Origin of the sequence: Rufibacter roseus, from assembly GCF_001647285.1 — a bacterium.
GTDB classification, from domain to species: domain Bacteria; phylum Bacteroidota; class Bacteroidia; order Cytophagales; family Hymenobacteraceae; genus Nibribacter; species Nibribacter roseus.
The window spans coordinates 115,344-173,014 of sequence record NZ_LRML01000007.1 but is presented as its reverse complement, the minus strand read 5'-3'; the positions used below and the strand labels follow the sequence as shown (position 1 = coordinate 173,014).

38 protein-coding genes (1 of these 38 only partly in view) are annotated in these 57,671 nt (G+C 45.4%); 28 read left to right on the top strand and 10 right to left on the bottom strand.

Annotated elements, in window-relative coordinates; translation table 11 throughout:
• The 4 genes in view from A8O23_RS12400 to A8O23_RS12385 are tightly spaced (at most 2 nt apart) and all read left to right on the top strand, a layout consistent with a single transcriptional unit that may run on beyond the window.
• Window positions 1-1,098 carry the 3' portion of a restriction endonuclease subunit S gene (locus A8O23_RS12400; protein ID WP_066621654.1) on the top strand. 177 nt of this gene lie to the left of the window's left edge, so 1,098 of the gene's 1,275 nt are visible here — the last part of the coding sequence; the start codon falls outside the window, past its left edge; it ends in the stop codon at window positions 1,096-1,098.
• Window position 1,099: 1 nt separating this feature from the next.
• Window positions 1,100-2,548: a DUF262 domain-containing protein gene (locus tag A8O23_RS12395; RefSeq protein ID WP_066621653.1), complete on the top strand. Its 1,449-nt coding sequence runs from the start codon at window positions 1,100-1,102 to the stop codon at window positions 2,546-2,548.
• Entirely contained in the window at window positions 2,545-4,476 is a 1,932-nt protein-coding gene (locus A8O23_RS12390) for a DUF262 domain-containing protein (RefSeq protein WP_066621652.1), read from the top strand. The genes A8O23_RS12395 and A8O23_RS12390 overlap by 4 nt, the downstream gene beginning before the upstream one ends.
• A gap of 2 nt (window positions 4,477-4,478) precedes the next feature.
• Entirely contained in the window at window positions 4,479-7,574 is a 3,096-nt protein-coding gene (locus A8O23_RS12385) for a type I restriction endonuclease subunit R (RefSeq protein ID WP_066621651.1), read from the top strand.
• A 130-nt stretch (window positions 7,575-7,704) separates the two neighbouring features.
• Here the strand turns inward: A8O23_RS12385 and A8O23_RS12380 are convergent, their stop codons facing one another.
• The gene (locus A8O23_RS12380) at window positions 7,705-8,730 is read right to left on the bottom strand and encodes a helix-turn-helix transcriptional regulator (protein ID WP_066621649.1); all 1,026 of its coding nucleotides are present in this window, start codon (window positions 8,728-8,730) and stop codon (window positions 7,705-7,707) included.
• A 420-nt stretch (window positions 8,731-9,150) separates the two neighbouring features.
• Here A8O23_RS12380 and A8O23_RS12375 point away from each other — a divergent pair, with 420 nt between their 5' ends.
• The 8 genes from A8O23_RS12375 (at window position 9,151) to A8O23_RS12340 (ending at window position 20,350) form a co-directional block, all read left to right on the top strand.
• A complete protein-coding gene (locus A8O23_RS12375) occupies window positions 9,151-11,376 on the top strand; it encodes a reverse transcriptase family protein (RefSeq protein ID WP_082883027.1) in 2,226 nt (741 codons plus the stop codon).
• Window positions 11,363-12,046 carry a hypothetical protein gene (locus A8O23_RS12370; protein WP_066621646.1) on the top strand — a complete coding sequence of 228 codons (684 nt, stop codon included), beginning with the start codon at window positions 11,363-11,365 and terminating at the stop codon, window positions 12,044-12,046. Before A8O23_RS12375 ends, A8O23_RS12370 begins: the two co-directional genes overlap by 14 nt.
• A 14-nt stretch (window positions 12,047-12,060) precedes the next feature.
• Entirely contained in the window at window positions 12,061-14,028 is a 1,968-nt protein-coding gene (locus tag A8O23_RS12365) for a response regulator (RefSeq protein WP_153042181.1), read from the top strand.
• A 76-nt stretch (window positions 14,029-14,104) separates the two neighbouring features.
• Window positions 14,105-16,228 carry an ATP-dependent DNA helicase gene (locus tag A8O23_RS12360; protein ID WP_066621642.1) on the top strand — a complete coding sequence of 708 codons (2,124 nt, stop codon included), beginning with the start codon at window positions 14,105-14,107 and terminating at the stop codon, window positions 16,226-16,228.
• Complete coding sequence (locus A8O23_RS12355) at window positions 16,218-17,720, top strand: DUF7017 domain-containing protein (RefSeq protein WP_066621640.1); 1,503 nt, start codon at window positions 16,218-16,220, stop codon at window positions 17,718-17,720. The genes A8O23_RS12360 and A8O23_RS12355 overlap by 11 nt, the downstream gene beginning before the upstream one ends.
• A 34-nt stretch (window positions 17,721-17,754) precedes the next feature.
• Entirely contained in the window at window positions 17,755-18,450 is a 696-nt protein-coding gene (locus tag A8O23_RS12350; protein ID WP_066621639.1) for a hypothetical protein, read from the top strand.
• Between the two features lie 233 nt (window positions 18,451-18,683).
• On the top strand, window positions 18,684-19,340 hold the full coding sequence (locus A8O23_RS12345) for a hypothetical protein (RefSeq protein WP_066621638.1): 657 nt from the start codon (window positions 18,684-18,686) through the stop codon (window positions 19,338-19,340).
• An 86-nt stretch (window positions 19,341-19,426) separates the two neighbouring features.
• Entirely contained in the window at window positions 19,427-20,350 is a 924-nt protein-coding gene (locus tag A8O23_RS12340) for a hypothetical protein (protein WP_066621636.1), read from the top strand.
• 229 nt (window positions 20,351-20,579) lie between these two features.
• Here A8O23_RS12340 and A8O23_RS12335 read toward each other — a convergent pair whose 3' ends face one another.
• The 3 genes from A8O23_RS12335 to A8O23_RS12325 all read right to left on the bottom strand — a co-directional run bounded on the left by A8O23_RS12335 (window position 20,580) and on the right by A8O23_RS12325 (window position 24,571).
• Window positions 20,580-21,224, bottom strand: coding sequence for a recombinase family protein (locus tag A8O23_RS12335; protein WP_066621634.1), 645 nt, complete (start codon window positions 21,222-21,224; stop codon window positions 20,580-20,582).
• A 1,394-nt stretch (window positions 21,225-22,618) separates the two neighbouring features.
• Window positions 22,619-23,782 (bottom strand): glycoside hydrolase family 43 protein, encoded by a 1,164-nt coding sequence (locus A8O23_RS12330; protein WP_082883039.1) that lies wholly within the window; start codon window positions 23,780-23,782, stop codon window positions 22,619-22,621.
• 252 nt (window positions 23,783-24,034) lie between these two features.
• Window positions 24,035-24,571 carry a transposase gene (locus A8O23_RS12325; RefSeq protein ID WP_066621633.1) on the bottom strand — a complete coding sequence of 179 codons (537 nt, stop codon included), beginning with the start codon at window positions 24,569-24,571 and terminating at the stop codon, window positions 24,035-24,037.
• 352 nt (window positions 24,572-24,923) lie between these two features.
• Between A8O23_RS12325 and A8O23_RS12320 the strand changes: the two genes are divergently transcribed.
• From A8O23_RS12320 to A8O23_RS12305, 4 genes are all read left to right on the top strand, one after another.
• The gene (locus A8O23_RS12320; protein ID WP_066621631.1) at window positions 24,924-25,373 is read left to right on the top strand and encodes a GNAT family N-acetyltransferase; all 450 of its coding nucleotides are present in this window, start codon (window positions 24,924-24,926) and stop codon (window positions 25,371-25,373) included.
• Between the two features lie 141 nt (window positions 25,374-25,514).
• Window positions 25,515-25,913, top strand: coding sequence for a nuclease A inhibitor family protein (locus A8O23_RS12315; RefSeq protein WP_066621629.1), 399 nt, complete (start codon window positions 25,515-25,517; stop codon window positions 25,911-25,913).
• Between the two features lie 270 nt (window positions 25,914-26,183).
• Window positions 26,184-27,515, top strand: coding sequence for a DNA/RNA non-specific endonuclease (locus A8O23_RS12310; RefSeq protein ID WP_082883026.1), 1,332 nt, complete (start codon window positions 26,184-26,186; stop codon window positions 27,513-27,515).
• A gap of 26 nt (window positions 27,516-27,541) precedes the next feature.
• Entirely contained in the window at window positions 27,542-29,605 is a 2,064-nt protein-coding gene (locus tag A8O23_RS12305; protein WP_066621625.1) for a T9SS type A sorting domain-containing protein, read from the top strand.
• A gap of 67 nt (window positions 29,606-29,672) precedes the next feature.
• On the opposite strand, the gene A8O23_RS12300 is transcribed toward A8O23_RS12305, so the two are convergent.
• The 4 genes from A8O23_RS12300 to cobA are packed head-to-tail and all read right to left on the bottom strand — an operon-like array spanning window position 29,673 to window position 33,895.
• On the bottom strand, window positions 29,673-30,323 hold the full coding sequence (locus A8O23_RS12300; protein WP_192849046.1) for a response regulator: 651 nt from the start codon (window positions 30,321-30,323) through the stop codon (window positions 29,673-29,675).
• Complete coding sequence (locus tag A8O23_RS12295; protein ID WP_066621623.1) at window positions 30,316-31,785, bottom strand: ATP-binding protein; 1,470 nt, start codon at window positions 31,783-31,785, stop codon at window positions 30,316-30,318. Before A8O23_RS12295 ends, A8O23_RS12300 begins: the two co-directional genes overlap by 8 nt.
• A 6-nt stretch (window positions 31,786-31,791) precedes the next feature.
• The gene (locus tag A8O23_RS12290; RefSeq protein ID WP_066621621.1) at window positions 31,792-33,075 is read right to left on the bottom strand and encodes a hypothetical protein; all 1,284 of its coding nucleotides are present in this window, start codon (window positions 33,073-33,075) and stop codon (window positions 31,792-31,794) included.
• Between the two features lie 28 nt (window positions 33,076-33,103).
• Window positions 33,104-33,895 carry a uroporphyrinogen-III C-methyltransferase gene (gene cobA, locus A8O23_RS12285; RefSeq protein ID WP_204377690.1) on the bottom strand — a complete coding sequence of 264 codons (792 nt, stop codon included), beginning with the start codon at window positions 33,893-33,895 and terminating at the stop codon, window positions 33,104-33,106.
• Between the two features lie 654 nt (window positions 33,896-34,549).
• Here cobA and nirB point away from each other — a divergent pair.
• From nirB to A8O23_RS12230, 11 genes are all read left to right on the top strand, one after another.
• Window positions 34,550-37,054, top strand: a complete 2,505-nt coding sequence (nirB, locus tag A8O23_RS12280; RefSeq protein ID WP_066621619.1) for a nitrite reductase large subunit NirB — start codon at window positions 34,550-34,552, stop codon at window positions 37,052-37,054.
• A 77-nt stretch (window positions 37,055-37,131) separates the two neighbouring features.
• Window positions 37,132-37,491, top strand: coding sequence for a nitrite reductase small subunit NirD (gene nirD / locus A8O23_RS12275; RefSeq protein WP_066621617.1), 360 nt, complete (start codon window positions 37,132-37,134; stop codon window positions 37,489-37,491).
• A gap of 38 nt (window positions 37,492-37,529) precedes the next feature.
• On the top strand, window positions 37,530-38,471 hold the full coding sequence (gene moaCB / locus A8O23_RS12270) for a bifunctional molybdenum cofactor biosynthesis protein MoaC/MoaB (protein WP_066621615.1): 942 nt from the start codon (window positions 37,530-37,532) through the stop codon (window positions 38,469-38,471).
• Between the two features lies 1 nt (window position 38,472).
• Window positions 38,473-39,678 (top strand): molybdopterin molybdotransferase MoeA, encoded by a 1,206-nt coding sequence (locus tag A8O23_RS12265; RefSeq protein WP_082883025.1) that lies wholly within the window; start codon window positions 38,473-38,475, stop codon window positions 39,676-39,678.
• Window positions 39,679-39,918: 240 nt separating this feature from the next.
• Window positions 39,919-41,133, top strand: a complete 1,215-nt coding sequence (locus tag A8O23_RS12260) for an alginate export family protein (RefSeq protein WP_239693396.1) — start codon at window positions 39,919-39,921, stop codon at window positions 41,131-41,133.
• A 56-nt stretch (window positions 41,134-41,189) separates the two neighbouring features.
• Window positions 41,190-42,530, top strand: coding sequence for an MFS transporter (locus A8O23_RS12255; protein WP_066621613.1), 1,341 nt, complete (start codon window positions 41,190-41,192; stop codon window positions 42,528-42,530).
• 211 nt (window positions 42,531-42,741) lie between these two features.
• A complete protein-coding gene (locus A8O23_RS12250; RefSeq protein ID WP_066621611.1) occupies window positions 42,742-46,263 on the top strand; it encodes a nitrate reductase in 3,522 nt (1,173 codons plus the stop codon).
• Window positions 46,264-46,664: 401 nt separating this feature from the next.
• Window positions 46,665-48,155: a rubredoxin domain-containing protein gene (locus tag A8O23_RS12245; RefSeq protein WP_066621610.1), complete on the top strand. Its 1,491-nt coding sequence runs from the start codon at window positions 46,665-46,667 to the stop codon at window positions 48,153-48,155.
• Window positions 48,156-48,272: 117 nt separating this feature from the next.
• A complete protein-coding gene (locus tag A8O23_RS12240) occupies window positions 48,273-48,551 on the top strand; it encodes a SelT/SelW/SelH family protein (RefSeq protein ID WP_066621608.1) in 279 nt (92 codons plus the stop codon).
• A gap of 159 nt (window positions 48,552-48,710) precedes the next feature.
• Window positions 48,711-52,631, top strand: coding sequence for a choice-of-anchor I family protein (locus tag A8O23_RS12235; RefSeq protein ID WP_066621606.1), 3,921 nt, complete (start codon window positions 48,711-48,713; stop codon window positions 52,629-52,631).
• Window positions 52,632-52,930: 299 nt separating this feature from the next.
• On the top strand, window positions 52,931-53,434 hold the full coding sequence (locus tag A8O23_RS12230) for a cupin domain-containing protein (RefSeq protein WP_066621870.1): 504 nt from the start codon (window positions 52,931-52,933) through the stop codon (window positions 53,432-53,434).
• A gap of 165 nt (window positions 53,435-53,599) precedes the next feature.
• Here the strand turns inward: A8O23_RS12230 and A8O23_RS12225 are convergent, their stop codons facing one another.
• On the bottom strand, window positions 53,600-54,505 hold the full coding sequence (locus A8O23_RS12225; RefSeq protein WP_066621605.1) for a universal stress protein: 906 nt from the start codon (window positions 54,503-54,505) through the stop codon (window positions 53,600-53,602).
• 283 nt (window positions 54,506-54,788) lie between these two features.
• Between A8O23_RS12225 and glgP the strand changes: the two genes are divergently transcribed.
• The gene (gene glgP / locus A8O23_RS12220; RefSeq protein ID WP_066621603.1) at window positions 54,789-56,438 is read left to right on the top strand and encodes an alpha-glucan family phosphorylase; all 1,650 of its coding nucleotides are present in this window, start codon (window positions 54,789-54,791) and stop codon (window positions 56,436-56,438) included.
• A gap of 165 nt (window positions 56,439-56,603) precedes the next feature.
• On the opposite strand, the gene A8O23_RS12215 is transcribed toward glgP, so the two are convergent.
• The gene (locus A8O23_RS12215) at window positions 56,604-57,470 is read right to left on the bottom strand and encodes a hypothetical protein (protein ID WP_153042180.1); all 867 of its coding nucleotides are present in this window, start codon (window positions 57,468-57,470) and stop codon (window positions 56,604-56,606) included.
• Window positions 57,471-57,671: the final 201 nt, after the last annotated feature.

Below are 57,671 nucleotides of genomic sequence, written 5' to 3'. Positions count from 1 at the left end.
AAAGTCGTAGTAAAGAATGATGAAAAAATTCCTCTATCAACTAAGGCTTCTTATCAGGAAGTTCTAAAAGGGGAATTTTTAATAAATCCATTAAATCTAAATTATGACTTAATCAGTTTAAGGATAGCCCTTTCTGAAATTAATGTTGTTGTTAGCTCAGGATATATTGTGCTTAACAATATCATCGATATCAACAAAGATTACTTCAAATACCTGCTTCATCGGTATGATGTAGCCTATATGAAACTTCTTGGGTCAGGGGTAAGACAGACTATCAACTTCAATCATATTGCAAATAGTTTGTTGTTATTCCCTCCACAAGAAGAACAGACTGCTATTTCCCAATTCCTTGACCGCAAAACAGCTCAGATTGACAAAGCCATTGGTATAAAAGAAAAGCAGATAGAACTACTCAAAGAGCGCAAGCAAGTACTCCTCCAAAATGCCGTTATCCGTGGTCTAAATCCTGATGCACCCATGAAAGACAGTGGTGTGGAATGGATTGGGGAAATACCGGCGCATTGGAAAGTTCTATACAACAGAAGATTATTTCGTGAAAATAGTAGGAAGATCACTAACTCTTATGAGCTTCCCTTGTCGCTCTCTCAAGTGGATGGAGTTATTCCTTCTGAAACTATGAAGGAACGTTCTCTAAGTCCGGCTCACCGAGATAATTTCAAACTTTGTATGCCTAGAGATCTTGTTGTGAATAGGTTTAAAGGACATTTAGGTGTATTCTTCGAATCAAAGTACAGAGGAATAGTGACTTTTCATTATGGTGTTTTTGAGCCGGAAGTAGGAGTAAACACGAAGTACTATGAGTTATTATTTCATACAGAAATTTACAAAACCGTCTATGCTGGTGCTTCAAATGGAATGACAATTGGTTTACAAAACCTATCGAATCAAAATTTTTATGATATAAAGTCTATCACACCGCCATTGGATGAGCAAAATGAAATTGTTGCTTATTCTGACTTAATAACCATTAAAACAAACAATGCCATTGCTAAAATTGAAAAAGAAATTGAAAAACTGAAGGAGTATAAGGCAAGCTTAATTAATAGTGCGGTAACGGGTAAAATCAAAGTTTACTAACATGGAAGAAGCTCAACTCGCAATACTTGAAGATACTATTGAAGCCAAACAGATTTCTAAATTACTAGCAAGAGTAGAATCGGTTTTTCATGGCTTTGCTTATGAACCGCGCTTGGTGAAGGTAAAGGAACTGTTGGCTAATGTTAAAATTCAGATTCCTTATTACCAGCGGCCATATAAGTGGTCTACGCATAATGTAAATCAGCTATTAGATGATATTCTGTTGCACCGTAAGCGTTCTGCCTATCGCTTAGGTACCCTTGTGATGCATCAGGAACCAGGCCAAGAGGAACTTCACATTGTAGATGGTCAGCAGCGTAGCATTACGCTTACCCTAATTGCACTAGCTATATATGACACACAGAAGGAGCTGTTAAAGCAAATAAGCAAAGAAGAGAATCTGCCTGCTTACAGACCGCAGTTGGCCGCTCTCAAGTTCAGTGACAGGCTTTCACAGAAAAACATCCAACAGAATTACCAAGAGATAAAGAGGAGAGTGCGTGAGTTTGACGTAGATGCTGTGCGCTTCTTCTATTACAACTGCGAATTGGTTGAGGTAGTCATCAGAAACATTTCCGAAGCCTTTCAATTTTTCGATTCTCAGAATGCCCGAGGCCGTGACCTGGAGCCGCATGATTTATTAAAAGCATTTCACCTGCGTGAAATGTCGCACTCCTCCACTGAACAGGAGAAACTTGATAGCGTAGCAGCTTGGGAGGCAATGGATACAGAACATCTCGCCAGTTTGTTTGGTAACTACCTATACAGGGTACGCAAATGGTCAAAAGGCTACTCAGCGCGTTACTTTACCAAGAACGATGTAGGTGTGTTCAAAGGAGTAAGTCCACAGGTAAAAGAAGTAATGCCATTCGCTGCCTTACATCGCATTGGCCACTTTTACATAGATGCTTATAACAAGGAGTACCACCGCCAGATAGATGGTGTGGTCATGCCTTTCCCTTTTCAGTTAGATGGTGTGTTAATGAATGGCAAACGCTTCTTTGAACTAGTCAATCACTACCAATCGCTGCTCAAGCAGATGAAAGAGCTAAAACATCAACTGAAAGAGAATGAAGATTCGCCCGCTTATAAAATATTGAAAACATTGGACAGCTATCCCAGCCGGGACCGCTTAGGTGATAAGTATGTACGCAATCTCTTTGATTGTTGCCTGCTCTATTACCTGGATAAGTTTGGCACAGTTGAAATTGACCGTGCTATTGAAAAGTTCTTTGTCTGGGCTTACAGCTTACGCCTGCAGCAGTATTCGGTAAGGTTGGCATCTATGGATAATCACACTAAAGAGAGTGAAAGAGTATTCAAAAAAATGCGTGAAGCTCTTCGCCCAGCGGATATCTTAGGAATTTCATTAACTCTTCCAAAAGAGATAAAGGCAACACAGATAAAGGAAATTGTAGATCTATTTAAAAGTTTGCATTATCTCCCATGAGCAACCAATATATTAAAACCCTTAGCATCCAGGAACTCTTTGATGCGGATCAGTACCTGATTCCTGTTTATCAAAGGAACTACGCTTGGGAGGCTAAAGAAATAAATCAGCTAATCCAGGACATAGCCGATTATGCTACTCACTATCCAGACACCAATTATTACATTGGTACCCTGGTTATTTACAAGCGTGGCAATACTAGTAATACGCTTTATGAGACTATAGATGGGCAGCAGCGATTAACTACTCTTAACATACTGCTTAATGTACTTAAGCGAGAGTTTAGAGACGAGTTGAAGTGCTTGCTTCACAGAAAGGGTCTAAACTTAGCTTTTGAAAGTCGGCCATTGGCAACCGAAACGTTACAGGTAATTGCTGCCGATACAGATGTAGTACCTTTTCAGGAAAGCCAATCATATGCTCCTGTTATTCGCAGAGCTTATACAATTGCAAAAACAGGCTTAGAGAAGATCACAAGAGAAACAGAAATAGGTATTAATGATTTTTATGAATACCTGATGAAGCGTGTGTTCATTTTAAGAGTGGGGGTACCAGAAGACACAAATCTGAACCACTACTTTGAAATAATGAACAACCGAGGTGAGCAGCTGGAGAAGCATGAAATTCTGAAGGCGAGGCTTCTTGAAAAAATTCAGGATGACACAGAAGCCAGCATTGCTTTCAATAAAGTATGGGAAGCATGCTCAGACATGGAGCGCTATGTGCAATATGGATTTAGCCCTGCACAACGTGATACATTGTTTGTAGCAAAAGATTGGGATACCTTTCAAGCAAACAGCTTTGAAGATTTAAAAAGCTTTCTCGGTAACTCAGGTTCTGGTACTGGATATATTACAGAGGATGAAGCTGAGTTTAAAAGTCTTAGTATTGACGAAATAATAGCTGCTAGCCCTTTTCAAATAGGTTATATAAAAGAAGCTGGTGAAGCGCCTGAACGTTTTACCTCAGTTATCAGCTTCCCTAACTTCCTCCTGCATGTTCTTCGCCTTCAGACGAAGCAGAACGTGCCACTGGATGACAAAAGATTACTTGACACCTTCGACGAATATCTTAAGAAGGATGAAGAGGGACCAATAGCCTTTGTACAGAAATTTGGCTTCAATTTGTTAAAAGTCCGATACCTGTTCGATAAGTACATTCTGAAGCGGGAGGTATTGAAGGAGCAGGAAAGATGGAGTCTGAAGCGGCTAAAATGGCAACAAAACAATAGCGCGAGCTATGTAAACTCTTTTGGTGCTGAAGAAGCACAAGAAGGAGAAAACCAAAGCCTAATAATGATGCTAGCTATGTTCCATGTATCTGCCCCAACACAGGTATATAAGCACTGGCTGAACGCCGCCTTAAAGTTTGTTTTTGAACAAGAAACTGTTGACTCTGCTGCTTACCTGAATTATCTGGAGAATTTAGCTAGACGCTATCTTTTCAATCGTTACCTAAAGGCAGAACCAGATGATTACTATCAGATCATCTTCAAGAATGTAGTCACACCTGCAAAAGAAGAGTTAAATGAAGATCGACTTAATCAGGGAACGGCTGTAGAGAACTTCATTTTTAATTATCTTGATTATCTGCTTTGGAAGAAAAAATCTGAAGGGTATCAGAAATTTGAATTCAGCTTTAGTAACTCCGTTGAGCATTATTACCCACAGAATCCATTAGGCAACATTGACCGCCTTAAAGAGGGGCTTAATGAATTCGGCAACCTCTGCCTGATCAGTAGCAGTAAAAATTCTAAATTAAGTAACAATCTACCTGCCGCTAAAAAAGACTACTATTATAAAGTAGGAGCTGATAGCCTTAAGCAGCAACTAATGATGAAATACGTGCATTGGGGCACTACTGAAATCCGAAACCATGGAAGCCAGATGAAGCAAATTCTTTTTAATGAACTTAACAATTTAAACTAGTCATGCCTAGTCTTACCAACGAGAAAGCTTTAGAAGCAGCCATTGAAAAACGTTTAACTGGTACTTGCCTTGAAGAGCTTCAGGAACTGGATCCAGTGTTAAATTCAGTTGCTGATAGAAAAGAGATGTATCGTGGAGGTAATGGCTACTTTATTGGCTATCCAGATGATTTTAATTCTAAATATGCGATAGACGAGCATCGTTTCTGGCACTTTCTTGAAACTACCCAAAAAGAGGAGCTAGCTAAGCTACAGAAGCAAAGCGATTGGAAGTTGAAGATTCTGGATCGTTTGGATAAGATGATCAAGAAATACGGTATTCTGAGAATCTTACGAAAAGGTTTAGAAGTAGATGATGCTGAGTTCACGTTGCTATTTCCCTCTCCATTGGCTAGCAGTAGCGATACCGTTAAAAAGAGGTTTGAGAGCAATGAGTTTAGTGTTACCCGGCAGGTACGCTACTCTATCAAGAATCCATTAGAAGAAATTGATCTGGTTCTTTTTGTAAACGGGTTACCATTTGCTACTGCTGAACTGAAAAACCATTGGACTGGTCAAAATGCCAAAGTTCACGGCCAAAATCAATACAAATTTAAGAGAGATATTACCCAGCCGCTACTCAACTTCGGCCGGTGTATAGTGCACTTTGCCGTAGATACGAACGAAGTGTACATGACCACTAAGCTCACAGGAGATGATGGGACTTTCTTCCTGCCTTTCAACTTAGGTTGTGACCACGGCAAGGGTAATCCTGTAAATCCGTTTGGGCATAAAACCAGTTATTTGTGGGATCAGGTATTAACCAGGCAGAGTGTAGCCAATATTATCCAGCACTTTGTTCGTTTTGACGGCAAAGACACTGATCCGCTGAATAAGAAGACTCTCTTCTTTCCACGCTATCACCAGTTAGATGTGGTGCGTAAATTGATTTCTGATGCCAGCAAAAATGGCGTGGGGCAAACCTATCTTATACAGCATTCTGCAGGTTCTGGAAAGTCTAATTCCATCACCTGGGCAGCCTTTCAGCTTATAGAAACATATCCTGAGAATGATTCCATACCAGGTAGCAAGGGAGTTCAGAACCCTTTGTTTGATTCAGTTATTGTGGTCACAGACAGAAGGCTGCTTGACAAACAGATAAGAGAGAACATTAAAGAGTTTTCAGAAGTTAAAAACATTGTTGCTCCCGCCTATTCCTCTAGGGAGCTAAAAGAGAGTTTAGAAGCTGGTAAACGCATCATTATTACCACCATTCAGAAGTTCCCATTCATTATTGACGGTATAGCTGACTTAAGTGAAAAACGCTTTGCGGTAATCATTGACGAGGCTCACAGTAGCCAAAGCGGGTCTGCGGCTGATAATATGAATAAGGCAATGGGCAACACCAGTAGTGAAGAAGAGGAAGATCCAGATCCTCAGGATAAGATTCTGGCAGCTATGAAAGGTCGTAAAATGCGGGGGAATGCTTCTTACCTGGCATTTACTGCAACGCCTAAAAATAATACGCTAGAGAAATTTGGTGTAAAACAACCAGATGGAAAGTTCAAACCTTTTCACCTGTATTCTATGAAACAGGCCATAGAAGAAGGGTTTATCCTGGATGTGCTGGCTAATTACACCACTTACAGAAGTTACTACGAGATTGAAAAGTCTATTGAGGATAACCCCATCTTTGATACAGTTAAAGCACAAAAGAAATTACGTGCCTTTGTAGAACGGAACCCAGAGACCATCGCCACCAAGGCTGAAATCATGCTTGATCACTTCCTGACCAAAGTGGTTAATACCAAAAAGCTCAAAGGCAAAGCTAAAGCCATGGTCGTTACCCAGAGCATTGAATCAGCCATTCGCTATTTCTTTGCTTTAAAGAAATTGGTGGAAAGCAAAGGCAACCCATTCAAGATTGCTATTGCTTTTTCTGGGAAGAAGAAAGTAGACGGTATTGAGTACACTGAGGATGATATAAACAATTTTCCACCTCAGCTAGATACAGCCAAGCCTACAGATCCAGGCTATATTTCTGATAAAATTGCCCGGTACTTCAATATGGATGAGTACCGTATTTTGGTTGTCGCCAACAAGTACCTCACAGGTTTTGACCAGCCGAAGCTTACAGCTATGTATGTTGACAAGAAGCTGCAAGGAGTATTGGCAGTACAGGCTCTTTCCCGGTTAAACCGGTCCGCTAATAAGCTTGGAAAGAAAACGGAAGACCTGTTTGTATTGGATTTCTTTAATTCTGTGGATGATATTAAGAAGTCATTTGATCCTTTCTACACTTCCACAACGCTTAGCAAGGCAACGGATGTAAATGTCCTACACGAGTTAAAAAGCTCTTTGGACGAAGCAGGGGTATATGAATGGTCAGAAGTAGAGGAATTCACTGCCAACTATTTTCAAGGATTAGAAGCGGAACAGTACCTAAGCCCAATCATTCAGGTTGCTGCAGAACGTTTCAACCAAGGCCTAGAATTAGACGACAAAGCTAAAGCTGACTTTAAAATCAAGGCAAAGCAGTTTGTGAAGATTTACGGCCAAATGGCTTCTATTCTTCCTTTTGAAGTAGTCAAGTGGGAAAAGCTGTTCTGGTTACTGAAGTTCTTGATTCCCCATTTAGTTATTGCTGACCCAATCCAGGATGCATTAGATGGGCTGTTGAATTCAGTTGACCTGTCTACTTATGGATTGGAAAGGGTGAAGTTAAGTGCTAACATTGGTCTGGATGCTTCAGAAACAGAATTAGAGCCACAGAACCCTAATCCTAGAAGTGCTCATGGTGGAGACTCTGAAGAAAATCCACTTGACTTAATCATCAAAGCATTCAATGAACGCTGGTTCCAAGGCTGGGAAGCAACTCCTGAAGAACAAAAGGTAAAGTTTGTCTCCCTAGCACAAAGCATGAGAGCCCATCCTGACTTTCAGGAAAAGTACTCAGATAACAAAGATGTTCAGAACAGGGAAATCGCTTTCAAGAAGATATTTGAAGATGTGATGGCAAAGCAGCGTAAAAATGAGCTTGACTTATATAGGCTTATCTCAAAAGATGATGCTTTCAAATCTGCTATGCAAGACACATTACGTAGGATTTTGGCGGCATAGGTTCTAAATCACTTAGCATAGAGATTGTCAAATACTTTTAGGCCATATACAAAAAGGCCATTCAAGCATTCCCTAGTGAACTCCTGAATGGCATTCATGTTTTTCGTGGATGGTTTAAGTAGACCCTGGCCTAATCTCCGCTCAGTAGATATTGTGAATGAGCCTTTTGGAGGCTATCTGTAATCTTGTTTTTGAGTGATTCTGGACTAATTACCTTGACACTACTGCCATACGATAAAATTAGCCTCTCTAATTCATAGTTTATCATCACTTCTATTTTTACCTCAAGTAATTCAGGATTTATCCATTTGGTCCTTTGTGAACTATGAATTGGTTTAGATTCAATATACTTACCAGTTCTTCCGGCGAAGTGTAACAGTACAGTTTCTAAAGCACCATCTACCGGCCTGGTAACCCCTATAATATCATCAAAGTATTCAACCCAATCGATGGTTTTGTTAGGTTTATACTTGTCATTAATTTCATTGATGTCTAATATCCGGTCAAGGGCTAAATTCCAGTCTGACCGATCTGAATAAGGATTATACCCGAACAAAAACCACCTGTTGTTATACTGCTTCAGATAGTAGGGGTGAATTTCAATATCATAAGGTCGATCAACCTCAAATGGGTGATACTTAATGCTTAATACTCTCTTATGGTAGATGGCACTGTGTAATGTGCCTAAGTGTTCTATACCTTTAAGATATTGATTACTGTCAAAATCGATAATTGTACTTTCAGTCTTAGTAGTTGAGAGGCCTTGGTTAAGTTTTGGAAGTAGCTCATGTACCCATTCAAATTGAGGCATGCCTTTGAATTGGGAAAGAATTTCTACAGCAGTTTTCAATTGGTTTACCTCAACCTCATTCAAAGGCATGTTGTTGATGGAGAAAGAAGGGTCCTCGTATCGGTAGTATACTTTTTTCCCATCGCGGAACCTGGCCAGCTCAATAGACCAACCTTCTCCACTTTCCATAAAAGCTATGTCATCCAATATCTGCCTTCGACTTATTCCTTTTGAGTTTGGGTCAATTTCCAAAAGTTGTCGGTTACAGGCCTCTATCAGGTCTTGAATAAAATAGCGCCTTCCCGTGTTTCTGAAACAATTGTCCAGTACCATGTACCTAAGCATTGCATTTTTATTCGTGGCCATAAGCGTCTATTTTATAAGTGCAGTTCTACTGCACAAGTACCTGTTTCCTTTGTGATGTAAATGTTTTACCACCCTCTGCAAAATAAAGAGTATGTTGTTATATTTGTGCAGTTCTACTGCACAGTTTTATCTTTACTTTGCAACATGTTCTTTGAATGCCTGCTCTAAGATTTTGATTTTTGCCAACTGTCGTGGCGGAGAAATCCAAAACGAAAATCGGTTGGTGTCCCGCAGCCATGCGGGATGAAGGTTTAAGTGTCATTTGTCTGTTACTAGATGACTGTCATTTAGATTTTATTATTGATTATTTATGATTTATATGTTATTATGAGATATGAGTCGTCTTTAATCAACTTCTTTGACTTAAGGTCATAAACAAAGAAAACAAGAGCAGGCATTCAAGACATAACTGCCAACAAGATGAACTTGACAGAAGAACAGCGCCAATACATAACTACCTCCTTTAGTGAGATGAAGACCAAAAAAGATTTTCTTGGTCTGTTAAACTATACAAAAGGTATTTTATTAGGCGACAAGGCTGTTCCTTTTGAACTAAAGCACCTCAACTACCACAGCAACCCAAAGGCAAACCCTAAGCGGTATGTAGCCTTTGCCGTTAAGAAAAAAGCTGGCGGAACAAGAACCATACACTCCCCGGCCAAAGGTCTAAAAGCTATCCAGAAATGTCTTAACCTTATTTTGCAGGTAGTCTATGCAAATCACCAACATAAGGCGGCCAATGGCTTTGTACCCAATAAATCTATTGTAGATAATGCGCGGGTACACGCCAATAGCCTGTATGTGTATAATCTTGACCTAAAAGATTTCTTCCCCAGCATAGACCAGGCAAGGGTATGGGGACGCTTAAAGTTTCCTCCCTTTAACCTGAACGAGAAGACAGGCCGCCTTGACTTGGCTGGTATCATTGCGTCTCTATGCTGCCATAGCATGGAGGTAGAGCGTTTAGATGATGCCGGAAACTGGAAAAAGGAGATAAGGAATGTGTTGCCGCAAGGCGCCCCTACATCGCCTACCATCACCAACATCATTTGCCAACAGTTAGATTTTTACCTGACAGCCGTTGCCAGGCGTTTCCAGTTGAAGTACAGCCGCTACGCAGATGATATTACCTTTAGCTCCCAGCATAACGTCTATCACAAAGACGGAGAATTTCTGCAGGAACTTCACCGCCTTATTGCTGCCCAGAACTTTCATATTAAGGAGAGCAAGACCCGCTTGCAAAAGCAAGGCTACAGACAGGAAGTTACCGGCCTGGTAGTGAACGAAGAACCCAATGTACCCAAAAGGTACATCAAGCAGCTGCGCATGTGGCTATATTATTGGGAACAGTATGGATATGACAGAGCTTATTCGTACTTTATGCAGCAATATAAGGCTGATAAAGGGCACTTAATCAAAGGCAAGCCTGATATGGCTAATGTCATTAAGGGAAAACTTGACTACCTTAAAATGGTGAAAGGTACTGAAAGTACTGGCTATCAAAAGTTGGCAGAGCGTTACATTCTTTTGACCAAGCAAGAGCCTGTAGCAGAAGAATTTACAGTGTCAAATGATATTTCAGGGATGTCTGAATTAGTTTCCTCAGTTATCAAGGTCACATTGGAAAATTCTGGTTTGCCCTCTAATCCAAACAAACTTATAAAGGCGATAAATATTCCCAAAGACACCATACTTCCTAGCGTATTACTTATCGATAACAAAATCACCACCGAAAGTACTTCTTCAAATAAGCTTTTTCCTCATAATCCCTTGCATACAGTAAGCTTTTTAAAGAAATTTAAAATTGCAGACGGAAGCGGTTTCAAAGAACTTGTACATGATATTATCCTTTCCGATGAGGTGGTAAAGGATATTATTACGAAAGTTAAAAGTCACCCTAATTTTATTTATCACTATAAAAAAGAGAGAGTTCTCAGCATAGATTACCTAAACATTGGTATTCGAGGTGAAGTTATACAACTAATAGACCTTTTTGAATCTGAAGGTATACCTTTTTATAAAGAAACAGGTAAACACCCATTCAATAATGATGAAGTATATACTGTATTTGCTAAGGAATTCAAGAAAAAGTATAGGTATGGTAGTGGTAGCGAGTACAGCAAACTGCAGCAAGACATTTTAAGTATCGCAAGTGATCAGAAGATCGCCTTAGATTGCATTGAGTTTTTACCCGATGAAAGAGCATTTAATATCAGGTCTGGCTTCTTTACATGGCAGCCATTAATTTACAAAGGTTTAAGACATATTTTTCAAGGTATAGCTGATCACTCGAACATTAACGGCGAAGATATTAAATGTATTAATGGTAGAGAAGTACAAGTAAGAGCCGAAAAAGGGGAAGCCAATTTCTGTAAATTTATAGAAATAAGTATACTTGATAAAAATAGTAAAGCAAAAATCGAGAGTGACTTACTTCTTCATTACTACAAGGAGTCTACAGCTTTTAAGCAAGACTTCAGGAACTTATGTGATTGGATTATAGAGTGTGACTTTACAGTCGAGCCATCTAAGCGGATAAATTTGCTTACAGCAAGTCACTTCAATTACAACATAGATGAAATTGAGCCTCTTGATCATCTTGTAGGAGGTTTTAAACATATATTAAGATTTTATGATATCAGATAAAATCCTCATAGTCGATGATAAGGCATCAAGTGAAGATTATAGTACTTATTCTGTGTTAGAAACACTTAGCCCAATACAGAAAGAAAGAGTTGAATATCATGCAGACACGAGAGGCCTATGGAAGGCTGCTGATAATGAAGATGAAGTAGTTTTGCTTACAGACTTTAAAAAATTTAGCTATATATTTATACATGACAGCTTTAATGACCCGCTTTTACCAGATGGCCTTTTGCCAGTTTTGATAAATGAGTTATCTAGTACATCAAAAGTTGTTCTCTTTTCTGGTAGCAAACCAGAGTCAAATATTCCCTTGTACAATAAGTTAGATTCGTCTATAGCAACTGATATTTTTCATTATGAAGTACTGAGAAGGCAGTACCACAGTAATTTTTCTTCATTTATTGATAGCTTTTTTATGTTTGGAGAGTTTAGAATTACCTATTTATATAATTCGGATATTTCTCCCTATAAAGACAGAGGATATGAGTTGTTAAATGATATAATGGAAAAACTTGAATCCTCCACAATAGAAGCTGTATATTCTAAGTCTTTCAGAGATTTATTAACGCTATACAATTATGAAGACATAGAATCAGTCTCTAGAAGATTTGAAGTTATGTCAGTAGATGAAATTATTGAGACCCTTGAAGATCTAGTAGAAAACAATTAATCTTATCTAAGTTGATGAATATACTTATACATCTTTCAAACTCATCCATTCAATATCAGTCTGACCACTTCCTGCCTATAGATGTTACAGATTATTTTTCGAGACAGGACCCTGGCAATTATTTGTATTCGAATAATATAGAAGAATATTATTCAAACTTGATTTCCCAATCCCTAGACTTGATAGACTATCAAGATGTTAAGTCCATTGTTATAAATAAAAATTTAGGTGGAAGTGGTTGGGTAAGAGCCATTAACTTAGCTGGACATATTAGATGCAGCACTTTTACTAATTGCAACCTCAATAATGTACCTATTATTCTCACAGATGCCAATGAATTATATTTAGAAGACCCATCAATAAAGGAGGCTTCAATTATAAACTTCTTTCACACTGAAGGTTTTTACTTCAGAAGGCATGACCAGATTTTTACAGTAATCCCTGATAAAATAACTGGTGTGTCTCAGCCTGCTATTAACAACGAATTAAGCAAACTAAAGGTAGGGTCTTTTAATGAAGTAAAATTAAAGACTCCTAATGACAACCGCCATCAGTCTACAAACGAATGGGGCGCAATGCGGCTTGCATCAAATTTCGGATTGTTGGATTCAATTCAGTTTAATTACCCAGAACACTTATACTTCAAGTATATATCTAAGTTTCTACTAGAAGTTTCTAATAAAACAAATGACTCTTCACTTTGTGGCCTATTCAATAATGTTTTATTGATTGACGATAATGCAGATAATGGGTGGCAGGAATTAATAAGCCTTATTTTATCCTGCAATGTAGATAAGAGAATATCTACAATTGAAGTACTTGCATGGCAAACCATTACACCTGAAAAGTTTTGCAACTATGACTTAATATTTCTAGACCTCTATCTTGATAAAGGAAAAGTAGATAGTACTTCTTCAATTAGAACCTTAAAATTTATTAAATCAAAATTTCCTCATATCCCAGTAATCATTTTTACAGCTTCTGATAAAGCTTGGAACTTAGATCTAATTCTTGAATCTGGAGCAGATGCAATGTATGTAAAGGAATCACCAATGTACTTTCGGGACCAAGAATATAGTGTTAGAAACTACAATGACTTCAAAGAAACTATCCAGCTCATTAGTGAGAAGTATAAGATATTGAAGCCCTACTGGTCTGCTATCCAGCATATCTTATCAGATATCCATTTCAATACAATAGAAAATTCACCTAAAAGAATAAAAGCACGAATAGTAGAACGTTTTAAAATGTTCTATGGTCTTCTAAAGAAGGGTTATGAACAATGGGAGTATGACAAAGCAACGTTTTACTACTCTGGTTATGAATTAGCCTTCATTACCTTATGGAGCATCTTAAACGAAATTCAAGAAGCTTATTACGAGAAAGATGACAGTACGTCACTAACACTTTTTGATCAAGACTTAAATCCAATCCAAAAGCACCCTGGTGGGACAACTAGTATAACGCCAATACCAGGCTTTAATTGGATCATAAAAAACCAATCAGAATACTTTTTAAAGCATGAATTTGTGTTTGAAGGCTTTAGCGATCATGACGGAACACCTAAAACCAGGAGAAATGCAAGAGGTAGAGAGTATTTTAAAATAACTAGCGCTGGAGTAGAGTGTGCATTAGAATACAACAGTAAAGTTTCACCGTTTTATAAGAATGGTTCAACTTCCAATCGTCAGACATTTCACAAAGAACTAAGTAACCAGATTGCATTTCTTATCTTAAATAAGAATACCCTTAAATCTAGTGCAAAAAAGAACAGCTACTTAGTCAATCTAAAGGAGCTAACTGAAGTTAGAAATCATTTATACCTTACTCATGGGGAGACATCAGAAGCATATTTTAGACAAACCGAAGAGGAAAAGAGAAGTAGTGGGGCTTCCAATATTACTCCGGACAGAGACATAAAAAAGTTATTCGAACTAATTGAATTCCTTCTAACTGGAAAAGAGGCAGAGATTACATTTTAGAATTTACCAATGCTTATTTACTTGTGCATATTGACTGCACACTTGCTCTATACCTTTGTTTTGTAATCGATAAAACATGAGCATATTTAACCACTTCCAACAACTTTCACTCAGTGATGACCAAAGAACAGCCTTAGAAAGGATTGAATCCTTTTTGAATAGCGACAGTCAAGTTTTCATGTTGAAAGGTTATGCTGGAAGCGGTAAGACCACCATATTAAAAGGATTAGTAGCACACCTAAAAGCTTTAGGGAAAGACTTTGCTATGCTGGCTCCAACGGGAAGAGCTGCTAAGGTATTGCGTGATAGAACTGGACGTGGTATTACCATACACCGGGGTATTTATAACTTTGAGAAGTTACAGCTAAAAGAAGTTGAATCAGAAGATGTAGCAGAAAAGTCATTTCATTATTACTTCCCCATCAAGGAAGAGAATGAAAAAGAAAGAGTCATCATAGTGGATGAGGCTTCAATGATTTCCGATAATAAGGTTCAGCATGAACTTTTTACTTTTGGCACGGGTAAACTTTTATCAGATCTGCTTACCTATTCTAATATCAAAATTTCTAGGAATAAAGTCATTTTCGTTGGTGATCCTGCGCAGCTGCCGCCCGTAACTGATCCTACATCCTTAGCCTTTGAGCGAAGCTTTTTTGAAGAGCGCCAGATTATTGTGGCCGAGGCTGAGATGAAGACCGTAATGCGCCAGGCTGCTGAGAATCCTATCCTTCACAATGCCTCAAAGTTCAGAAACCTATTGGCAACCCCTGTCAGGACTGAGCTTGAATTAGATTTCGATAACAAGCATTTTATCAAAGCGAATGCTGAAGACATAGCCGAATGCTATACCAATCACTTCCCGCTGCCCGAAGTGGGTAACGGCGTGGTAATCTCGTTTAGCAATGCCCAATGCCTTTCATACAATAAATCTATCCGTGAAAGGATATTCCCGAATTGTAAGGATATAGTGGCTGGCGATGTTATCCTGATCAATAATAATAACTACCATACCTATGGGGCCGAGCTTTACAATGGGGATATGGCTAAAGTCATTGCCGTAACTGAGAGACTTGAGACGCAATCAGCTCCTGTTTATGTAACAGAAGGTCGCGAAAAGGTAAAGAAAACTGTCACATTAACTTTTCGGGACATTGTTATTAAGCTTCCGAACCATCCGGAGGATATCAAGTGCAAAGTCTTCGACAACCTCTTGAACAATACCGCTGCTGATCTATCGATAACAGAGCTTAAAGCACTATATATCAATTTTATCATTCGGTTCAATGAGGAGCAGAGAAGAAGGAAAGAACAAGGATTACCTACATTCAGAGAAGGATCGGAGGAGTTTCGAAACCAGCTAAAGGCAGACCCCTACTATAATGCTCTTCGCATCAAGTATGGCTATGCCATCACGTGTCATAAGTCGCAAGGCGGTGAATGGGCTACCGTATTTGTAGACTACTATGGCCGCACGGGATTGAAGGACGCTCAACTTCGCTGGTCTTATACAGCTGTTACCAGGGCGAAGGACAAGTGCTACAATATCAATCCACCTTATTTTACAGCATTCAGCAAGCTTGCTTTTGCCCCAATTGGACCGATTGGTAATGTGCCAAATGAGGCGATTCAGTTCAACAACATTCCATTGTCACCTTTCCACCCAGCAGGCTCTCACGCCTGTAAGAGTTTAAAGTATCATGAGATTGTAGAAAAGGTTGCTGACACTACTTTTTCCCTTGAGCGGGTTGAAACAAGACCTCATCTGGAAATTTACTTTTTCAGAAAGGATGGTAAGGCTCTTAGGGCCCAGGCATTTCATGATGGCGCAGGGATATTTAGTGACTTTGTTTTAGTTGGAGCAGAATCAGAAGAAGCGAAATGCTTATTGGCTATTATTAACCAACCTTATGAAAGGCGGTTCAGGGTTGATTATACCCCGTCTCACCCTAACTTAGAAAAGCTATATTCAATAGTCCAAGCTGGTTGTGACACAGCTGAAGTGTCCATAACAAATATTATGGAGTTTCCAGCAAAGTACTATGTTACCTATTACCTCAGAACTTCTGGAATTAGCTCTTATATCCAGTTCTACTTCAATGGGAAGATACAGCTAACAAAAGCGATTCCTAAGTCTGTGATTGGAGAACAGGATGACAAACTAAATCAATTAATTACCACAATTACCCAATATGCCAGCTAAAGAGATTAAGGAACTTCGCAAAGCAGGAAAATTAGAAGAAGCCTACGCCATGGCGAAAGCTGAGTTAGAGGCATCTCCTGATGATATCTGGGCAAAGCGTAACATGAGTTGGGTACTGTATAGCCAACTTAAAAATGACCATCAGGATTTAGACCTTTTCTACTCCAAACTTGAGGAACTGGCGGCCCTGGAATTGCCGGCCACCGAGGAAATGCTATATGATAATTTGTCTATAGTTATAGCAATGGCCGCTCGCAAGATAACCAGCCAACCAGAGCCAAATACACAGGACTTGCTCACATTGTTTAATAAGGTAAAGGACTTCCCCCTTAATAAACAAACAGTTTGGTATTCTTCGCTTTATGGCGCTTTTCACAAGGGCTTTAAAGATTCACAGCACATTTTGGCTTTCGCAGATTGGTGGGGACTGGAAAATTTCAGGGAAGAGGACTATCAAAAAGAGACTTTACCAAACGGTAAGGAAATGATGGCTTTGGCTGAGCAGGCCTATACCGCTTATGCCAAGCAGCTTCTGCCCAAACATGTAGTTCCTGGTGTGGTGGAGTTTGACAGAGAGAAAGTAGAGGCTTTTATGCCTAAGCTTGATTTTATAGTAGAGAATTACCCTAATTACACCTATCCTGCCTTTTACAAAGCCAAGCTTCTGTTGGCTCTCGGCGACGAGGAAAACATGTTGGCGGCCCTTTTGCCTTTCGCAAAAAAGAAAAGAAACGACTTTTGGGTGTGGGACGTGCTCAGTGAGGCTTTCAAAGGTGATGAAGATAAAATTCTGACTTGCTATTGCCGCGCCTTGCTTTGTCATAGCCCAGAGGAGATGCTTGTTAACCTAAGGCAACGCTTGGCAGCCCTGCTCATTAAAAGGGAGCTCTATAGTGAAGCTAAAACAGAAATAGAGAAATTAGTAGCCGCAAGAAGTGGCAATGGCTGGAGAATTCCAGCAGGTGTAACTAACTGGCAAAATTCTGAATGGTACAAACAAGCCAAAGCCAGGAAGTCTAACATTGATTTCTATAAAAAGTATGAGCAAGAGGCAGAAGGCATATTGTTTCATGATGTTCCGGAGGAGTGTATCATTGTCTCTTTTGTCAATACAGATAAAAACATGCTCAATTTCATTACCAAGGAAGGCAATACAGGCTTCTTCAAGTATGACCGGTTCCTGAAGAAAGTGGCAATAGGGGATATTCTGAGAGTGCGTTTTAAGAATGGCTGTAAGGAGGGCTCTTGCCAGATTTACACTGCTTCTTTAACATCAGATGAAGAGCTTAAGCAAAAGTACCTGAAAGAATTTGATGGTGTGGCCAGAGTTCCTGAGGGGAAAGGGTTTGGCTTTATTGAAAATATTTTCATAAACCCTTCTCTTATTTCTTTAAAGAATCTTTCAAATGGAATGCAGATTAAAGGATTGGCCATGAACACTTTTGATTCAAAAAAGAATCAGTGGGGGTGGAAAGCAATTACGGTGTTTTAGAATTCTCTCTACCAATGGCATTGGTTAATCATCTATGTCCGTTTCCCCGAAATACAAACCTAATAAAGAAGTAAAACTAATCGAATTCATATCTGGACATTACCATCATGACTTTGACCCCTCCATAGTCAAACCTGGTATTTCAGTAACTATTGCTGTTTTTGTTGATCTTCTTGATTTTCATGGTGGTACTATTTATGATTTATCAGGCTGCGCCTATAGTTTCTGGATAGAGGTAACTGAAGTAAGAAGCAATCTTTTAATAGGTGAGGTAAAAGAACCTACTGACCTGTTTAAGATTGGCAGTATATTTAAGTTTAGACCCGAAAATATAGGTTCTGTGAAAGGCGGCCTGCAGTGGAACATAGATAATTTATTTGTGGTGGTTTCTGCCAGGATTGGTTTGCTACGGGAAAAGGTGGGATACTTTCTTTATGCAGATATAGGTAGAACGATGTGTTATAGCAGAGTGTTTTTTTCAGTATCACAAATGCATGAGCTAAAGGAGGACATTTATGTTATGAAGATACCACTGTCTAAGCTGGTGTCTATAGATCCCATTGTTGCCAACTATTTGGAAGTGCTCCCGCTCAACGGAATGATACGTACAGAAGACAACTCCTTTATAGAATATACCTCCGAAGAAAGAGACCTCGACCTATACCCTATAGATTATGTATTGCCCGAGGATAAGTATTATGACGAAGATGATGATAATGACCCATATTAAAGCATCTTAATTTTACCTATACTTACCCTGACTACTAAGCATTATGCTTTCTATAAAAACCGTTTTTATCAGCGTTATTAAGGTAAGTAATTCAATAATAATTAGCTGTTTCAGTGCGGCTTGGGTTTTCTGCCATAAGTAAGGGCTAAGCTAAATGAAATGTGCCTTAATAGGTAAAGGTATTTAACAAATCCTGAGTAAAGTTTTTATCAGCAATGAATTTGTAGAACCCCATGTCCGTCTCTCCCGCTCTCACCCATCTTCCTAGCATCCCTCTCTACACCTTCTACACAGGCTGCTATGGAGATCTGGACCCTTCCATTTTAAAAGTAGGGTTATCTGTTTTACTTAGTGTAGCAAGGAGGTCACACATTGATTACAATGGGGGCACACTAAAGTGTTTAGACTATTTTTGTACATCCTTTTGGGTTCAGATTCTGGAGATAAAGCAGGAATTGCTAATAGGCAGAGTGAGTGAGACGAACGAACTTTACCAGTTGGGGAGCATAATTTATTTTACACCGCATGATGTGAATCGGATAAAAGGTGACCTTCAATGGAGTATAGAGAACTTAACTGTTCTTGTTTCTGAAAGAATTATTTACCACGGAGATAAAGTGGGTTATTTTTACGAGCATGAAATGGAGCCTTGGAGCTTCAACAGGATCTTCTATGGTTGGTCAGAGGTTTACTTGCCCAAAGAACCTATTCCTTTGGTAGAGGCTAAACTGTTAAATTTGATAGACATTGATCCGATAATAGCAAAGTTTTTGGATAACGTTCAAATGAATGGGATGTTTAGATTAGATTCTTTCAATTTCAAGGAGTATGACGAACTAGAAAGAAACTATAGTATTTTCCCCTTGGAGTATGTCCAGAGTCAAGATTGAAAGGGCAAGGTGTTATATAAAGCTGAGGGTGGTTTATTGAACTAGTGTTTTACCTTTTCCGATACACAACAGCTAATTACAGTTTTATGTATAAATTATATGTCTTAGTTTCGGATGAGGAGCCTCTAATAAAAATTGGATATTGCGGAGACTGGAAGAGGTTAAAAAGCCTTATTTCAAAATATGAGTGGAACCTTGAGAACTCTTACTTTTTTATCCATCCTGATAAGTCTGCCATCAGAAAGTTTGAGAAGAAGTTACTTGGTAAATTTCGCAGTTTTCATATTCCCGAATTTTATAAAATTAAATATAAAGTTGGCATACCATACTTTTCGGTAGAAGGTGCCTCAGAGCTGCGGTCCAAATGTTGTTTGCCATTGGTGCTTGAGCAGATAGAAGGTTTCATTCTGGAAAACAGGTGTCCAACAGGGATAGAAAAAGGAATCTTTTCACCTGAACTTAAAGAGAAGAAAAAGTCTACTATCATAAAGAACACAACCCCTGAGGAAGTTTGGTTTAATGATTTATACATTAATCTTCAAGGTGTTATTCAATGGTTAATGAACTCTTCTGATAATCCAGTTTATAAAACAGATAAGGTGTCTTGGATAGGAACATATCAGAATAATGAGCGCCAGGAACATATCTTTATCGTCTGTAATGGCCAATCATGCCTCTTTATTAGACAGTTGATGCAAATTTGGCTGGACCCTAAACACCCTTATAATCTAATTGAAAGGGTTATAGATGTAGGCGACGGCAATTTTGTTTTAGTTGGAAATTGTATGGGAATATATAATTTCTTCCAAGAGGAGGGAATAACACAAGGCAAAGGATGGTGGAAAAGATATCGTTCACTTCTTGGCAGGTTTACTTATGCAATAAATTCAGCCTTAAATCTAAATCCATATCATATTAACATTGAATCAGAATGGCATTTGGATAAATTGGATAAAAGTACATTTAGATATATTAAATACATAAAGGAATTACTTGGTGCACATTATTAAACTTAATTGTATGTTGACACCAACTTATACATGCAATTTAAACATCAGGCTATAATGCATGTGTAATAGATCCACAACGTATGGGAGCTTATGTAAAAAGGGTGGGGTGAAAATTTAGCTTTAAACGCCTTGGGTATGACCGGGTACCCCTAATTGAGAGCTTGCAATTTTTTTAATCCTACATGATTTGCATCACCTGATAAGGATAAGATCTTGGACAATAGAAACCCTAACCCTTATGTTGTTCTTTCTTATCTAATATAAGACGCTTAACCTTCATCACGGTATTAGGAGCCAAGTCACAAAGCTTAGCTGTCTCACGGATAGATCTGCCATTTTTTAAATACTCAACTGCTTTTCTATTTTCTTTTAAGAATAACTCCTGAGGCTTTGATGAGCCCTTCTTCCTTCCTAAGTGCTTTCCGTTTCTTTTGGCCTCCTCTAAGCCGCTGATTATCCTTTCGGTAAGGGTTTCCCTTTCCATCTCTCCAAGGTCTGCCAGAACGCCCAAAATAAGCATAGTGACGGTGTCTTTTTTCCTATTAACATCGAGGGAGCGGAGGTTCTTGTTCACAATGTGGGTACACACCCCAAGATCAGCCAAATCTAGGATTATCTGCCTTACATCCATGGCGTTTCTTCCTAGCCTGGATAGTTCCAGTGACAAAACCTCTGTTATTTCTCCTTTTCTGGCCAGATTTATTATGTTCTCTAAGCCAGGCCTTTCATACTTCTTTCTGCTCCCTGAAACTGTCTCAGAGACAGATAAAACGATTTCATACCCGTTGCGTTTGGCATACTCATTCAATTCTGCCATTTGCCTATCTGTAGTTTGTCTACCGGTAGATACTCTTGTATAGACTGCTGCTTTCATAGATGAACTAAGATGAATGGAAATCTAATTTAAGAAAAGGTAATCATTGTGTCAAATTTAACTAATGATTTTTGTGGCACACTTTTATAGGAGAAAAGTATCAATTAAGTGAACAGGGGAGGGGTGTGGTGGCCTTACCTTTATTTTGATACACTTCGGTCAAGATGAAACTGCCAATGAATATGCATCAGCGGGAATTCTTGCTTAAAAAAAGTAAATTTATAGAGTGGGGATACGCTAGGAATTTATTTACTAGTTATACATGAAACTGTTCCAGCTACTCCCTAAAGATCACTTTTTATATTCCTTATAATCCATTATGGGCAATAGGAACGACCTACTAGGAATTTTCGCCGTGCAGCACTAAGTAATAAAAAAACTGAAGAAGCGGCATGGGCTGCACCAGCGGGACTGGGAGATTCTATGCGCCTGCTATCAGCTGTCGCTGGCTAAGTTCACCTTCACCGCCGCAAAGGTGGAGGATTACCTACAGGGGAGCTATTTCCTCCCGAGTATTTATGAGTCCATCAACAAGCTTGTGTCGAAAGGGTTTCTCAACGTTTTGGTCCACGGGAAGCCATTTCAGCCGGAGCGGTATGAGTTCTCTGCCACAGGAAGACAGATGGTGAATAAGACTTGCGACGAGGAAGTTATCGGATGAGCAGCACTATAAAGTAAGCGGGAGCTATCTCCAGAGGCTTTGGTAGTATAGTTGATAATCTTCTTTAGTCTTTCTATTAACAAGCAGGAAGTGCAAGTGATACAATTAAAAAGAACAAGAAAAAAGCGTAGAAGCCGAGTCTAAAAAAAGGCTCAGGCCATGATTCACCACTTTAATAAAAGTCAATTTTTTTATAATTTTTTCCAGCATCTCAATTAGTCAGAAGGGATAGTTATAACTCAACGAAGCCTCTACCAGTTTTTGGTGAAACTTTGATTCAGAAGATATTTTTACTCCATAAGCTGCCGATAACAATTTAGAAGAAGGAATTTATTCCGTTTTGCCTTATGAAGCAGGACTCGGCAGAGTAGCCTTTATTAGTAACCAAACGAAAGCAGTTGCTTAAATTTAAGGTAGGATTAAAAATAAACAGGAGCTAATAGGTTCATGTACGATGTCACAAATACAAATAATCTTGATGTAAAAAGGAGAATAAATAAATTGATCTACTAATTAATGATAAGTAGGTATTAGGTTCGAGCCCATACGGGTTCACCCTCAAAAAGAGAGCCCTTATCTAAAGAACGAGGGAAGGGCATTTTGTATGACTACACTGCCAAGCTAACAAAGGGGCAGCTACCGTAGCGAAATAACTTCTGAAAAAAATTAGGTCTGAGATAATGCTGTTTCAGGCCTGCTTTTCAAAAAAACAGGCCTGAAACAGAAAAAAGCATCAGTACTTGCTTAAAGGCATGGGCTTAGGAGTAGTGCTGGGGCCATCTACTACCAGTCTGCCATCTTTTTCAATACGCATAGGGTCAATGAACACTACCCGCTCTTCTCCGGTGGCGGTGGTGCGACCGTGGTACACACAGAACATCTGTTTACCGTCTGGGGAATAGGCAATGCTGTTGTGTCCCGTGCCGGTGACTACGCCGCCTTGCTCGTTGTTCTTTTGCAGCACAGGGTTGTTGGCCGCTTTGGTGTAGGGGCCCAATGGATTTTTGGCGGTGGCATAACCTACAGCGTAATTTTTCCCCCCGAAGTAGTTGGCCGAGTACATCATGTAATAGGTGTCTCCGTGCTTGATGGTGTAGGAGCCTTCGGTCCAGCGGCGGTTCACTTCTTTAGAGGTAACCGAGCGGCTTTCCCATTCGGCCTGGGTGTCGTTCATCTTTACCGGTGGTCTCAGCAACAGCACAGGTTCTCCAATCACCCCACTAAAATCGGGATTCAGCTCTACGCCGTACACCCAGCTTTCTTCAATCTCCTTAAAAAGGCGTTCCTTTTTAGCCCAGTCGGCTACTTCGCTTTCTACCGGATGTTTATAGGCACACCGCGAGTAGTACAGGTACATTTTGCCATTCGGCTCAAAATACACGTTGGCATCAATAATTGGGTAGCCAGGGTCAAAGATGGGTTTGTCTGATATGTTTTTGAACGGCCCAGTGGGTTTATCGGCCACGGCCACACCAATACGGAAGTTTTCTTCCTCGTTATTTGGATTATGGCGCCAGTCGGCGCTGTAGAACATGTAGTACTTGCCGTTCACGTGGTACACTTCAGGGGCCCAGTAGTTTTTCACATCCCACGATCCCTCCTTGTTTCCGAAGAATACCTGTCCCTCATTTTTCCAGTCCACCAGGTTTTTAGAAGAATAGGTGGCAAAGCCTTCGTGGGCGCCTCCGCCTGTGCCGTACATGTAGTAAGTTTTGCTTGCCTGATCATACAGCACGTAAGGGTCACCGAACTGCACGTCTAGCGGGTTCTGGTACGTTTCCGTTTGAGAGGCGGTGTCTGCGGAAGAATGGGCAGTAGGCTGAGTTTGGGTAGTCTGGTTGCAACCAGCCAGCAGCAGCCCGAAGGATAGGAGGAGGTAGCTTGTTCTTTTAAACATAGGTTTGGTTAATGGTTTAAGCTGTCTAAAAGTAGGAAAAGAAATGAATACTAAAGCAGGAAAATTAATGGAAGTGATCTGCGGTTTTCTGGTAAAAAATCTACATGGGAGGCAGGTAGCGTTTCCTGTTGGAATATCTAGCATTTGTGATGATCAGGAAAGCGCGCAGATTTGGAATGAGTGGGTAGCTGCTTAGGAGGATCGGGAACGATTGGACAGGTCGCGACCTGTCCGTACATTTATTTTTTTTCTCTATTCTTTTCCGGGGCGGTAGCGGTCTTCGTGCCAGCGGGCGGGGTTGGTGTCTATGTAATCCTTAATCTTCTCATAGCCTCTTTCGTCTCTAATGATGTGGTCATAGAAGGAGCGGTGCCAGGCAAAATCTGGCAGACCCGCTTGCTTGATTAGTTTAGAGGAAGTGGTTTTAAAAGCTCCTATTAGTTCTGATAAGGATTTTATTTTAGGTGCTTTTGCGGAAGGAAAGCCTTGAGAAAGAGTATCAGCAGCTGTGGCCAAATCCGCTTCCTCAGCTACTTGCTTTATTTCTAAGATACCATGCACATGGTTGGGCATGACCACAAAGGCATGCGATACAACATACGTATACTGCTCTGCCAGCCATTGCCATTGTTTCTCCACAACGGAGCCATAGGCATTCAGGCACATTTGCTCGGCCCGCACTTCCCCAAAAACACAGGCCATGTCTTTCACGCAGACCGTCACATAATACAGCCTTTCCTGACGGTAATCGAACTGCGGCAAGCGGTTGTGTTTTCGGGCTGGTTTCATGAAAACAGGGCAAAAACAGAGATAAACTATCCTTTCTCTACGGCAATAACCCCAACTCGTTCCTAACTCCCGCCTCCCACAAAAATTCAAGAAGTGTACGGACAGGTCGCGACCTGTCCCTGCGGCTCCATCACGTCATCGCTCCCCATGAAACTTTAAAGAGGAATTCTCGGGAATGCAGATACGGGCAATGCGGATGGATCAGGCATGCGTGGGGGACAGGTCGCGACCTGTCCGTACATTTTTTTGTGGGGCTTTGTGGGAATTAGAAATTTTTCCAGCTCCTGAACAGCCCCTTTCTTTCAATGCTTTCCCGTAGCTTTGCCTTCTCAATTATCCCTTACCCTTTTTCATGGAACTAACCATCCTCTGCAAACCCTTTTCAGAACTAACTAACAGTGAACTATATGACAACCTCCGCCTCAGGAGCGATGTGTTTGTGGTGGAGCAGAATTGTGTGTTCCTGGACCTGGACAACAAAGACCAGCTGTGTCATCATGTGCTGTTTTACCGAGGGCAAGAGTTAGTGGCTTCGTCAAGGTTGGTGCCGGCGGGGGTGAGTTACCCGGAGATAATGTCCATTGGCCGCGTAGTGACTAGTGGTGCCGTGAGAGGTACCGGTGTAGGTAGAAAATTGATGGAGGTATCTATAGACAAAATTCAGGAATTGTATGGGCAGGGACCCATTAAAATAGGAGCGCAGCTGTACGCCAAGAAATTCTACGAAAGCCTGGGTTTTGAGCAGGTAGGGGAGGTGTACGACGAAGACGGCATTGACCACATCCACATGGTCAGAAAGTAAAAGCTGTTTTGTAACGCCCATAAACTGCGTTTTCGGCTTATTTTGATGAAAACAAGCCGAAAACAGAAGCTCAGGTAGGCTACCTTCGTACTTCAAGAGCCGGAGCTTAATTTTGAAGCGCCAGCATCGTAATATTCCCGCATGAAGCAAATACTGATAGAACTGGAGCAGGCCGCCCAGGGGCTGTTTTACCGCAGCGAGACCGATGCGCCTTTTGAGGCTGTAGACTTCGGGGCGCAAGAGAAAGCCTCTTTCTCTTCTGCACAGCTTCTTAGACGTTTAGAGTTGCCCGCCACAACGCCAGTTGATACCCAGGAACTATCGTTTTTCTTCCGGAACATGACCAAAGTTTGGCCAGAGATGCGGGAGGAGAGAAGGCAGGAAGCCCTGAAATTCCAGCAGCTGGAAAGGCTATTACTGCAGTCGCTTCACCACTTGCAGGTCTATCGGGTGGGCAAAATTCGCCTCACTGCTTACCTCTTAGGTTGGGATACTGAAGGTCAGCTGGTTGGCCTGAAAACTACCTTGGTTGAAACCTAAGCAGCTCCGCACAAAAGGAAAGACATGTCCTGCTCAAAAATGAAAATATGCCGGTTGCCACCGCTCATTAGAGCCCGCGTTTTGGGGCTATTTTCAGAAAAATAGCCCCAAAACAGGTATAGCGGGAACTTGGGTGAAAATTAGTGGCGGCGGCCGTGGTAACAAAAAGATAATGAGCGGCCGCAAAAGGTAATCATAAGAAAGTTTGTATATATATCTATAATATATAGATCTTTACAATCTTTTCTTATACTACCCAAACCCGCTTTTATGCTTTGTGTTTACAAATTCAGGGGAAGAAGGCTTCTGCCCCTGGCCACCTTATTTTGGTGGATGATGCAAGGTGGAGGCCTCTCCACCGCCCACGCCCAAACCACTGTCTTCTCCGAATCATTTGAAGCTGCTGTCAAGCAGGACTACCTGCCTGGCTCTGTGACCTTGGGCAGCGGCTCCTGGTCTTTTGACGAAGCCATTTTAGCCAACTCCGGGCTGGACCGCAAAAACGGACAACAATCTGTAAGGCTGCGGCAGAGAGGAAAGCTAACCATGGAGTTCACCTTGCCTAACGGCGCCGGAATGGTGCAGGTGCAGCACGGCGTGTACGGCACCGGCGGAAGCAGCGCCTGGGAGCTCTGGGCCATGCGCGACGACAACTGTAACAAATGGGTGAAGCTGGGCAGCACCGTGATCACCTCAGAAGGCAAACTGCAGACCGCCCTTTTTGCTGCCAACATGCCGGGGCCGGTAAAGCTGGAAATCCGGAAGGTGACCGGTACAGGGTCTGAATTGAACATTGATGACCTTTCCGTCAGTGACTTTGGGTCTACGCTGGGCGAGCAATACCCCGACAACGACCACATGGCGCTTGGTAACCCGAGTGGTGCCAAGGCTGATCTATCTGACCCGAACAACTACCTCATGCGCAAAGGAGAGTATGCTTTGTCTTATAGCCGCGACAGAGTTACTCCAAATTGGGTAAGCTGGCACCTGGATGCCTCTGACAACGTCATTAACGTGCGCACCGATAATTTCCGTGAAGACCCTGCGCTGCCGGCCGGCTGGTACCGCGCTAATGGCGACAGCTACCGGAGCAGCGGCTTTGACCGTGGGCACAACGTTCCGTCGGCCGACAGGCAAGCCAATACCCAGGACAATGACGCCACGTTCCTAATGACCAACATCATTCCGCAGGCTCCTCTGCATAACCAGGGCATCTGGAACGACCTGGAAGCCTATGCCAGATCCTTTCTGCCGAACAACGAGGTCTACATCATTATGGGGAGCTATGGTCAGGGTGGTACAGGCGCCAACGGAGGCATCACCAACACCATTGACGGCGGGCGCATCACGGTTCCTGGCCGCATCTGGAAAGTGCTGGTGATTTTGCCTGTAGGAGATAATGATTTGTCTCGCATAGGTGCCGGCACCAGGATTATTGCCGTAGACACACCTAATGATAACAACATCCGTAGCCCCTGGTCTCTTTACCGCACTTCCATAGATGCCATTGAGGCCGCCACTGGTCTTGACTTACTCTCAAACCTGCCTACCTCTGTACAAACAGTTGTAGAGTCAAAAGTAGACAACACGGTTATCAATTAATTCCCCTTCAGATTTACTTTCTTATCATGAAAAATATTACTTCTAACCGCAGGAGTCAAAAGGGGTTCTCTAACCGCTCTGGATTGCTGCTTTCCTTTTTGGCTTTCCTGCTTTTCTTTTCCGGCAGAGCAGGGGCGCAAACCATTACCCTGTCCACTGCCTCTTTAGAGAGCTTCGGTTCTCAGGAAGTAGGCACCGTCTCCAGCCCTAAAACCTTTTCAGTTACCGCTTCCGGATTAACTGCCGAGGTGGTGATCACAGCACCCGAAGGTTTTGAGGTAAGGCTATCTGGCACTACAACTTTTACTTGCGGAACCGTTGCCATCGCTCCGCAAAATGGCGGAGTGGCCTCCAAAACAGTGGAAGTGCGTTTTATCCCCACCAGTTCAGATAGGGCGTACAGCGCCAACGTTGGTGTAGCCAGCACCGGTGCCACCACGCAAAACGTGGCTGTTTCGGGCACAAGTCTGGGTGCGGTTTATCCGCCTACCATTGGTACAGTAGCGGTAACCGGAATAGGGAACTACGGGGCCACCTGTGGCGGTACGGAGTGTGAGTCTCCGCTCTCTGAGGTGACAAGCAAAGGTTTAGTGTGGTCTACAAAGCAGAACCCTACCTTGCTAGACAGCAAAGCTGACATGGGCGGCGGATTGGCTGCTTTCTCGCGGGAACTGGCCGACCTGAAGCACAGCACCACCTATTACGTGCGGGCGTATGCCACCAACGGGGCGGGTACTTCATACGGAGAACAGTTTACGTTTACCACGTCCGTTCCAGATCTGGCGGCAGAACCAACTACCCCATCCACTATAGCTTTCAGCAATGTAACATCTAACTCTTTGGTGTTATCCCTGAACGGGGGCGACGGGAACAAAAAGTTAGTACTCATAAAAGAAGGGGCAGCCGTTGATGCCACCCCAACAGACAGAGAAGCTTACGCCGCCGATGCCGCTTTTAAGAAAGGGCAGGAATTGGGTTCAGGCAACTATGTGGTATATAACGGCGGGGCAAACGAAGTAACGGTCAGCGGCCTCACCGTGGGCACTACCTACCATTTTGCGGTGTTTGAATACGCTGAAGGAAATGGTCTTGGAACAGAAAACTACCTTACTACCGCGGCAGGTCGTGCCAGCCAACAGACTTCGGCCACGGTGGGGGGCTTGCTCTTTGAAGAGAATTTCGACTATCCGGAAGGTACCGCCTTAACTGAGAAAGGCTGGACGGCCCACAGTGGAACAAGCGGTGCTATTACGGTTTCATCTGCAAATCTGGTCTATGATTTCTATTCTTCTTCAAGTGGCAACGCGGCTGTGATGAACGTAAACGGTCAGGATGTAAGCAAAAAGTTTGGGCCAGTACAGCGCTCTACTCCAGTTTTTGTGGCCTTTTTAGTAAATGTAGCCTCCGCCAAACCCAATGGCGAATACTTCTTTCACCTGGGTCCGCAGAACCTTGGCTCTACTTTCCGGGCAAAGGTTCACGTTCGCTCCGGCACAGGCGGGGTGCAGTTTGGGATTAGTGGAGCGGCCAACAGCCCCGACGCCGTGTACACACAGCAGGAGTATGCGGTCAACCAGACGCACCTGTTGGTAGTGCGGTATGATTTCACTTCTTCCGGAAACGTAACAAAGCTTTATGTGAATCCAGAATTAGGGGTGGAGCCGGCTACGGCTCAGGCCGTAGACACGCAAGGTTCTTCCTCGCCAACTGAAATAGGAACGGTAGCGCTCCGGCAGGGAACAAACTTCCCTGAGCTTACCATAGATGGCATTAGAATAGCCACTTCTTACGCAGAGGCGGCTAAAAGCACGGTGTTGGGCCTTCCAAAAGAGTTAGCGGCCTCAAACGCGAACGTGTATCCAAACCCCGCCACTTCCACACTGCAGGTGCAGGTGAAGGGTGCTGGCAAAGGAGTAGCCACTATCAAACTGTTCGATACCGTGGGTCGTCCGGTTCTGGTTCAGGAGGAGCAAATTGCTGGTGCAGATCTTTCCGCTTCACTTGATGTGTCTAAAGTTGCCAGAGGAAATTACTTTCTGGTGGTTCAAACAGCCAAGGGAGTCGTAAGAAGACACGTAGTGCTTCAGTAGAAAAAACTTGTTTCAAACAAAAAGAGGCGCCCACGTATGAAGCGCCTCTTTTTGTTTTTGCCATGTCTTACACCAGCTTCTCAGCCAAGGCTTTTCTTACCAACTCCACCGCGTTTTTCACGCCAAGGCGTCTCATCATGTTGGCGCGGTGGTTGTCAACAGTGCGGGTACTCAGGTTCAGCTTTTCAGCAATTTCCCGACTGCTGTTTCCTTCTATCAAATGGACCAATACGGCTTTCTCCTTTTTAGAAAGCTTGGCTTTGGTGGGAGCCGGTTTTGCCACTTTCTGCATTTGCTCTAGGTAAGAAGCCACAATCACCTGTGAGACGGAGGGGCTAAAGTACTTTTCTCCGCGGGCCACGGCACGAATGGCTTGCAGCATTTCTTCACGGGAGGTGTCTTTGAGCAAATAGCCATGAGCACCCATCTGCACCGATTTTAGAATGTAGTCTTCGTTGTGGTGCATAGACAGAATAAGGCTTTTGCACGGAGAATTCTGCTGCTGTAGTTTCTCCGTGGCCACCAATCCGTTCATGACAGGCATGGCAATGTCTATCATGAGTACGTGGGGAGCTAGTTCCTGCACCTTGGCCAGAGCTTCAGCGCCATTTTGAGCTTCGCCTACAATTTCTATGTCTTCTTGGTTGTCCAGTAAAGACCTAATGCCGTTGCGTACCAGGTTGTGGTCGTCGGCCAGCAGTACTTTGATTTTATGCATGTTGGTAAACTAAATGCGACACTTTTACATAAATCTGGGTGCCTTGCCCAGGGCTAGACTGAATGGAAACGCTGCCACTTAATAGATGGGCTCTCTCTTTCATGTTGCTGATGCCGTGGTTCGGAGATTCTGTCTCGGCCTCTGGCTCAGTTGTGTCGAAGCCAAGCCCATCGTCAGTTATCCGGAGGTGGATGTTCTTGGCTTTGGCGGTCAGTTCAACGGTGATGCTTTGTGCCTGTGCATATTTCAATGCATTTTGAATAGCCTCTTGGCAGATGCGGTACAGGCCTACCTCCATATTCTTGGGCAACCTTTCGTTTTTCCAGTTAGTGGTAAACTTTATTGGGTAGCCAGTTGTGGAAGAGGTGTGCGAGGCGAGGAGCTTCAGGGCGGACGCCAGCCCGAAATCGTGCAGTACAGCAGGCATAAGGTCAAAAGAAATGGAACGTGCCTCGGCTATGGTCTGCTTGACTAGTTCCCTGAGCTCCTTCACGTTTTGCTGCGCAGTTTCTGAGCCGTTGACTGAGTCGCTCACTTTTTCAACACCAAACTTCAGGGCTGTCAGCATCTGGCCCAGTCCGTCGTGAATCTCAAGGGCAATGCGTTTCCTTTCTTCTTCTTGGCCTTCCATCAGGTAAGCCGCCCTTAGTTTATGGTCTTCTATTTCTCTCTGGTGCTGCACTTGAGAGGCCAAAAGCAGCGCTTCCTGTGTTTCTTTCAGTTGTTGGTTTGCCTGTGCCAGTTCATCGTTCGATAGTTTGGTTTTCTGTTCGGCCTGTACAAGCTGGGCTATGGTAGACTTGATTTGACCTACTGCGGGCCTGAAAATAAAAATTGCCTCCAGTACCAAAATGCCTAAAGTTATCCAAAGCAGCATCCATTCTGCTTTGCGGAGCTGATTTACTCTGGCGCTGGCTTCAGCGTCATATTGGAATACTATCTCGTCCATGCCTGAGAGGTAGTGGGGCTCTTGCTGGAGTAAAGTATTCAGGTGCGCGTGTACAGACGAGTCGGGGTTTGTGTGCTGCGGGGCACGGTAAAAAGAACTGACAGCCCACGCACTACGGTAAATTGCATGGAAGTAAGACTCTATGGAAGCAAACTTCTGCGCAATGGTGTCACTGTTCGGTACGGAGGTTTGGGAGTCGGGTAATAAACCGTTTTTCAGGCCGTAATGGCTGCTCTGCCACAGCACCAAGGCATCATCCAGTTCCTGTTTAAGTTCAGAGCGCTGTTGGCGGTCTGGGGAATAGTGCAGCAGTAAGGCTAGTTTTGTTATTTTCTGGCTGAGCATGCGCTGCCGCCCTGCCACGTTTATCACTCTGGAATCACTTAATTGGTTTTGCAGAGACTGCTGAATAAGCAGTTGGCCGATAACAGAAAGCAGGGCCACAGCGGTAAGCGCCAGTAAGTACAGGCGGGTAATGCTGCGGTGTATGTTAGGGTTGGCGGAACGAGGCATAGGAAATTATGATAGAGTGGCGGAAGGTGCCAAGTGGGAAGTAAGCCAATCAAGTCCCTGCTGGTAGAGTCTTAATGCAAGCTGTACTCTTTTGTCAAAGTCTATATTGCCGGTGGAGCCGTATTGGCTGTACTGTATGGTCAGCCGAAGATTTTCATCGGTCTTTAGGTCATCTACTATATCATCTGCTTCTGCCCGAAAGGGTAGTAGTTCTTCCTGGTTTGCCTCAAAAGACCTCTTCAGAAATGAACCATCGGGCTGGCGGGCGGCGCAGACAATTCCACTGGCTTTGGCAATAGAAGGCGCCAACGTTCCTTCCAGACCGCGTTTCAGCACAATAACTCCCTCAAAACCGGCCATGCCCGACAAGGTGATCATTTTGTCAATGTAAGTCAGGTGAAAGACAGAGGTGATTAAAATATTTGCCTGGCAAGGGTTCAGGACTTTCTCCAGAGTAGCCAAGAATGGTCGTTTGAAAATAAGCCGACGGCGCTCCACCCACTGGTCTAGGGTGGGCGCTACATCTGCCTGATGCAGCGCCCACCCATATTCTGAAGAGGTTTGTTCCAGGTCCAGATTACCTTGCAGAAAAGGCTTGCCTAAGCCTTCATAGATATCTAAAGAGTTCAAAGAGAGCTTAGGCCCAGAGGATCTCCCTAAACTCACCACCGTCTGGAATCCTTGTTGCTGAAACGCCTGGGCCAGAAGCGGAGTGATCATGTAAGAGTGTTCCACCCCATCAAAAGGTTCAGCTAATTGAATCAGGTGGTTTTGCCGTTTTGGCGGTGTTTTTTGAAAAACAGACCTAAAACAGGCATTGGCAGCTTCCAGAAGTCCTGCATATTCTTCTTCGGTTTCATAACGGATTCGGAGCATACTGGCCGCCATGCCTCTGAATGATTCTCCTGTATTATCTGAGAACAGGAATAGACCTAATTGTTTGGCTTCTGCCTGAGAGAGCGTTTCTTTCTGCAACAGCCTGAGCCCTATTGGTTGCATCTCGGCTGGGGCGTCGGGGCAGAGGGCGTCATAAAGCTGCTCCACATTTTTTTGAGCCGAAGGGCACAAGGCCAACAGCAGCTGTTGCTCTTCTGGGGTAACGCCTTTGGCTAGTAACGAACCAAAGAAAGCCCCTTTCTGAATAGCAATGGTTTCAGCTTCTTGCAAGTATTGTGTAATCTCGTTGATAAGAGCCGTAGAAAGAGGTTTGCTGCCGTGTTTGCCTATGCCCACCACTTTTATGCCCTCTACTAGTGGGTTGTGTAAGGTGGTATGTGGTTTAACAATCATTTTGTAAGGACTAGTCAAAGACGCTGTTTTATTGATGGCAAAGCTTCTGTGCATTTAAAGGGGCCGTAGTTTGCTCAAGGGCTACAACCCAGCCAATCACTATCAGGGAGGGGTGCGTAAGTTGATTCTGCTCTATTAGCTGTGGTAGGTCTTTGACTACACCCGTGGCCGATTTCTGGTGCGGGAGAGAGGCTTGCTGCACCACGGCAACCGGTATATGGCCGTTGCCGGCACTTATATAAGTCTCGGCAATCTCGGCTGCCTTTTTCATGCCCATATAAATTACCACCGTGGCATTGCTCTGCATGGCCAGGCGTAAATCTTTAGTAAGAGAGCCATCTTTTTTAGTGCCGGTAATGGCCCAAATACCTTCGCTAACCGAGCGGTGCGTGAGCGGAATGTCATGCAGGCCCATGGTCTGCATGCTGGTAATACCAGGGATGTAGTGTGTTTCTATGCCATTATCCCGCGCAAACAGTACTTCTTCAAATCCACGTCCAAATATATACGGATCTCCTCCTTTCAAGCGCACTACGGTTCCTTTACTATAGGCCTTCTCTTTAATAAGCGCATGAATGGTTTCTTGGGGAGTGTAGTCGCGGTAAGGCTGTTTGCCTACGTATATCTTCTCGCAGTACTGGGAGGTCAGGGAAAGAAGCTCTTGGTTGGCAAGGTTGTCAAAGAGCACCACATCTGCCTGCTGCAAAACCTTGTACGCTTTAACGGTAATTAACTCCGGATCCCCTGGGCCAGCACCCATGACATATAACGTTGGTAGCTTTTTACCTGTTTCCATACGCGTAGTTTTCATCTTCTCCATTTCGTGGCTCACCTGCATATTCTGCGCAACTCCTTTTTTGTCAGCTGTTTCAGCTCCATGCCTAAGTCTAAGGCTTGAATAGGCTTTAGCATTATGTCAATCAAATTACTTTACCTAAAGCATCAAAGTGATGTAGTGACAACGAGTGCTTTTATATAATAAAGTACAATTTAAGTAAAGTGGTGAAAAAATCAATAGGCGCCCTATAAATTAGGGGGTAAATACTTAAAAACATATGATGATGTGGATTTTGACTATTGCATTTAACGTGTATTTGAGTATATTTAGTAAAAACAATAACAAATGACCTTTAAAAATAAGTAGTTATACTTAGTAATGATTATTAAAGATTAAGCTGGTTTGTTGATAAAGTTAAAATATGGTCAAGGTGTTTTAATAGCATTTTGAAAATTAAGAAACAATTGCCCCCTCTCCTGAAAATACTTTTAAGAAAAGGGGCGGAAGAAGCGAAAGAGAAAATCAACAACTGAATTCAGGAGCGAAGAGCGCTCAGATTGAAAAGAAGGACGAGGAGAGAGGTGAAAACAGCGGGACAAAAGAAAAAAAATAGTGCCTGGTTAAAAAAAATGTGCTCGCTAAAAATAGGCAGGGTGAATAAGCAGAAGGAAACTCATTCAACTAAAGGAAAATACAATGTCTCAACAAGGTAAGCCAACAGTAGTAGTCATCGGGAACGGGATGGTAGGCTACAAGTTCTGCGAAAAACTAATTGCCAAAACTGCTGCCTTTCAGTTGGTGGTGTTTGGCGAGGAGCCACGGAGGGCGTACGACAGGGTACACCTGAGCGAATTCTTCAACGGTAAATCTGCCGAGGACTTGTCCATGTCTACTGAAGAATGGTATGCAGAGAACAACATCGTGCTTCACCTAGGCGATTCTGTCACTGACATAAACCGGAAAGACAAAGTAGTGTATTCACTGCATGACGTGGCGCAGCCGTACGATTATCTGGTATTTGCCACTGGCTCCTCTGCATTTGTACCCGATGTGCCCGGCGTAGAAAAGGAAGGGGTGTTCGTGTACCGCACCATTGAAGACCTGGAACTGATGCAGGCCTACGCCAAAATTGCCCGCAAAGGCGCAGTGATGGGCGGGGGGCTGTTGGGCTTGGAGGCGGCCAAAGCGTTAATTGACCTAGGGCTGGAAGAAACACACGTGGTGGAGTTTGCCCCGCGGCTCATGCCTAGGCAGGTAGATTCGGTGGGCAGCAACATGCTGCAAGCAAAGTTGGAGGAACTAGGCCTGCAGATGCACCTGCAAAAAAGCACCACCAACATTCTCGGCGACGGGAAAATAGATGGGCTACAGTTTGCCGATGATACTTTACTGCAAGTGGACATGCTCGTGATTTCCGCTGGTATTCGTCCGCGCGATGAGCTGGCAAAAAAGGCGGGCTTGGAAGTGGGTCCCAGAGGAGGCATTGTGGTGAACGACAGAATGCAGACGTCTGATGACCACATTTTCGCTATTGGAGAATGTGCCTTGCATGAGGGCATGATTTATGGTTTGGTGGCCCCTGGTTACGAAATGGCCGATACGGTGGCAACCCTTTTATGTCAAGGTGAAAAATTGTTCACTGGCTATGACATGAGCACCAAACTCAAACTGATAGGAGTTGATGTAGCCAGCTTCGGAGACCCTTTTGTGTCTGAGCCTGATGCCAGAACCATTGCCTTTGAAGACAAGAACAAAGGCATCTACAAACGCATCAACCTCAGCACCGACGGGAAGTACTTGTTAGGTGGTGTGCTGGTAGGAGATGCCGCTGCCTATAACATCCTGCTGCAAACAGTGAACAACAAACTCACCCTGCCGCCCAACCCTGAGGATTTGATATTGGGAAGCCGCGGAGGCGAAGGGGATACTGGAGCCGGAGTCATGAGTCTGCCCGACGAGGCCCTGATTTGTTCCTGTGAATCGGTGACAAAAGGAGATATCTGCTCAGCGGTGACCGAGGATGGAGTATCTTCCCTGGAGGGAATGAAGAAATGCACGAAAGCCGCTACCTGCTGTGGCGGTTGTGCTCCGCTGGTGAAAGACCTTATCTCCGAAACTCTCAAAGCCAACGGAGCCTATGTGAAGAACAACGTTTGCGAGCACTTCGACTTCTCCCGTCAGGAACTGTTTGACCTGCTCAAGCTAAACAACATCAGAACCTATGATGAGGCGCTGGATACGTTCGGGAAAGGCGATGGCTGTGAGAGCTGTAAACCCACTATTGCCAGTATTCTAGCCAGCCTTTGGAACGATGTCATTGCCAAGCAGTCTACCATTCAAGACAGCAACGATCGGTACTTGGCTAATATTCAGAAAGGCGGTACTTACTCCGTGGTTCCCCGCATTCCCGGCGGCGAAATCACGCCGGAGAAGCTGATTGTAATTGGGCAGGTGGCCCAGAAATATGGCCTGTACACTAAAATTACCGGCGGCCAACGCATTGACTTGTTTGGCGCGCACGTGAGTGACCTGCCTGATATATGGGAGGAGTTGATTGACGCCGGTTTTGAAAGCGGACACGCCTATGGCAAAGCCCTACGCACCGTCAAGAGCTGCGTGGGCAGCACCTGGTGCCGGTTCGGTTTGCAAGACAGCGTCTCGTTTGCTATTGAGGTGGAAGACCGCTACAAAGGCATTCGCGCACCGCACAAACTAAAAGGCGGGGTGAGCGGCTGCATCAGGGAATGTGCCGAGGCCCAATCCAAAGACTTCGGCATTATTGCCACCGAGAAAGGGTATAACCTTTATGTGTGCGGCAACGGTGGCTCCAAGCCCCAGCACGCCCAACTGCTGGCCACCGACATTGACAAAGATACCTGCATCAAATACCTGGACCGTTTCCTGATGTTCTACATCAACACCGCCGATGCCCTTACCCGCACCGCTACCTGGCTAAACAAGCTGGACGGCGGCATGGCCTACCTCAAAAACGTGATAATCAACGATAGCCTGGGCATCTGTGAGCAGTTGGAACAAGAAATGCAGTCGCTTATCAAGAACTACCACTGTGAGTGGAAAGAAGTGGTGCAGAACCCTGAGCTGAGAAAAGGCTTCGCCCACTTTGTGAACGCCCCACGAGAGAAAGACCCGCAAGTGAAGTTAGCCCCTATGCGTGGTCAGGTAAAAGCCATGGAATGGTAGCCTTTGAGAATTATGAATTGAGAATTAGGAATTAAGAATTAGGAATTGATAGAAGTAACCCCTTAAGTTTTAGTACAATGGAAGTAGCAGTTTTAACCTCAGTAGAGTGGGTGTTGGTTTGTAAAACCTATGATGTGCCCCAGAACGGCGGTGCCTGCGTGAAGCACCACGACGAGCAGATTGCCATCTACAACTTCAGCCGCCGGGGCGAGTGGTACGCCACCCAAAACCTATGCCCGCACAAACAGCAGATGGTACTTTCCAGAGGCATGATTGGCAGCACCGGCGACACCTGTGAACCCAAAGTAGCCTGTCCGTTCCACAAGAAAACTTTTTCTCTGCTGTCCGGTGAATGCCTGTCCGGTGATGACTACCAGATTAAAACCTATCCGGTGCAAGTGGTAGGTGATGAGGTATTTATTGGCTTTGAGAAATAATCAGAAGCTACGGGAGCCGACAAAAACCAGATTTATTTATGCTTGACCTTACCCATACCCCAACCTTGCTGCAAACTGCTTCTGCTGTGGGCGTGCTTTTCTGTTCGGCAGCAACGGCTTCCTTAATCGCTCAGCGGCAAGGGAGGTATGGAGGTGCCCTGGAAATGGCCAAGGCATCAGGGTTCTTGGGTGCCAAAGCCACTTCTCAACTGCTTCCTCAGCACCATGCCGCGGTGGTAGATGGCCTGCAGGTGGTGATTGAAGTGCTACAGCCGGAAATACATAGTGTATTACTTGAGCCGTGGGCTTTGGAACGGACGGGCATAGTAGTGATGGCCGAGGCCAAGGCAATAGGCAGATCAGGTACAGAGATGGAGGCAATGATGGCTGTCTCAGTGGCGGCGCTTGAGCTATTTGCTTTGATGAAAGACGATGACCCGGAGCTGGAGGTGGGACATATAAAGCTGGTTGAGAAAAAGGGCAGGAAAAAGAAGTTTTTCAATTCCGCTCCGGTTTGCGCCGTGTTGGTATGTTCTGACTCAACCGCTGCCGGAAAGCGGGAAGACAACAGCGGGAAGATTATTAAAGAAATGCTGCAGGAGGCGAATGCGCAGGTGAAATATTACCAGGTGCTGCCAGACGAAAAAAAGCAGATACAACAGCAGATCAGAGCCTGGGTGGCGGAAGATGTACAATTCATTTTTACCACGGGCGGCACCGGTTTAGGGCCCAGGGACAATACGGTAGAGGCCGTGCGGGAATTATTGGAAAGAGATGCAGACGGTATTGCCGAAGCTATGCGGGCTTACGGCCAGATGCGCACGCCGCTGGCCATGATGAGCCGGGGGGTAGCAGGCTCTATCGGACAATCCTTGGTGGTGACTCTCCCGGGTAGTTCCAACGGCGCCCGTGAATCTCTTGAAGCCATACTGCCGGCTGTATTTCACGCCCGCAAAATGATGAAAGGCGGAGGGCACTAATATGGCAGAGTTGATTTCCTATACAGAGGCTAAACAACTGGTGGAGAACAGGGCCTATTCTTTCGGTACGGAACTGATTGAGTTGGAGGAGGCAGAGGGGCGGGTATTGGCTGAGAATGTTTACTCTGATCGTGATTACCCTCCTTTCAACCGCGCCGCTATGGACGGATATGCCATCCGCCTGCAAGATTGGGAGGCGGGCCTGAGAGAATACCAGGTACAGCTAACAATATATGCGGGGCAGCACTACCAGGGGCTGTTAAAGAAAGGAAGCTGTTTCAGAATAATGACTGGGGCCTCCGTGCCACTGACCGCACAGGCTATTGTCCGCTTAGAAGACAGTGAGGAAAAGGAAGGACGAGTATTGCTCAAGGCTATAGGGTTAGAACCCTACCACAATATAGCCAGGCAGGGCGAAGACCTGCAAAGCGGACAGCCGGTGTTTTCTCCAGGTGTGAGACCCAATGCTGCGGTAATAGGGACGCTGGCTGCTCTAGGTAAAGAAAAGGTACTGGTAGGCAAACTGCCTAAAGTGGCGCTCCTAACCACCGGAAATGAAGTGGTACCCATAGGTCAGCCCGTGGGGGCTGCGCAAATCAGGAATAGCAATCAATATATGTTAAAGGCGCTGCTCAGGAGTTGGAAAATCAAGCCTTTTTACTGCCGACACCTGCCTGACCAGGAAGAAGCGTTGCAACAGGCGCTGCAGCAGGTGCTGCATTATGACCTGGTGCTGCTTAACGGTGGGGTTTCTGCAGGAGATGCTGATTATGTACCCAGAGTACTGGAAGGACTGGGGGTGCAAAAAGAGTTTCATAAGGTAGCTATAAAGCCAGGGAAGCCAGTCTTTTTTGGCGTACTTCCTGGCGGAGGAGGGGTATTCGGGCTACCAGGCAATCCCTTTTCTTGCCTGGTAACATACAAAGTGTTTGTAGAGGCGTGGCTCCATAAAAGCTTTCAGGCTCAGGAGGTACCCCAGTACCGGTTGCCTGTTGAGCAAACCAGAAAAAAGAAGCATGCCTTTACAGAATTCTTTGCGGTGCGGGTTCAGGAGACCACCGCTACTTTACGCCCTATACTCCATAATGGTTCCGGTGATGTTAGGGCAGGGGTCTCAACCCATGGTTTAGGCGTTCACCATGCCGGACAGCCGGAAATATTGCAGGGAGAAAAAATAGAGTTTATCCCTTTTCGCTTAGGCTGGTAGAAAAAACTGCTTTGAAGCACTTTTCTAAAAAGGAGCCCTAAAACAGAATAATCTGTCTTAGGTCCTCTGAAGCCTGGTGAGAAGTATGTATTGCCAGTCTATGCCTGTTTGGTGCTTCTGGTCATAATCAAATTGTAATCAACTTTCCGCAGCCGGAATATGAAACACTTCTACAAAAAAAATCTTATGCTGCTTTCTGGGGCCTTCCTCCTTTTAACTAATGAGGGACAAGCTCAATTTATGCTATCTGCTGAGGTGCGGCCCAGGGCTGAACTACGGAGCGGCTTTAAAACCGTGATAGCGGAAAAAGAAGAGTCTGCCTTTTTTGTGGAGCAGCGTTCCAGGCTAAAGACCGATTACCAGGCCGAGAAACTGAAGCTAAGGCTCACGCTGCAGGACGTCCGAATTTGGGGGAACACGAGCCAAATCTATAAAACTGATGCTAGCCTGTTCAACGTGTACGAAGCCTATGGCGAGTACCAGTTTACGCCCAAACTTGCCATGCGGGTGGGAAGACAGGAACTTGACTACGACAACGCCCGCTTTTTGGGGAACCTGGACTGGGCACAGCAAGGCCGTAGCCACGATGCGCTAAAGTTTATGTACGCTGATAGTTCAGGGTTTGCATTGCATGCCGGGGCGGGATTCAATCAGTCGGTAGTTTCTGAACCCACCAAGTTGTTTGACACCTATTACAGCGGGTATGACAACTATAAAACCATGCAGTACGTGTGGGCGCATAAAACCTGGAGCCGGACTAATCTGTCTCTGTTGGTGTTTAACGACGGCCGGCAACGGCCGGATTCTACCGTAGCGTACCGCCAGACCTACGGCCTTAACGGAGACGTGAAGCTGGGCACGGTAAAACTAGGGGGAGAGCTTTACTACCAGGGCGGGAAAGACGCTGCCGGAAAGAAAGTACAGGCATGGCTGGCAGCGGCCAGTGCTACCGTTCAAACAAAGGTAACCCCGCTTACGGTAGGAGTAGACTACCTGTCCGGCACGAGCCAGGGCGATACCCAAAACCAATCCTTTACGCCGCTGTACGGTACAAACCACGCGTTTTACGGGTTCATGGACTACTTCTACGTAGGCAACGGCCACGGACAAAGCGGACGTACCACCGGCCTCACCGATTTTTACCTGAAAACAAATTTCAAACTGGGGAAACAAAGCTCTTTGCTGGCGCATTTCCACCACTTTGAATCTCCGGTGGCGGTGTACAGCCCACCAGAAGCGAGCGGCACTATGTCTTCGCGGCTGGGGGAGGAAATTGATTTAGTCCTGAACAGAAACTTCAGCCCAGATTTTAACCTGAAAGTGGGCTACTCCCAACTCTACGCCTCCAGCTCCCTGGAAACCCTGAAAGGTAAACAAGGCAGCGGCCTGAACCAATGGGCCTGGGTCATGCTCACGTTTAAACCGGTGCTGTTTCAACAACAGTCGTCTATATAACCTAATCAGCACATCTTTTCGCTAAAACATTTTCTCACCTCTTACTCATTTTTCCCATGAAAGCATCTAACGGCAAGGCGACAGCCATTCATCTGTTCAGTCTTAAAACCATGCAAATGCGCACATTCCACCTCTCGTGGATTGCCTTTTTCCTTTGCTTCTTCGGTTGGTTTGGTATTGCGCCGCTCATGGCTATTGTGCGCGAGGAGTTGGGGCTAACCAAAAATGAAATAGGAAATATCATCATTTCCTCGGTGGCCATTACCATTGTGGCACGGCTGCTGATTGGCTGGCTTTGTGATAAGATTGGCCCCAGAATCAGTTACACCATTATTCTGCTGTTAGGTTCCTTGCCTGTCATGTTCATTGGGTTCAGTAACGACTATGAGAGCTTTCTGCTGTTCCGTCTGGCCATTGGGGTGATTGGGGCTTCGTTTGTGATTACCCAGTACCACACCACTGCCATGTTTGCGCCAAACGTGGTGGGTACGGCCAACGCTACCACGGCAGGCTGGGGTAACCTGGGCGGTGGCGTCACGCAAATGGTGATGCCGCTCATTTTCGCGGGTTTTGTGAGCCTGGGTTTTGTAGACGCGCACGCGTGGCGTTATGCCATGGTGGTGCCCGGGGTGCTCATGATTCTGTGCGGTACTGCTTATTACTTCCTCACTACCGACTACCCTGCCGGTAACAAAGCAGATTTGCAGCTAGCGGAAACAGGGCAAAAGAAAAAGCAGGTTTCTTTCTGGAAAACCATTTCTGATTACCGCGTATGGGCGCTGTTTGTTTTGTACGGAGCCTGCTTTGGCATAGAACTTACTATCAATAACATTGCCGCCATCTATTACCACGACAACTTCAGCCTGAGCGTGGAGACCGCTGGATTGATTGCGGGATTATTTGGGCTGATGAACATTTTTGCCCGCACCCTAGGCGGCTACTTTGGTGACAAAGCTGGTATGAAATATGGCTTATCGGGTAGGGTATGGTTTTTAGGAGCCGTGATTCTGGTGGAGGGTGTGGCTCTGATGTTGTTTTCTCATATGACGGTGCTTTCCCTTTCCATCATCATGTTGGTGGTGTTCAGTCTTTTTGTGCAGATGGCAGAGGGCGCCACTTTCTCGGTGGTGCCGTTCATCAACAAGAAAGCCATGGGTACTGTGGCCGGGGTAGTAGGTGCCGGTGGCAATGCCGGAGCCGTGGCGGCGGGCTTTCTGTTCAAGGTAGAGTCCATCTCTTATCCGGAGGCTCTCTTTATAATAGGTTTAGTAGTGGCGGGAACCTCCACCTTAGCCTTGCTGGTGCGCTTTTCCAAAGAAACCGAAAAAGAAGCCCGGCATGAAATGCACCAGCTCATGGCCGAAAGAAGCGGCGAGGAATTGCCCTCTTTGGCCTAAATATCAATTAACCTGATGAGGTGTTTTGGGTGTGTTTTATGGAAAACATGCCCAAAACAATACGTCCTCATAAACCAAAATAGATTATCCGCTTATTGCCTGTTTGAATTTTGGTTTTGCAGGCAAAAAAAATCGCAAAGTCAGGTTCTTTTGATGCCTTTTTGTAGCGCAAAAGACAAATTTTAACAGACTCTTTAAATTTTATAGCATCATGTCTGCCAGCGAAAGACTTTCAGAATCCTTTACCAGTACGTGCTGCTATTGTGGCGTTGGGTGTGGCGTTGTGGTCATCAAAGAGAAAAACGGCACGGTAGCCGTAGAGGGAAACAAAGACCACCCGGTGAACAAGGGCATGCTGTGCAGCAAGGGTATTAACCTGCAGTACACCGTCAACGACAAAAGCGACCGCCTGCTGTACCCACAAATGCGCTACAACAAAAGCATGCCTCTGCAACGGGTGAGCTGGGACGAGGCCCTGCAAAGAACAGCCGCCGTATTCAAAACTTTCATCCAGAAATACGGGCCTGAATCGGTGGCGTTTTATGCCTCGGGGCAGTGCCTCACCGAAGAGTATTATGTTCTGAACAAGCTCATCAAAGGTTTTATTGGCAGCAATAACCTGGATACCAACTCGCGCCTGTGCATGAGCAGTGCGGTGGCTGGGTACAAAATGGCTTTGGGTGAAGACAGTGTGCCTATCTGCTATGATGACATTGAACTGGCTGATACCTTTTATGTGACGGGCGCCAACCCTGCCTGGTGCCACCCCATTCTGTGGCGTAGGGTAGAGGCGCACAAGGCGGCAAACCCTCAGGTGAAGATTATTGTGGTGGACCCACGCGTAACCGACACCTGCTCTATAGCCGACCTGCACCTGCAGCTTAACCCGGGCACGGATGTGACGCTGAACCACGCCCTGGGCAGAATTCTGATAGAGAACGGCGACATTGACTTGGATTTCATTCAGCACCATGCCGAGGGGTTTGAGAAATACAAAGAGCTGGTCTTTGGGAAAACAGTTGCCGAGGCGGCAGAAATCTGTGGGGTGCGGGAGGAAGATATGAGGTTAGCGGCCAGCTATATCGGCAACGCCAAAGGCTTCATCTCTATGTGGACCATGGGCCTGAACCAAAGCTCTGTGGGCGTGAACAAGAACCTGAGCCTGCTCAACCTGAACCTGATTACCGGCCACATTGGTAAACCAGGCTCAGGTCCCTTTTCTTTGACCGGTCAGCCGAACGCCATGGGCGGTAGGGAAGTGGGTGGTTTGTCTAATTTGCTCTCGGCGCACCGCAACCTCAACAACCCTGTCCACCGCGAGGAGGTGCAGAAGTTCTGGGGCGGTGGCATCATTTCAGAGAAGCCTGGTTTAACCGCCACTGAAATGTTTGAGGCCCTGAACGACGGCCGCCTTAAAGCCATCTGGATTCTCTGCACCAATCCGTTGACCAGCTTGCCCAATGCGCGGCTGGCGGAAAAAGCCCTGAAGAAAGCCAAATTTGTGGTGGTGCAGGAAATCAGCGATAAGCCGGAAACGCTTCAATACGCCGATGTTATTTTGCCGGCTGCGGCCTGGGCCGAGAAAGAGGGAACCATGACCAACTCTGAGCGGCGCATCAGTTACCTGAACAAAGTACTGGACCCGCCCGCAGAGGCTCTGCCTGATGCGGAGATTATCTGCCGCTTCGCGCAGCACATGGGCTACAAGGGCTTTGATTTTGCCAATGCCGCCGCCATTTATCAGGAGCACGTGCAACTGACGGTGGGCACTAATATTGACATTACGGGCCTGAATTATGAGGTACTGAAAGAGAAAGGAACGGTGCAATGGCCCTACAAGCTGGGGGTAACTGGCAACGGAACGCACCGGTTGTTCACCGATAAAAAGTTTTACACGCCATCGGCCAAAGCCATCATACACGCGGCGCCAGACGAGTTCCGAAGCGAGAAACCTAGTCCTGACTTCCCGCTGATTCTGACCACCGGCCGAATCCGGGACCAGTGGCACACCATGTCTAAAACCGGCAAGGTGAACAAGCTGAAAAAGCACATTGGGCAGGCGTTTTTAGAAATACATCCTCTTGATGCAGATGTGCTAGGAATAAAAGAGGAGGATATAGTGTTGGTGAGCTCCCAAAGGGGAGAGGTGCGGGTAAAAGCCAAGCTTTCCGCTGCCATAAAACAAGGTGTGGTTTTTTTGCCCATGCACTGGGGGAAGATTTTGGGCAGTGACCTGAACCGGGCCAACAACGTGACCAACGATTTACTGGACCCTATTTCCAAAGAGCCTGACTTCAAGTACTGCGCAGTGCGGGTAGAGAAGTATAAAAAGCCGTTCCAACGCATTGTGGTGGTAGGGGCCGGCGCGGGAGCTTTCGGGTTTGTGAAGTCTTACCGCGAGCTGAACCAGGATGATGAAATCACCATCTTCAGTAAAGAAGATTTTCCGTTCTACAACCGCGTCATGCTGCCCGACTACATTAGTGGACAGCAGAAGTGGGAGCAATTGGTGAAGATGCAAGATTCTGAAGAGCCCGCTTACAATATCCGTTTGCTACGTGGAGTGAGCGTGGAGAAAATTGACCGGGAGCAGAAGTTCGTGGTTGACTCACGGGGCATTAAAACAGAATATGATGTGCTGCTGATGGCTACCGGAAGCCGGGCCGCTGTACCAAGGCACGTGCCCAACCTGCCCGGCATCTTTACCATGCGCAGCCGTACCGATGCCGACAATTTCAAGAACCACCTACCAGAAAAGGCGCATGTGGTGATAGTGGGGGGTGGTTTGTTGGGTTTAGAAATGGCGGCATCACTACGTGAAATCGGCACCAAGGTCACCATTATCCAGCGTATTTCCCGTTTCCTGGACCGTCAACTGGACCCACTGGGTAGCCAACTGCTGCAGGAGGAAATGATTGACCAGGGCTGCGACTTATACTTCGACGATGAGGTGCAGCTCTACTACGGACGGTCCCGCCTCACCGGCATTGGTCTAAAAAGCGGTCGGCGCATTGACTGCGACGCCATGATTATCGCCATTGGCACCGTGCCCAATCTGGAACTGGCTCGGGAAATTGGGTTGGAGTGTAAACGCGGAGTATTGGTAAACGAACGTCTGCAAACCACCGACCCTAACATATTCGCCATTGGGGAGATAGCTGAATTCGATGGCATCTTGTACGGCATCACCGCCGCCGCCGAGCAGCAGGCTGAAGTAGTTGCCAAGTACCTGATGGGCGACGTGGCCAGCTACTACACGGGCAGCACCTTCATGAACATCATTAAAATTCATGGCTTCGATTTATGCAGCATTGGCCTACCCGAATGCCCCGATGAAGAAAACTACGAAGAGGTGGTGTTCATTGACAAAGCCAAACGCTACTACAAGAAGTGTATCATCCATCAGGACCGGTTGGTAGGTGCTATCTTGATAGGTGACAAAAGTGAGTTCCAGGAGTTCCGCGAGCTGATTTCTAATAAGGTGGAGCTCAGTGAAAAGCGCCTGCAGCTTTTGCGCAGCGGCAGCAAAGCCGAGCCGGTGCTGGGCAAGCTGGTCTGCAGTTGCAACAACGTAGGCAGCGGCAATATCCAGAATAAAATAGCCGAGGGCTGTACTGACCTGAAACAACTTTGCGCCACTACCGGAGCCGGTACCGGTTGCGGCTCCTGCCGGCCGGAAGTAAAGCGGATTCTGGAGGAAAGCCTGACGCTGGAGCTGGTGGAGAAAGAGTAGTAGGAGACAGGTTCATTTACTTGTGCTACAATATCTGATACTCCCCCTTTGAAGGGGGTAGGGGGATGTTTACACACGCAGGTTTTAACGTTGCAGAATAAAAGTACGGACATGACGCGAACTGTCAACTGCGGTGGCCGCTGTGTTACAGCTTGCTACTAATACTTCTGTTATAACACGTGGCACTGCCAAAAGTGAACGCCATGAATTAACAACCCACGCCTCTTAGAAGAAGAGTGTCTGTAACTCGTAATTAAGGTAAGTTACCAGCAATGCGTGGATACTCCTGAGTAAACATCCCCCTTCGCCCCCTTCAAAGGGGGAGTATCTGGTAGAATAAAAAATGAAAGGGGGCTGAGTTTCTAAGTTGCACAATAGCTGTTGAACAAGAAAAAAAGAAGATGACCACAAAAGAATATACTGTTAAAATCAATCTCACCGGCGGTATTGTCTCGGCGGGGGATTTGTACCATATCTTGGAGGCTGCCGAAAAGGCAGAGGTGCAGAACATCCGGTTTGGGAACAGGCAGCAACTATTTATCATGGTGGCCCATGATAAACTGTGGGACCTGCAGCGGGACCTTATTGAGGCAGATATTATCTATGAGCTCGATGCCGATGAACACCCCAACATTCTCAGTTCCTACGTAACGGAAGATGTGTTCTACCATGCCAACTGGGTACGGGAGGGCGTGTACAAAGACATTCTGGATTTGTTTGACTACCGTCCGCAGGTAAAAATAAACCTGGTAGACAATAACCAGGCATTTGTGCCTTTCTTTACCGGTAACCTTAACTTTATTTCCTCGGAGACTAGCAACTATTGGTTTCTGTACATCCGTTTTCCTAAGACCAACATCATTTACCAGTGGCCCTCGCTGGTGTATTCAGAGGATATTCCAGGTATAAGCAGCGCCATTGAGCGCCTTATTTTCGCCCATAAAGAACTGTTTTACGACCAACGGGCCATAGACGGAAACCGCTTGCATGACATGGTGCGGGCCAGCGGAAATTTTGTGATTCAGCCTATTACCCACTCCCTAAAACTGCCTGAATTTAAATTGCCGTACTACGAGGGGTTCAACCGGTACGGCAACAAGCTATGGCTGGGTATTTACCGGCGCGACGAGCTGTTTCCGGTCTCTTTTTTGAAAAACATCTGCAAAATATGCCTCCAGACGCGAATTGGCCAGCTGTACACTACCCCCTGGAAATCGTTGGTGGTGAAAGGCATTGAATTGCCCGACCGCGACCTGTGGGATAACGTGCTCAGCAGTTTCCGGATAAACGTGCGCCATGCCTCCAATGAGCTGAACTGGCAGGTGGAGGACCAGTGCGCTTACGGCCTGAATCTGAAAAACTATTTGGTACAGAAGTTCAACGAGGATGATGTGAGAACTTACCGCCTGTGCTTCGCCATTAAAACCCAGCCGAAGACTGGTCTTTTTGGTTCCATCATCATCCGTACCCAGCAAGACATCGCCAATGGGGCGACGCTAACCGAAGAGCTGTTCGAGATTCTTTACACCCGCGACTTTAACCCCAACTCCAAAGATTTCATCAGCTATAAAAAAGGGCTGAGCAAAGAAGAGTTGCACGGGCACCTGGTAGCACTCTGTGAATTCTACTATGAGCAGCAAAGCGACCCTGAGCCGCTGGCGGTGGCGGTACTGTCTTCTGAGCAGGCACAAAGTGCCACGACTGAACTGGCGGTGCATAAAGTATACCAATGCCAGCACTGCTTCACTATGTATGACGAGAACTTTGGTGATGAATTCAACAAGGTGCCGCAAGGAACTCCTTTTGAGGAGATAGCAGGGTATGAATGCCCCACCTGTGGTGCTCCTAAAGAAAACTTTGCCGTGACCGGCAGCTCCCTTGCGCTTACTTGATTAAAACGGGAACAGTAGCTGTAGACTGGTGCCGCGTATTCAGGACTCATGCCGTTTTTGGTTTACTTTCGTTAAAAAGGGCAGAAACAGCGTTCTCACTGCTAACTAGCTTATTCCTTGAAACAGACCATCACCATAGAATACTGCCCCAAGTGCGGGTGGATGTTGCGGGCCGCCTACATGGCCCAGGAACTGTTAACTACTTTCACCGAGGAGGTGTATGGCGTGCTCTTGCAGCCCAGCGAGGTGAGCGGCTGCTACAGCATAAGGGTAAACGAGCAGGAGATTTTTGACCGCAAAACCGCTGGCCGTTTCCCGGAGGTGAAAGAACTGAAGCAGCTGGTAAGAGATGTGGTGAACCCCAACAAGAGCTTGGGCCATTCAGACAAAAAATAATTCTGAAGAATCACAATACCACTTTACAACCTGTTCTGTTAGTTGGGTAATTTCTTGTTAACGTTTTGTTTATGTACTGGTAATTAGAAGGTAACGCTCGCGTAATACGGGCGGGGTACTTTAGCAACATCTATTGCTATCGTTCCCAACCTAATAATTATGAGAAAAAAACTACTGGTTTTAATCGCCGTACTGGCGAATTTTATCCAAGACGTATCGGCGCAGACGCTGGTGCATTACTGGAACTTCAACAACTCTGCCGATGTGGCTTCGCTGCTCCAGTCCAGCGTCACACTCATCAACGGTGCGAGCATTACCCATACGGTTGGTGGTACCAGTTCTGTAGAAACCACTAGCAATGTAAACCAAGGGTTTGAGGTAACGAACCCTAACGCCCGCAACAACGATGCTTCTGGCACTCACCTGCGGTTCAACAACCCAATTGGTGGAGAATTGGTATTTGCCGTGCCCACTACGGGCTACCAGAATGTGGTTGTGAAATACGCTACCCGCCGGTCTGGTCAGGGAGCCGGAAGCCAGCTGGTTTCTTATTCAACAGACGGTACCAATTTTGTGGATTTTACCACCATTTCACCGGTTGACGGAAACCCTACGCTGCAAACCCTTGATTTCTCAGACCTTCCGGCGGTAAATGATAACCCCAATTTCAAATTTAAAATAGCCTTTGCCGCAGAGGGTGGAGGCACTGGCGGAAACAACCGCTTTGATAACGTAACGCTAGAGGGAAACCCTACTGGCGCCGACATGGTAGCCCCTACAGTAGTTTTCTCACCGGCTGCCAATTCCACCGGCGTAGCTGTGAACGTTCAGCCTACCATTACATTTAATGAGGACATCCGCCTGAAGGACAATTCGGCTCTTGATAACACCAACGTTGATGCCCTGGTGGAGTTGAAAATGGGAGGAGCCAACGGAACCGATGTTGCCTTTGATGCTACTTTTTCTGGTAGAACTATAACGCTGGTGCCGGCGCAGCCACTGCAGAACAACCAGCAATACTACGTAGCCCTGAAAGCCGATGTGGTGGAAGACGAAAGCGACAATGCTGTGTCTGAAATGCAAACTATTATGTTTACTACAATCCCGGTACAAACGCAGTTTCAGCCGGGTGATATAGTAATAGTAGCTTACCGGATGAACGCAACCGGCACCGAAGATGAATTTGCCTTTTTGCCTTTGGTAGACATTTTGCCCGGCACCCTGGTGCATTTCACCGATGCCAAATTCACCAGCAACACCCAAGCACAATGTGCTGGCGGCTTAACCTGGACGGCTCCGGCAAGTGGGGTAGCGGCAGGAACGGTCATCCGTATTCAGAACGACGTGCCTAGCGCCAGCATCGGCACATTGACTGGCTCTGGCTTCGGGCTCAGCTCGGGTGGTGACCAGATCATTGTGTACACCGGAACGCCGGAGAATCCTTCCTACACTACCGCCCTCAGCTCAAACGAATGGCTTGCCGCCAACACCAGCTGCAGCGGAAGTAATTCTATGCTTCCTGCCGGGATGTCAGATGGCGCCACTTCCATTAACCTGAGCGCTGCCACCGGAAACGTTTCTGGTAACACGGCGAATGCCTTTTACAGCGGTCCGCAAACTGGTACAAAAGCACAGCTGCAGGAGGCTATCTTAAACCCCGCCAACTGGACCGGCACCGGCTCTGGAACCGCCGCGCAAACCTGGCCAACCTGGGCTTTCCCTGGGCCGCCGGCAGTAGTGAGTGCCAGTACCTCCAGCAACACCTCAATACAACTGGTTTTTAACCGCGACCTGGAGCTGGCATCTGCCACTAACCTAGCCAACTACACTGGTATAGCAGGTCTGCAGCAGGCGGATTTAAGCGATGACAAAAGAACAGTGACCTTGACATTTTCCGCTCCTTTTGCAGCTGGTACAGCTTATGCCTTACAGGTAAACGGCGTGAAGGATCTGGAAGACAGAGCCATGTTCAGCGCGTACACCTACAACTTCACCTACAACTCTACCCTTGCCTGGAAAGAAAAGTTTATGACCGCCATGGAAGATGCCGGAACGGTGCAGGTGGAGCTGAGTCTGGTGAACCCTTCTGCAGCTACGGTGGAAGTGGTGGTAAAGGCCGCTCCGTTCAGTACGGCTGGCGCGGCAGATGTAACGTACACAACTCAAACCCTCACCTTTACCGGTAACAGCACGGCCACGCAGGTTATCTCTATTCCGATAGTAGATGACGCTATCGCTGAGCAAGATGAGTACCTAGTGCTGAGCCTAGAGAATGCCAGCGGCCTTACCGTGTCAGGAAGTCAATACCTCACGCTTTACATCAAAGACAACGACCGTATGGCGCCGCAGCCAAGCCGTGAGATAGAATTGTCGCACGTTAGCAGCTTCACGCCTAATTCAAATGAGGGCAGTACCACCGAGATTGTGGTGCATGATGCGGCCACTCAACGTCTGTTTATGACCAGTGCCGAACAAGGCCGTTTAGACATTGCCGATTTCTCTAACCCAGCTTCAATACAGCTAATCCGTTCCATAGACATGACCCCATATGGAGGTATCACCAGTGTAGCCGTGAAAAATGGAATGGTGGCGGTGGCCTCACCTAACGCAGATGAACAGCAGAACGGATCAGTGGTATTCTTCAACACCAACGGCGATTTCCAAAAACAGGTAACGGTGGGCGCACTGCCCGATATGATTACATTCTCGCCAGATGGCACCAAAGTTTTGACCGCCAACGAAGGCCAACCAAATGATGCCTACACCATTGACCCAGAAGGTTCTATCAGTGTGATAGACGTATCCGGAGGAATTGCAGGCTTGGAGCAGTCGCATGTGACTACGCTGTTGTTCGATAGTTTCAATAGCCAGGAAGCTTCTTTGATTGCCGCCGGAGTACGCAAAACCAAAGCCAGCAGCACCTTGTCACAGGACTTGGAACCGGAGTATATCACCGTTTCTGCAGATTCAAGAACCGCTTGGGTGACCCTGCAGGAAAACAATGCCATTGCCGAAATCAACCTGCAGAACAACACCATCACGCATGTTCGGGCGCTGGGTACCAAAGACATGAGCCTTATGGGCAACGGGTTCGATGCCTCTGACAACAACGGGCAAGTATTGATAGCCAACTGGCCGGTTAAATCATTCTACATACCAGATGCCGTGGCAAACTACACCGTAGGCGGCACCACCTATTTGGTAACTGCCAACGAGGGCGATGAAAAAGAATATGCCGGCTTGGTAGAGCGCACCACCGTAGGTGCCGCCAACTTAGACCCAACTGCTTTCCCGCACGCGGCAATTCTGAATGAGAACCATAACCTTGGCCGCTTCCGCATCTCAAACCTGCAAGGCGACACCGACGGAGACGGTGACTTAGATGAGCTTTACTCTGTGGGCTCCCGCTCGTTCTCTATCTGGAATGCCCAAACTGGAACCCTTGTCTATGACAGCGGCGATGATTTCGAGTTGTTCACTTCCAAAGACCCGTCTATTGCACCGCTTTTCAACGCCGACAACGAAGGCAATGGATTCAAAAGCCGCAGCCGCGCCAAAGGACCAGAGCCGGAAGGTGTGGTAGTGGCTACCATAGATGAGAAAAACTACGCCTTTGTAGCCCTTGAAAGAGTAGGAGGGGTAATGGTATACAACGTAACAGACCCAGCCAATCCGCAATTTGTGGACTACAAAAACAACCGTAGCCTCACCTCTTTCTCTGGTGACCATGGGCCGGAGGGCATGTACTACGTAGAGTCGCAGTCTAGTCCTGATAATAAACCGTACCTGCTGGTGGCCAATGAACTGAGCGGTTCAGTATCGGTATACCGGATTCTGAATACATTAACGTCAGTGGGAGAGGAGATTGCGGCAGCGGCAGATTTTGTGCTGTACCCTAACCCAAGCAACGGAGCACTGGTGCATTTTAACCGCCAAGCTAATGTAGATGTGTTAGACGGTTTAGGCCGCAGAGTGTACACAGCCAAAGGCGTGAAAAGCCTTGATGTGTCTGGCTTTGCGAAAGGGCTTTATCTGGTGAGAACCGAAAAAGGAGAGGTGCGCCGCCTACTAGTGAACTAAGGAAATTACTATACAGATTTTGTTTGTCGGATTTTATATTCAATATCAGGTTAAACCAATTAGATTAAAAATTAGATATACTTCATTGTTCGTTTAGTTGACACAGCGGAAGATTTTCTTCCGCTGTGTCTGTTTTAGGGCTGTTTTCTGAAAAACAGGTTAAAAAGGCACAGAAATCTACCAGCCTCCCTGACTAGTTTTATTTTACCATTTACAGCAACAGTCTACAAAAAATGGTGGTTGTTTCGCGTTATGGGCAATTCCTGTTACTTTTAGACTCCACAAATAAGAAAACAAGAATGTCAGCTGAAAATCAGAAACAGGCTCTTTTTCAGGAAATAGAGCAGAAGTTAACCGCACAGGGTTTTTCTATCGCTAATCAAGACCAGACCAGGCCATGGGGCGGGTTCTTCGTCATAAATGAGGATCAGGCCCAGAAATTCGCCGATACTTATTTCAATGGTTTGTCAGTAGAGGACCTGCGTATTTCAGGTAAGCTGAGCCCTAAGATTTTGGTGGTAGCCCCGGAGAAGCGCTTGTCTTGGCAGTACCACCACCGCCGTGCTGAGATCTGGCAAGTAATAGAAGGTACCGTGGGTGTAGTTACCTCAGATACTGATGAAGAAGGGGAACTGAAGAAGCTGACGGCCGGGGAGAAAATTACCCTGAAGCAAGGCGAGCGCCACCGTTTGGTAGGGTTGCAGGAGTGGGGCGTATTGGCCGAAATCTGGCAGCACACCGATGCCGAAAATCCATCTAATGAAGAAGACATTGTTCGCGTGCAAGACGATTTCGGTAGATAATACCAGTTCAATCAAATAAAAGAATACCCTGTTTTGGAGCTGATTTTTGTAAAACAGCCCTAAAACAAGGATTTCTTTTTTAATGTACCACCTTTTTATTATCCTATCAGGTGGCCCCTACTGGCGCGGTGTTATAGGGCGGGCTATAGGTGTTCTTGAAAATCATTAAAACAAGAAGCTAAAGGAATTTGGAGCAAGCTCTCTGTTTTCGCTTCTCTGTTTACCCGTTGCAGGCTGTTGACTGGCAGGTAAAGGCAAGGCCAACAAGGGTAAGGTGCTTTCAAAGGCCAGTTGGGAAGTGACACTGGAATTGAAAAGAGTTTCCCAAACATTGTGCTTCTGAAGTGCCACCGCCACTACGTCCACTTGGTTAGCTTTGGTGAAGGCTTTGATGCCCTCTACAACATTGCGTGCCTTTATTTGACTGATCTTAAAAGGTCTGGCTTTGTATTCTTGAGCAATCTCAGCAATTATCTGCTCATCAGGCACTAGATTTAATTGATCTTCCGTCTTCACATTCAATACTTGAACCTCTGCGTTTAGGGGCTCCGCAATGTGAAAGAGTTGGCGTAAATTATTGCTCTCTTCTTTTTCAAAATCAGAAGCATAGGTAATATACTTGAAACCTTTATAGGTTGCTTTGGCAGGAATGGCCAATACAGGGCAAGTGGTTTCTTCCATCACGGCCCATGTGTTGGTGCCTAGAAGTTTGTCAAGGAAGTTACTTGCGCCACGGGTGCCCATTACAATCAAATCAACTTTGTGCGCGGCAACCGCATTTGCAATACAGGTGCTTAAAGGAGTGCTTTCGCAAATTGTCTCCACCTCAAACCGGAAACCGTTTTCTAAGCGAAGGGTTCTGGAGATTTTGTTCAGCTCTTCCAAGTACCCGTTTTTCAGGAAAACCTCCGGATTAATGGTACCTCCTTCTTCAGGCAAACCTAGAATTTGAGAGTCTACGGCGTGTACTAATATCAGCTTGCCTCTGAGCTGGTTCAGAAGCTGCACGGCAAAAGCAATGGCGTTGGCCGCATTGGCAGAAAAGTCGGTGGGTACTAGTAGCGTTTTCATGGCTGGTCAGTTGATAGTTTTTTCGTAATTCTATTGGCGTTTTGTATAGGACAAAAGTAGAGGGTGCCTAGTTGTTAGAATATGACCATAATTAGGAGGTGGTATGATTATTATCACCTTATTTTAGAAGGGGTTAACGCAATTTTGCAATCCAATTAAAAATGGATTGCCCATTAGCCCAGATTAACTAAATTACACCGGTTCTTATTTGTGCCAAGGGAGCAAAGTTGCAGGTAGTTAAGCCTGAGAAAGCAAAAGATATTTAGCTTAATGATTACTTCTTATGAGCGAGTATGCAAAGTGGTACCATCCGTACCACATCAATGAACAGTACAGTGAAAGAGTAGCCTACTTCAGCATGGAGTTCGGCATCCATCAGGCCTTGAAAACATATTCAGGCGGATTGGGCTATTTGGCGGGCTCACACATGCGCAGCGCCTATGAATTGCGGCAGAACCTGATAGGCGTGGGCATACTCTGGAAATTCGGGTACTATGACCAGGTGCGTAATGATGACCAAACCATGCGCGTGCAGTTCCAGAAGAAATTTTACACATTTCTGGAAGATACGGGCATTAAGGTGCAGGTAACTATTCACGGAAACCAGGTGTGGGTGAAAGCTTTGGTGTTGAAACCAGAGACTTTCGGAACTGTGCCCATGTATTTCCTGACGACGGATATTCCGGAGAATGATTACCTGAGCCGCACTATTACGCACCGCCTCTATGACTCTGAGTTGCCTACCCGTATTGCGCAGAGTATTGTGCTGGGTATTGGCGGCGTTAAAGTAGTGGAGGCTTTGGGTGGGGCCGCTATCTACCATTTAAACGAAGCGCATGCCTTGCCACTGGCATTCCACCTGTATGACCGCTACCGCGAAATTCCAGAGGTAAAGAAACGCCTGGTGTTCACTACCCACACCCCAGAAAAGGCGGGTAATGAGGAGCACGGTGTGGACTTGCTGGAGAAAATGTCTTTCTTCGGATCATTGTCAACAGATGATGCCCGCCGCATTACCGGCACCGACGGTCCAATTCTTAACTACACGCTGGCAGCGCTGCGCCTGGCTAAAATAGCAAATGGCGTATCGCAGTTGCACGGTGAGGTAAGCCGCGACATGTGGAATGGATTTGAGGGCATCTGCAAAATCAAAGCCATTACCAATGCCCAGAACATCACCTACTGGCAAAACCCGTACCTCAAGAAAGCGCTGGATAACAATGATGACCACCTGCTGTTGCAGCTGAAAGAGGAAATGAAACGGCCTCTGTTTGAAGTGGTGGCTGACCAAACCGGCAAGCTTTTCCGTACCGATGTGCTCACCATTGTTTGGGCAAGACGTTTTGCCGGTTATAAACGCGCTGACTTGTTACTACACGACCTGCACCGGTTCTTCGACCTGATCAACCAGAAAGATTTTCCGGTTCAGGTGATTTGGGCTGGCAAACCTTATCCGCAGGACCAGTACGCCGTGGACATATTCAACAAGCTGGTGCGGCTGTCATACCAGAAAGATAATTTTGCCGTACTCACAGGCTATGAACTGGAGCTCTCTGCCAAGCTGAAGCAGGGATCAGACGTTTGGTTGAACACACCACGCCGCCCACGGGAGGCATCAGGAACCAGCGGTATGACGGCTGCCCTCAATGGCTCTATCAACTTCACCGTGCAAGACGGCTGGATTCCGGAGTTCGGGCGCCACGGCGAGAACAGCTTCCTGTTCCCGATTGTAGATACCACCCTGCCAGATTATGTGCAAGATGAGGTGGATTACAGCAACATGATGGAAATCTTAGAGCAGGAAATCATACCTATGTACTACCAGGACAAGCGTAAGTGGGTGCAGATCATGAAACAGAGCATGCATGACGTGGCCGCCTACTTTGGAGCAGAACGCATGGCCGATGAGTATTACAAGTTGTTATACAAATAGAACCAACATATATAAATCGGACACCTTAGGAGCAACAGGTAAACAGAAAAGTCCCCACTCCAACTGCAGTGGGGACTTTTCTGTTTAACTAGTATAGAATGACAGATTACTCTATAGTTTAAAGCAGAAAGCTGCAGTATCAGCATCTGCCTTGCCCTGAACTGTCTAAAGATTGGCCACTTTCTGATTGCTTACCGATTCTTTATCGATTGACTTTAGCCACTCCGCTTTTAAGGTTGCCATACTTTTGCCAGTAAGCTTTTCAATGGTCTCTATTTCGTCTTTAAAATTAGAATAGCTCTGTAATAGCTTTTCTTTACCGTATGTTTCCGCTAAGTATTTAGTGAAGGAGCAGGAGCAATTATAAAAGGGCGGGGCGTAGGTTTTACGGTCAGAGGTAAAAAGCTTCAGCATAGCGCCTTCTTCCCCAATATAATCCAGTACATATTTGCCTTCTTCTGTCTGAAGAGCTGCTTGGCAGGTGGAGTCAACTTTTAAATACCCGCCTCCTTTCTGTAGATCGAAATTAGGCAGTTTTGTTTCATGGGCTGTTTTTAGGGCCATGTATTCTGCCATGCCTTCCGTAAACCAGATTGGTATGTTGAAAAAAGAATTCACTTTAGATTCTGAGCTCCAATTTCCTTTTTTAGACCGCAAGAGCACGTGCATGGTCTCATGGAAAAGAGGGGCTTTGCCAGATTGTATCCTCCATAATGGAATAAAAACATCACCTTTAGGACTGGCAGATGCAACAAAATTTCCCTCATTAAAATAGTAGTTAATCTGTTCGCCATTGAATTCTTGCCAATCATGTTTCCCAAGGAAGTTTTCAGAAGCGGAAACAACTAACTGTAGTGTATCGGTTATTTCTTTCATTCTAGTTTCTGAGAGGGAGTCCTCCGGGAACCATGCCACCACCCGCTCATTTTCAACCTTAACGCCATTAGATGCCAATTCTGTGATTCGTTCTTCACTTGCGTTGCCTGAGCAGGAGAGTAGTAAAACACATAGGTAAGGTAGAAGTCTTTTCATTTAATTATTGGGTAGTTTAGAGGTGTATACTATTGAAAAGGTTAGAAATATAAATTAAAGTTGTGATAGTTATTTATTTGATATAAATATTTATGATGTGTGAAATTTGATAGTAGAGTTTCTGTATAGGAGTAAGCGCTATAAAAGAACTTCTAGAGTGAGCAGTTGTTGAGTATTGGTAAGTTTAAAAAAATGCATTTG

Excerpts from the sequence above, each read along its gene's own strand:
- A8O23_RS12395 (WP_066621653.1), top strand. The coding sequence starts at position 1,100 with ATGGAAGAAGCTCAACTCGCAATACTTGAAGATACTATTGAAGCCAAA.
- A8O23_RS12390 (WP_066621652.1), top strand. The coding sequence starts at position 2,545 with ATGAGCAACCAATATATTAAAACCCTTAGCATCCAGGAACTCTTTGAT.
- A8O23_RS12385 (WP_066621651.1), top strand. The coding sequence starts at position 4,479 with ATGCCTAGTCTTACCAACGAGAAAGCTTTAGAAGCAGCCATTGAAAAA.
- A8O23_RS12380 (WP_066621649.1), bottom strand. The coding sequence starts at position 8,730 with ATGGCCACGAATAAAAATGCAATGCTTAGGTACATGGTACTGGACAAT.
- A8O23_RS12375 (WP_082883027.1), top strand. The coding sequence starts at position 9,151 with ATGAACTTGACAGAAGAACAGCGCCAATACATAACTACCTCCTTTAGT.
- A8O23_RS12370 (WP_066621646.1), top strand. The coding sequence starts at position 11,363 with ATGATATCAGATAAAATCCTCATAGTCGATGATAAGGCATCAAGTGAA.
- A8O23_RS12365 (WP_153042181.1), top strand. The coding sequence starts at position 12,061 with ATGAATATACTTATACATCTTTCAAACTCATCCATTCAATATCAGTCT.
- A8O23_RS12360 (WP_066621642.1), top strand. The coding sequence starts at position 14,105 with ATGAGCATATTTAACCACTTCCAACAACTTTCACTCAGTGATGACCAA.
- A8O23_RS12355 (WP_066621640.1), top strand. The coding sequence starts at position 16,218 with ATGCCAGCTAAAGAGATTAAGGAACTTCGCAAAGCAGGAAAATTAGAA.
- A8O23_RS12350 (WP_066621639.1), top strand. The coding sequence starts at position 17,755 with ATGTCCGTTTCCCCGAAATACAAACCTAATAAAGAAGTAAAACTAATC.
- A8O23_RS12345 (WP_066621638.1), top strand. The coding sequence starts at position 18,684 with ATGTCCGTCTCTCCCGCTCTCACCCATCTTCCTAGCATCCCTCTCTAC.
- A8O23_RS12340 (WP_066621636.1), top strand. The coding sequence starts at position 19,427 with ATGTATAAATTATATGTCTTAGTTTCGGATGAGGAGCCTCTAATAAAA.
- A8O23_RS12335 (WP_066621634.1), bottom strand. The coding sequence starts at position 21,224 with ATGAAAGCAGCAGTCTATACAAGAGTATCTACCGGTAGACAAACTACA.
- A8O23_RS12330 (WP_082883039.1), bottom strand. The coding sequence starts at position 23,782 with ATGTTTAAAAGAACAAGCTACCTCCTCCTATCCTTCGGGCTGCTGCTG.
- A8O23_RS12325 (WP_066621633.1), bottom strand. The coding sequence starts at position 24,571 with ATGAAACCAGCCCGAAAACACAACCGCTTGCCGCAGTTCGATTACCGT.
- A8O23_RS12320 (WP_066621631.1), top strand. The coding sequence starts at position 24,924 with ATGGAACTAACCATCCTCTGCAAACCCTTTTCAGAACTAACTAACAGT.
- A8O23_RS12315 (WP_066621629.1), top strand. The coding sequence starts at position 25,515 with ATGAAGCAAATACTGATAGAACTGGAGCAGGCCGCCCAGGGGCTGTTT.
- A8O23_RS12310 (WP_082883026.1), top strand. The coding sequence starts at position 26,184 with ATGCTTTGTGTTTACAAATTCAGGGGAAGAAGGCTTCTGCCCCTGGCC.
- A8O23_RS12305 (WP_066621625.1), top strand. The coding sequence starts at position 27,542 with ATGAAAAATATTACTTCTAACCGCAGGAGTCAAAAGGGGTTCTCTAAC.
- A8O23_RS12300 (WP_192849046.1), bottom strand. The coding sequence starts at position 30,323 with ATGCATAAAATCAAAGTACTGCTGGCCGACGACCACAACCTGGTACGC.
- A8O23_RS12295 (WP_066621623.1), bottom strand. The coding sequence starts at position 31,785 with ATGCCTCGTTCCGCCAACCCTAACATACACCGCAGCATTACCCGCCTG.
- A8O23_RS12290 (WP_066621621.1), bottom strand. The coding sequence starts at position 33,075 with ATGATTGTTAAACCACATACCACCTTACACAACCCACTAGTAGAGGGC.
- cobA (WP_204377690.1), bottom strand. The coding sequence starts at position 33,895 with ATGGAGAAGATGAAAACTACGCGTATGGAAACAGGTAAAAAGCTACCA.
- nirB (WP_066621619.1), top strand. The coding sequence starts at position 34,550 with ATGTCTCAACAAGGTAAGCCAACAGTAGTAGTCATCGGGAACGGGATG.
- nirD (WP_066621617.1), top strand. The coding sequence starts at position 37,132 with ATGGAAGTAGCAGTTTTAACCTCAGTAGAGTGGGTGTTGGTTTGTAAA.
- moaCB (WP_066621615.1), top strand. The coding sequence starts at position 37,530 with ATGCTTGACCTTACCCATACCCCAACCTTGCTGCAAACTGCTTCTGCT.
- A8O23_RS12265 (WP_082883025.1), top strand. The coding sequence starts at position 38,473 with ATGGCAGAGTTGATTTCCTATACAGAGGCTAAACAACTGGTGGAGAAC.
- A8O23_RS12260 (WP_239693396.1), top strand. The coding sequence starts at position 39,919 with ATGCTATCTGCTGAGGTGCGGCCCAGGGCTGAACTACGGAGCGGCTTT.
- A8O23_RS12255 (WP_066621613.1), top strand. The coding sequence starts at position 41,190 with ATGAAAGCATCTAACGGCAAGGCGACAGCCATTCATCTGTTCAGTCTT.
- A8O23_RS12250 (WP_066621611.1), top strand. The coding sequence starts at position 42,742 with ATGTCTGCCAGCGAAAGACTTTCAGAATCCTTTACCAGTACGTGCTGC.
- A8O23_RS12245 (WP_066621610.1), top strand. The coding sequence starts at position 46,665 with ATGACCACAAAAGAATATACTGTTAAAATCAATCTCACCGGCGGTATT.
- A8O23_RS12235 (WP_066621606.1), top strand. The coding sequence starts at position 48,711 with ATGAGAAAAAAACTACTGGTTTTAATCGCCGTACTGGCGAATTTTATC.
- A8O23_RS12230 (WP_066621870.1), top strand. The coding sequence starts at position 52,931 with ATGTCAGCTGAAAATCAGAAACAGGCTCTTTTTCAGGAAATAGAGCAG.
- A8O23_RS12225 (WP_066621605.1), bottom strand. The coding sequence starts at position 54,505 with ATGAAAACGCTACTAGTACCCACCGACTTTTCTGCCAATGCGGCCAAC.
- glgP (WP_066621603.1), top strand. The coding sequence starts at position 54,789 with ATGAGCGAGTATGCAAAGTGGTACCATCCGTACCACATCAATGAACAG.
- A8O23_RS12215 (WP_153042180.1), bottom strand. The coding sequence starts at position 57,470 with ATGAAAAGACTTCTACCTTACCTATGTGTTTTACTACTCTCCTGCTCA.